Origin of the sequence: Kribbella steppae (assembly GCF_004342025.1) — a bacterium.
GTDB classification, from domain to species: domain Bacteria; phylum Actinomycetota; class Actinomycetes; order Propionibacteriales; family Kribbellaceae; genus Kribbella; species Kribbella steppae.
Window position 1 is genome coordinate 1 of record NZ_SLWN01000029.1, and the last position, 49,507, is coordinate 49,507.

47 protein-coding genes and 1 rRNA gene are annotated in these 49,507 nt (G+C 68.8%); 37 read left to right on the plus strand and 11 right to left on the minus strand.

Going from position 1 to position 49,507, the window contains the following annotated elements:
• The 4 genes from rrf to EV652_RS43265 all read left to right on the plus strand — a co-directional run.
• A 5S ribosomal RNA gene (rrf, locus tag EV652_RS46445) occupies positions 1-69 on the plus strand; the annotation flags it as partial.
• Between the two features lie 1,007 nt (positions 70-1,076).
• Positions 1,077-1,898, plus strand: a complete 822-nt coding sequence (locus EV652_RS44415) for a hypothetical protein (RefSeq protein ID WP_158441576.1) — start codon at positions 1,077-1,079, stop codon at positions 1,896-1,898.
• Positions 1,899-1,984: 86 nt separating this feature from the next.
• Positions 1,985-3,118: a hypothetical protein gene (locus EV652_RS43260; RefSeq protein WP_242002363.1), complete on the plus strand. Its 1,134-nt coding sequence runs from the start codon at positions 1,985-1,987 to the stop codon at positions 3,116-3,118.
• A gap of 174 nt (positions 3,119-3,292) precedes the next feature.
• The gene (locus tag EV652_RS43265) at positions 3,293-4,171 is read left to right on the plus strand and encodes a CHAD domain-containing protein (protein ID WP_132217085.1); all 879 of its coding nucleotides are present in this window, start codon (positions 3,293-3,295) and stop codon (positions 4,169-4,171) included.
• Positions 4,172-4,175: 4 nt separating this feature from the next.
• Here the strand turns inward: EV652_RS43265 and EV652_RS43270 are convergent, their stop codons facing one another.
• Positions 4,176-5,348: a DUF1015 domain-containing protein gene (locus tag EV652_RS43270; protein WP_132217087.1), complete on the minus strand. Its 1,173-nt coding sequence runs from the start codon at positions 5,346-5,348 to the stop codon at positions 4,176-4,178.
• Positions 5,349-5,372: 24 nt separating this feature from the next.
• Here EV652_RS43270 and EV652_RS43275 point away from each other — a divergent pair, with 24 nt between their 5' ends.
• From EV652_RS43275 to EV652_RS43335, 13 genes are all read left to right on the plus strand, one after another.
• On the plus strand, positions 5,373-6,482 hold the full coding sequence (locus EV652_RS43275) for an HAD-IIA family hydrolase (RefSeq protein WP_132217089.1): 1,110 nt from the start codon (positions 5,373-5,375) through the stop codon (positions 6,480-6,482).
• Between the two features lie 193 nt (positions 6,483-6,675).
• Entirely contained in the window at positions 6,676-7,155 is a 480-nt protein-coding gene (locus EV652_RS44965; protein ID WP_199238728.1) for a polyhydroxyalkanoate synthesis protein PhaF, read from the plus strand.
• Positions 7,152-7,958 carry a prolipoprotein diacylglyceryl transferase gene (locus tag EV652_RS43285; RefSeq protein WP_132217093.1) on the plus strand — a complete coding sequence of 269 codons (807 nt, stop codon included), beginning with the start codon at positions 7,152-7,154 and terminating at the stop codon, positions 7,956-7,958. The genes EV652_RS44965 and EV652_RS43285 overlap by 4 nt, the downstream gene beginning before the upstream one ends.
• A 13-nt stretch (positions 7,959-7,971) precedes the next feature.
• The gene (locus EV652_RS43290) at positions 7,972-8,787 is read left to right on the plus strand and encodes a TlyA family RNA methyltransferase (protein WP_132217095.1); all 816 of its coding nucleotides are present in this window, start codon (positions 7,972-7,974) and stop codon (positions 8,785-8,787) included.
• 18 nt (positions 8,788-8,805) lie between these two features.
• Positions 8,806-9,765 carry an NAD kinase gene (locus EV652_RS43295; protein ID WP_132217097.1) on the plus strand — a complete coding sequence of 320 codons (960 nt, stop codon included), beginning with the start codon at positions 8,806-8,808 and terminating at the stop codon, positions 9,763-9,765.
• A gap of 2 nt (positions 9,766-9,767) precedes the next feature.
• A complete protein-coding gene (gene recN, locus EV652_RS43300) occupies positions 9,768-11,498 on the plus strand; it encodes a DNA repair protein RecN (RefSeq protein ID WP_132217099.1) in 1,731 nt (576 codons plus the stop codon).
• A 97-nt stretch (positions 11,499-11,595) separates the two neighbouring features.
• Complete coding sequence (gene steA, locus EV652_RS43305; RefSeq protein ID WP_132217101.1) at positions 11,596-12,777, plus strand: putative cytokinetic ring protein SteA; 1,182 nt, start codon at positions 11,596-11,598, stop codon at positions 12,775-12,777.
• Positions 12,774-13,721 (plus strand): copper transporter, encoded by a 948-nt coding sequence (locus EV652_RS43310; protein WP_132217103.1) that lies wholly within the window; start codon positions 12,774-12,776, stop codon positions 13,719-13,721. The genes steA and EV652_RS43310 overlap by 4 nt, the downstream gene beginning before the upstream one ends.
• Before the next feature lies 1 nt (position 13,722).
• Positions 13,723-14,535, plus strand: coding sequence for a hypothetical protein (locus EV652_RS43315; protein ID WP_132217105.1), 813 nt, complete (start codon positions 13,723-13,725; stop codon positions 14,533-14,535).
• Complete coding sequence (gene murJ, locus EV652_RS43320) at positions 14,532-16,112, plus strand: murein biosynthesis integral membrane protein MurJ (RefSeq protein ID WP_132217107.1); 1,581 nt, start codon at positions 14,532-14,534, stop codon at positions 16,110-16,112. Before EV652_RS43315 ends, murJ begins: the two co-directional genes overlap by 4 nt.
• Positions 16,109-17,134, plus strand: a complete 1,026-nt coding sequence (locus EV652_RS43325) for a glycosyltransferase family 4 protein (RefSeq protein ID WP_132217109.1) — start codon at positions 16,109-16,111, stop codon at positions 17,132-17,134. The genes murJ and EV652_RS43325 overlap by 4 nt, the downstream gene beginning before the upstream one ends.
• Positions 17,135-17,155: 21 nt before the next feature.
• Positions 17,156-18,883 carry a CTP synthase gene (gene pyrG, locus EV652_RS43330; protein ID WP_132217111.1) on the plus strand — a complete coding sequence of 576 codons (1,728 nt, stop codon included), beginning with the start codon at positions 17,156-17,158 and terminating at the stop codon, positions 18,881-18,883.
• Positions 18,880-19,530 (plus strand): NUDIX domain-containing protein, encoded by a 651-nt coding sequence (locus EV652_RS43335; RefSeq protein WP_132217113.1) that lies wholly within the window; start codon positions 18,880-18,882, stop codon positions 19,528-19,530. The genes pyrG and EV652_RS43335 overlap by 4 nt, the downstream gene beginning before the upstream one ends.
• 137 nt (positions 19,531-19,667) lie before the next feature.
• Here the strand turns inward: EV652_RS43335 and EV652_RS43340 are convergent, their stop codons facing one another.
• Positions 19,668-20,276, minus strand: a complete 609-nt coding sequence (locus EV652_RS43340; protein ID WP_132217115.1) for an HIT family protein — start codon at positions 20,274-20,276, stop codon at positions 19,668-19,670.
• A 44-nt stretch (positions 20,277-20,320) separates the two neighbouring features.
• Here EV652_RS43340 and EV652_RS43345 point away from each other — a divergent pair, with 44 nt between their 5' ends.
• On the plus strand, positions 20,321-20,734 hold the full coding sequence (locus EV652_RS43345; protein ID WP_199238729.1) for a cupin domain-containing protein: 414 nt from the start codon (positions 20,321-20,323) through the stop codon (positions 20,732-20,734).
• A gap of 53 nt (positions 20,735-20,787) precedes the next feature.
• Here the strand turns inward: EV652_RS43345 and EV652_RS43350 are convergent, their stop codons facing one another.
• The 3 genes from EV652_RS43350 to EV652_RS43360 all read right to left on the minus strand — a co-directional run bounded on the left by EV652_RS43350 (position 20,788) and on the right by EV652_RS43360 (position 23,354).
• Positions 20,788-21,483, minus strand: a complete 696-nt coding sequence (locus EV652_RS43350; protein WP_132217119.1) for a hypothetical protein — start codon at positions 21,481-21,483, stop codon at positions 20,788-20,790.
• Positions 21,484-21,611: 128 nt separating this feature from the next.
• Complete coding sequence (locus EV652_RS43355) at positions 21,612-22,442, minus strand: LLM class F420-dependent oxidoreductase (RefSeq protein ID WP_132217121.1); 831 nt, start codon at positions 22,440-22,442, stop codon at positions 21,612-21,614.
• A gap of 168 nt (positions 22,443-22,610) precedes the next feature.
• A complete protein-coding gene (locus tag EV652_RS43360; RefSeq protein ID WP_132217123.1) occupies positions 22,611-23,354 on the minus strand; it encodes an aminoglycoside phosphotransferase/kinase family protein in 744 nt (247 codons plus the stop codon).
• Between the two features lie 392 nt (positions 23,355-23,746).
• On the opposite strand from EV652_RS43360, the gene ald reads away from it, so the two are divergent.
• Complete coding sequence (gene ald / locus EV652_RS43365; RefSeq protein ID WP_132217125.1) at positions 23,747-24,862, plus strand: alanine dehydrogenase; 1,116 nt, start codon at positions 23,747-23,749, stop codon at positions 24,860-24,862.
• 16 nt (positions 24,863-24,878) lie between these two features.
• A complete protein-coding gene (xerD, locus tag EV652_RS43370) occupies positions 24,879-25,814 on the plus strand; it encodes a site-specific tyrosine recombinase XerD (RefSeq protein WP_132217127.1) in 936 nt (311 codons plus the stop codon).
• On the opposite strand, the gene EV652_RS43375 is transcribed toward xerD, so the two are convergent.
• Positions 25,788-26,555, minus strand: coding sequence for a nucleotidyltransferase domain-containing protein (locus tag EV652_RS43375; protein ID WP_132217129.1), 768 nt, complete (start codon positions 26,553-26,555; stop codon positions 25,788-25,790). The two genes, xerD and EV652_RS43375, sit on opposite strands and share 27 nt — an antisense overlap.
• A 425-nt stretch (positions 26,556-26,980) precedes the next feature.
• On the opposite strand from EV652_RS43375, the gene EV652_RS43380 reads away from it, so the two are divergent.
• The 5 genes from EV652_RS43380 to EV652_RS43400 are packed head-to-tail and all read left to right on the plus strand — an operon-like array spanning position 26,981 to position 31,313.
• On the plus strand, positions 26,981-27,892 hold the full coding sequence (locus EV652_RS43380; RefSeq protein ID WP_132217167.1) for a ParA family protein: 912 nt from the start codon (positions 26,981-26,983) through the stop codon (positions 27,890-27,892).
• Positions 27,877-28,257: a hypothetical protein gene (locus EV652_RS43385; RefSeq protein ID WP_132217131.1), complete on the plus strand. Its 381-nt coding sequence runs from the start codon at positions 27,877-27,879 to the stop codon at positions 28,255-28,257. Before EV652_RS43380 ends, EV652_RS43385 begins: the two co-directional genes overlap by 16 nt.
• The gene (locus EV652_RS43390; RefSeq protein WP_132217133.1) at positions 28,254-29,267 is read left to right on the plus strand and encodes a segregation and condensation protein A; all 1,014 of its coding nucleotides are present in this window, start codon (positions 28,254-28,256) and stop codon (positions 29,265-29,267) included. Before EV652_RS43385 ends, EV652_RS43390 begins: the two co-directional genes overlap by 4 nt.
• A complete protein-coding gene (gene scpB, locus EV652_RS46335; protein WP_369410070.1) occupies positions 29,264-30,586 on the plus strand; it encodes an SMC-Scp complex subunit ScpB in 1,323 nt (440 codons plus the stop codon). The genes EV652_RS43390 and scpB overlap by 4 nt, the downstream gene beginning before the upstream one ends.
• Positions 30,579-31,313, plus strand: coding sequence for a pseudouridine synthase (locus EV652_RS43400; RefSeq protein ID WP_132217135.1), 735 nt, complete (start codon positions 30,579-30,581; stop codon positions 31,311-31,313). The genes scpB and EV652_RS43400 overlap by 8 nt, the downstream gene beginning before the upstream one ends.
• Before the next feature lie 26 nt (positions 31,314-31,339).
• On the opposite strand, the gene EV652_RS43405 is transcribed toward EV652_RS43400, so the two are convergent.
• Entirely contained in the window at positions 31,340-32,449 is a 1,110-nt protein-coding gene (locus tag EV652_RS43405; protein WP_132217137.1) for an alpha/beta hydrolase family protein, read from the minus strand.
• A 196-nt stretch (positions 32,450-32,645) separates the two neighbouring features.
• Between EV652_RS43405 and pafA the strand changes: the two genes are divergently transcribed.
• Together pafA and EV652_RS43415 are read left to right on the plus strand one after the other, a co-directional pair.
• Positions 32,646-34,007: a Pup--protein ligase gene (pafA, locus tag EV652_RS43410; protein ID WP_132217139.1), complete on the plus strand. Its 1,362-nt coding sequence runs from the start codon at positions 32,646-32,648 to the stop codon at positions 34,005-34,007.
• 165 nt (positions 34,008-34,172) lie between these two features.
• Positions 34,173-35,138: an FKBP-type peptidyl-prolyl cis-trans isomerase gene (locus tag EV652_RS43415; RefSeq protein ID WP_132217141.1), complete on the plus strand. Its 966-nt coding sequence runs from the start codon at positions 34,173-34,175 to the stop codon at positions 35,136-35,138.
• A 57-nt stretch (positions 35,139-35,195) separates the two neighbouring features.
• On the opposite strand, the gene EV652_RS43420 is transcribed toward EV652_RS43415, so the two are convergent.
• Entirely contained in the window at positions 35,196-35,639 is a 444-nt protein-coding gene (locus tag EV652_RS43420; protein WP_132217143.1) for a hypothetical protein, read from the minus strand.
• Positions 35,640-35,670: 31 nt separating this feature from the next.
• Positions 35,671-36,771: a DUF3866 family protein gene (locus EV652_RS43425; protein WP_132217145.1), complete on the minus strand. Its 1,101-nt coding sequence runs from the start codon at positions 36,769-36,771 to the stop codon at positions 35,671-35,673.
• Positions 36,772-36,869: 98 nt separating this feature from the next.
• Between EV652_RS43425 and EV652_RS43430 the strand changes: the two genes are divergently transcribed.
• Entirely contained in the window at positions 36,870-37,832 is a 963-nt protein-coding gene (locus EV652_RS43430; RefSeq protein ID WP_132217147.1) for a helix-turn-helix transcriptional regulator, read from the plus strand.
• Between the two features lie 73 nt (positions 37,833-37,905).
• The gene (locus EV652_RS43435) at positions 37,906-38,883 is read left to right on the plus strand and encodes a helix-turn-helix transcriptional regulator (RefSeq protein WP_132217149.1); all 978 of its coding nucleotides are present in this window, start codon (positions 37,906-37,908) and stop codon (positions 38,881-38,883) included.
• A gap of 149 nt (positions 38,884-39,032) precedes the next feature.
• Here EV652_RS43435 and EV652_RS43440 read toward each other — a convergent pair whose 3' ends face one another.
• The gene (locus EV652_RS43440; protein WP_132217151.1) at positions 39,033-40,223 is read right to left on the minus strand and encodes a winged helix DNA-binding domain-containing protein; all 1,191 of its coding nucleotides are present in this window, start codon (positions 40,221-40,223) and stop codon (positions 39,033-39,035) included.
• Positions 40,224-40,434: 211 nt separating this feature from the next.
• On the opposite strand from EV652_RS43440, the gene EV652_RS43445 reads away from it, so the two are divergent.
• From EV652_RS43445 to EV652_RS43465, 5 genes are all read left to right on the plus strand, one after another.
• Entirely contained in the window at positions 40,435-40,626 is a 192-nt protein-coding gene (locus tag EV652_RS43445; RefSeq protein WP_132217153.1) for a hypothetical protein, read from the plus strand.
• A gap of 61 nt (positions 40,627-40,687) precedes the next feature.
• Positions 40,688-40,996 carry a twin-arginine translocase TatA/TatE family subunit gene (locus EV652_RS43450; protein ID WP_132217155.1) on the plus strand — a complete coding sequence of 103 codons (309 nt, stop codon included), beginning with the start codon at positions 40,688-40,690 and terminating at the stop codon, positions 40,994-40,996.
• Positions 40,997-41,021: 25 nt separating this feature from the next.
• A complete protein-coding gene (gene tatC / locus EV652_RS43455) occupies positions 41,022-41,837 on the plus strand; it encodes a twin-arginine translocase subunit TatC (protein WP_242002365.1) in 816 nt (271 codons plus the stop codon).
• Positions 41,837-42,709, plus strand: a complete 873-nt coding sequence (locus EV652_RS43460) for a diacylglycerol/lipid kinase family protein (RefSeq protein WP_132217157.1) — start codon at positions 41,837-41,839, stop codon at positions 42,707-42,709. Before tatC ends, EV652_RS43460 begins: the two co-directional genes overlap by 1 nt.
• 97 nt (positions 42,710-42,806) lie before the next feature.
• Complete coding sequence (locus EV652_RS43465; RefSeq protein ID WP_132217159.1) at positions 42,807-43,628, plus strand: chitosanase; 822 nt, start codon at positions 42,807-42,809, stop codon at positions 43,626-43,628.
• A 98-nt stretch (positions 43,629-43,726) separates the two neighbouring features.
• Here the strand turns inward: EV652_RS43465 and EV652_RS43470 are convergent, their stop codons facing one another.
• Positions 43,727-44,185: a MarR family winged helix-turn-helix transcriptional regulator gene (locus EV652_RS43470; protein ID WP_132217161.1), complete on the minus strand. Its 459-nt coding sequence runs from the start codon at positions 44,183-44,185 to the stop codon at positions 43,727-43,729.
• 94 nt (positions 44,186-44,279) lie between these two features.
• On the opposite strand from EV652_RS43470, the gene EV652_RS43475 reads away from it, so the two are divergent.
• From EV652_RS43475 to EV652_RS43485, 3 genes are all read left to right on the plus strand, one after another.
• On the plus strand, positions 44,280-45,170 hold the full coding sequence (locus EV652_RS43475; protein ID WP_132217163.1) for an alpha/beta hydrolase: 891 nt from the start codon (positions 44,280-44,282) through the stop codon (positions 45,168-45,170).
• Between the two features lie 9 nt (positions 45,171-45,179).
• On the plus strand, positions 45,180-47,993 hold the full coding sequence (locus EV652_RS43480) for a DEAD/DEAH box helicase (RefSeq protein WP_132217165.1): 2,814 nt from the start codon (positions 45,180-45,182) through the stop codon (positions 47,991-47,993).
• A gap of 67 nt (positions 47,994-48,060) precedes the next feature.
• On the plus strand, positions 48,061-49,326 hold the full coding sequence (locus EV652_RS43485) for a serine hydrolase domain-containing protein (RefSeq protein WP_199238730.1): 1,266 nt from the start codon (positions 48,061-48,063) through the stop codon (positions 49,324-49,326).
• Positions 49,327-49,507 lie beyond the last annotated feature (181 nt).

Consider the following 49,507-nt stretch of genomic DNA (forward strand, 5'->3'; position numbering starts at 1 on the left):
GAAGTTAAGCCCGCCAGCGCCGATGGTACTGCGACCGGGAGGTCGTGGGAGAGTAGGACGCCGCCGGACATTCACACTGTTAAAGCCCACCCCCCCGGGGGTGGGCTTTAACATTTGTACCCACCAAACCTCCCCCACGGGGACCCCGCCCCAGAGCCGGCTCGTGGCCTTACAAGCACGAGCTTGCGTGGGTTTCTGCTGCGCGCGTCCTGGTCCTGCGGTCGGCAGTTGGTCTGCACAGTTGGGTGTGGGCGGCTAGACCCGGTCTGCACCAGCGCTACCCGCAGCAGCGCAGGCCTGTGGCCGGCGTACTGCATGCGGGGACGAGCCTGTGGTGGCGCATGCGGGAACGGCGAGTCGAGTCGACCTTCAACCACCCAAGGACACCGACTATCTGGTCGGCAGGTTGATTCCCGAGCCAACCGCAGTGGCGGGTCTGGTGCGGTCGGTGGCGCGTTGCATGAGCTCTTTGGGACCCAGCTGACCCCGGGAGTGGTCCGCTCGTCTCGGGAGCGGTCGGCTCCCTCGTGACCGGCGTACCACCTGGATGTCTTGAGGTGGGGCTTGCGGCGGTACCTTAGTCCTTTGTCCGTGTGTTGCAGCTGGCTGCAGCGCAGCTGCTCGATCGAGCTACAGCATCTTAGGAGTCAACGTGGCGACGCCACCTCGCAATCCTCCCTCCGGTTCTGGGGACCGTCGCGGTTCCTCCGGAGGTGGCGGCCGTTCCGGTCGTGACGCAGGTGGACGCTCGGGCTCCGGCGGCGGGCGTTCAGGGTTCGGCGGCGGACGGTCCGGCTCGAGTGCTGGCGGCTCCGGCGGCGGACGCTCTGGCGGTGCCGGTGGACGCGCGGGTTCTGGCGGCGGTCGGTCGTCTGGCGGACCTCGTGGAGCCTCCAGCCGAGGCGACAGCCCGCGGACGGGTGCGCCGCGTAGTGGTGGTTCGCGCTCTGGGTCGTACCGCGACGAGAACAAGCGTGGGTTTGCAGGGTCCGGGCGGGACGACAAGTCCGAGCGGGATCCGTTCGGCGGTCAGATGGCCGGCCGCGGTGAGCGGGACGACCGCGGTGGAGCCGGCCGTGACGACCGTTCCGGCGGCTATCGCCGTCCCGACAGCCGCGACGACCGCTCAGGCGGCCGTGGAGACTTCCGGCGGGACGACCGCCCCGGTTCGGCTGGTGGTTACCGGCGGGATGACCGCGGCGAGCGTGGTGGACGCGACGACCGCGCTGGGTCGGGCGGTGGGTACCGACGCGATGACCGTGACGACCGTGGTGGACGCGACGACCGCACTGGTTCCGGCGGTGGCTACAGGCGCGACGACCGCGGAAGCTCGGGCGGCGGTTACCGGCGTGACGACCGTGGTGGTCGTGATGAGCGCGCTGGACGTGACGACAGGGCAGGTTCAGGCGGCGGTTACCGGCGTGACGACCGCGGCGGACGTGATGACCGAGGTGGTCGTGACGATCGTGGTGGCCGCGATGGGTTCCGGCGTGACGACCGTGGTGGTCGCGATGACCGCGCGGGCTCGAGCGGTGGTTACCGGCGTGACGACCGCGGCGGTCGCGACGACCGTGGCGGACGTGATGACCGTGGTGGCCGCGATGGGGTCCGGCGCGATGAGCGGGCGGGGCGTGACGACCGCGGTGGGTACGGGCGTGATGAGCGGTCGCGTGATGATCGCGCAGGCGGACGTGGCGAGCGGCGGGATGGGATTCGGGCAGACCGGGGTTCGGCGCCGGCCCGTGGAGAGCGCGGAGCATCCCGGCGGGATGAGCGCGGTAGTGACTCGCGTGGCGGTGGTCGGTCCGGGTTCCGGCGAGACGACCGGGGCGGACGGGACGAGCGTGGTGGGCGCGGTGGACCCCGTCGGGATGATCGCGGCGGAGCTCGCCGGGTAGAGCGCGACGGCGAGGAGAAGGCCGGTCCGAGGCGGGACGATCCGGCGATTCCGGAAGGGATCACCGGGGCTGAGCTGGACCGGTCGGTGAAGGCCGAGCTGCGGTCGTTGCCGCGGGGCCTGGCGGACCTGGTCGCGCAGCATCTGGTCGCTTCGGGACGTTTCCTTGATGACGACCCGGAGCGGGCATATCTGCATGCTCGGACGGCGCGACGGTTGGCTGCGCGGCTTGGCGGCGTACGGGAGGCTGTGGCGATCACGGCGTACCTGGCTGAGCATTACGACGAGGCGCTCACCGAGTTCCGTGCGGTACGGCGGATGACCGGGAACCACGAGGTGCTCGCGATGATGGCCGACTGCGAGCGCGCGCTCGGGCGGCCGGAGAAGGCCCTGACGCTGACGCGGGACAAGCACGCCCGTGACTTGTCGGAAGCGACGCAGGTCGAGCTGCTGATCGTGGCGGCCGGCGCGCGGCGCGACATGGGTCAGACGGCGGCGGCAATCCAGACGCTCGAGGTGCCGGAGCTGACCAAGCGCACCCGGGCCGACTGGCTGCCGCGGCTGCGGTACGCGTACGCCGACGCCCTCGAGGAAGCCGGTCGCACGGACGACGCGCTGATCTGGTTCCACCGCGCTGCGGGTGCCGACGCCGACGGCTCCACCGGAGCTGCCGAACGCGCCGCCCAACTAGAAGGCCTAGAGTTCACCGACCTCGACGAAGACTACGAAGACTCGGACGACAAGCAGAGCGACGACACGTACGCCGAGCAGCTCGACGACTCGGCCGACGTGGAACTCGAGGACGAGGACCTGGAGCTCGAGGACGAAGCTGCGGAGCTCGAAGACGTGGTCGCGGAGCTCGAGGACGAAGCTGCGGAGCTCGAAGACGAGGACGTCGAGCTCGAGGACGAGGTCGCGGAGCTCAAGGCCGAGGTCGCGGAACTCAAGGACGAGGCCGTGGAGCTCGAAGACGGGATCGCAGAGCTTGAGGACGGGATCGCGGAGCTCGAGGACGAGGTCGCGGAACTCGAGGACGAGGCCGTCGAGCTTGAGAACGAGGCTGCGGAACTCGAGGACGAGGCCGTCGAGCTTGAGGACGAGGCTGCGGAACTCGCGGACGACGAGAAGACCGCGGATATCGAGGGTGACGTCGACGACTTGGTTGTCGACGACGCTCTGGACGGTGAGGTCGAGCCGCCCGCCAAGAAGCCCGAAGACTGACCCCGCCCCCGGGCTGCGCTCGGGCGCGTGGGCTGGGGACAGCGCCCCGGAGAGGTGGCGGGCCGAGGCGGCCCCCGCCCTGCGGGGCGAACCCTTGCCCGATTGTGCGGGTTCGAGGGGAGGGCGGCCCGCTGGGGTGTGGGTGTGTTCGTCTGGAGCGGGGAGAATGGGGCGATGGTGGAGAGTCTGGGTGGTTGGAGTGGGGCTTTGTCGGCGGAGGCTCCTGTCGGGGTGTTGGTGGTCAACGCGCTGACGAAGGGGACCAGCCGGCTGCAGGGGGCCATTCTCATGGTCGAGAAGAATGAGGATGACGCGATCCACCAGGTGCGGGTGTCGTGCCGGCGGTTGCGGAGTGACCTGAAGCTGTTCCGGAAGCTCCTGGCGGGGGATTGGGCGCAGGAGCTTCGAACTGACCTTGCTGCGCTGGCGAATGCGTGCGGAGAGGCTCGCGACCTCGAGGTGATCGCCGCGCTCGTGCGGGAGACCGCCAACAGCGAGGACGACCAGGAGCACGTTGAGACGATCCTGACGACGCTCAACGTCGGACTGGACCGTGCGGCCGCCCGATCGGCAGAGGTAGTGACCGGTGAGAGTACGGCGGCGCTCTTGCAGGCCTTGGATGCAGTGGCCGCGTCCCCGCTCCTCAAGCCGAAGGCCAAGGATCCGTGCAGCGAGGTGCTGCCTCAGCTGCTCGACGCGGCCAACCGCACGTTCACCCAGCAGGCTGACAAGCTCAAGCCGTGGACCGTGGACGACGACTGGCACGAGGTACGTCTGCTGGCCAAGCGAGTCCGGTACGCCGCCGACACCAGTGCCGCCGTACTGGGTGACGAGGCCAAGGAGACAGCCAGCCACGCCGCCAAGTACCAGGAGCTACTCGGCCAGCACCAGGACCAATGCGCCGCTGCGGACGCCCTGACCGCGATGGCTAGGGAAGCAGCCGCGCAGGACGACCCTGAGCTGTCGTTCACCCTCGGACGGCTCACAGAGCGCCATCGCGCGGCTCGCAAGCCTCTGCGCGAGGAGTTCCTCAGCCTGTACCACCGGCCCTAGCCGCTCAGAGAGTCCGGAACAGCAGCCCCACCCGCGGCTTAGGCCCGAACGACGTGGCCTTCTGCGGCAGTACGACGCCTTGCACGGCTGAGCGCAGGACCTGGTCCATCCGTGGCGCGGCGAGCTCCACAACGGCCTGCTGTGGTCCAGCCAGCGCCAGTGCGTCGGATAGTGCGTGGTGGAAGCTGATCTCGACCTCAACAACGCCCCAAGCCGGCAGTAGTACGTCGTGCAGCAGTGCGACCGTTGGAGACTCCTGGCCACGCGTCGAGCGCAGTGTCACCCAGTCGGACCCGTCTGTCACGGCGATCCGGTCCGGCACGCGGTCTACCCGACCTGGCAGCACCTGCCAGCCTTCCGGCGTACGAGAGGTGACGGTGGCCAGGTCCAGACCCGGTATGACGCGGTGGATCGGGTCCAGCGTCAGTGGGTGGCGGTTGTAGTCGACCAGCATCGCCAGACCGACGCTGCTGCCCGCTCGACCGGATTCGCGCCGTCGTCGCTCCAGGTAGGCGGCGTACCGGTGGTGCCCGTCCGCGATCAGGGCTTGGTGGTTGGCCAGCTCGGCCGCGATCATCGCCAGCGTCGAAGGGTCGTCGACCCGCCAGATCCGGTGGTGCGCGCCATTGTCGGTGTCAGCCACGACCCACGGTTCGCCCGCGCGGGCGTCGTCGACGACATCGCTGGCCGCGCCACCGTCGCCGTACGCGAGCAGGATGGGCTCCAGGTCGGCGTCGGTCGCCTGCATCAGTTCGAGCCGGTCGTCGACCCAGTGCGGCATCACGTCCTCGTGCGGCAGCACCACCTGCCGGGCCGGGTCCAGGCCGAGCAGACCGACCAGTCCGCACAGTACGGCGCTGCCCAGTTGCTGCTCGTAGACGTACAGCGCGGGACGCGGGTCCTGGATCACCACACCGGCCCGTTGCCACTCGGCCAGTCGACGGGCGGGTTCGTCGTACCGGCTGGGACCGAGCTCCGGATCGCGTGGAAGGATGAGCCTCACCATGTTGTGCAGATCAGAGTCAGTCAGCCGCCGGACGATGGCGGGTTCCAGTACGTCGTACGGCGGGGACGTGACGGCGCCGAGCGCGCTCACCTTGCCGGCCACGAACCGCCAGGCGCGCAACGGTTCGAGCCGCAACACGCTCCCGTTCGGTTCCGGCCCGCTTGCTGGCATGGGCGGCATCGTACGGGGGGAAGCATGAGCAAGGAACGAACGGCGCCCGCGCCGCTGTCGGCGTGTGACGAACCGCTCGCCGGCCGGTACGACGTCGCGCTGCTCGACCTGGACGGGGTCGTGTACGTCGGGCCGGACCCGGTACCGGACGCGCCGGAGAACCTGCGCAAGGCGGCCAAGGAAGGCATGCGGCTCGGCTACATCACCAACAACGCGAGCCGGCCGGCACAGGTCGTTGCCGAGCACCTCGCGTCGTTCGGGCTCGATGTGATCGCCGACGACGTGGTGACGTCCGCGCAGGCAGCCGCGAAGCTGATCGCGACCGAGTTCCCCAAGGGCTCGCCGGTGCTCGTGGTCGGCGGTGAGGGGCTGACGACGGCGCTGGAGGAGTACGGGCTGAACCCGGTCCGGAGCAGCGACGCGCACCCGGTGGCCGTCGTACAAGGGTTTCACCCGGACGTGAACTGGGTGATGCTCGCGGACGGCGCGCATGCGATCAACGAGGGCGCGAAGTGGTACGCGACCAACCTCGACCTGACGATCCCCACGGCCGCGGGCATGGCGCCGGGGAACGGGACGCTGGTGCAGGCGATTCGCGCCGCCGTCGAGGTGGATCCGATCGTGGCCGGGAAGCCGGAGCGGCCGTTGCTGGAAACGAGCATCGAGCGGCTCAATGCCGAACGTCCGTTGATGATCGGCGATCGGCTGGACTCGGATATCGAGGGCGCGAACGCGGTCGGGATCGCGAGTCTGTGGGTGGCGACCGGCGTCCATGACGCGCACGATCTCGCGCGGGCGCCGAAGAACCAGCGGCCGACGTACATCGCGGCAGGGCTGGGAGCGCTGGCAGAGAAGCAGCCGGGCGTGACGGTCGAGGGCGGGCGGCACATCTGTGAGGGGTGGACCGCGGAGGTCGTGAACAACGCGGTGAGCGTGAAGGGCGAAGGCGAGCCGTACGACGGTCTGCGCGCGATCCTGTCCGCGGTGTGGGCCGCTGTGGACGCCCCGGTCAAGCCGACCGGCAAAACAGCCAAGAGCGCCACCCGAAGCCGCCGCCCCCTCCCCAAACCGGCCCACACCCCCGGCTCGATCGCCATAGACGCCGCCCTCCACCGCATCGGCCTCGACCAGTAGCCCCCTGCTGACGCCCCATTTGGCTGGTTGACCCACCAAATGGTGGGTTTGCCACCCTGAGTTTGGGTGGCGAACCCACAAGCTCGTGGGTCAGCCCACCAAAATCGGGGGCTCGGCGGGGGTGGGTGGTGGGGGTGGGTGGTATTGCCGGGGCGAGGCGATACCGTTGCTGGAACGAAGCGAGGAGGCAGTCATGGTGATGGACGCACTGCGCGGCTACGTACAACTGGCGAGCGGGCTGACCGAGGTCACGAGACAGCGGGCCGAGGCGGCGGCGAAGGCGCTGCTCCAGCAGACCGGTGCCGACAAGTTGACGTCCGGGCTGAGCACCAAGGTGAGTGACCTGGCCGACGAGATCGTTGCCACCAGCAAGAGCAACCGTCACCTGCTGCAGGCGATCGTGACGAACGAGGTCGAGGGCGCGGTCGCGCGGCTCGGGTTCGTGCGCTCCGAGGAGGTCGCGGCGTTGACCCGCCGGGTCCAGACGCTGGAGGGCGAACTGGCGGAGGCACGCGCGTCCCGGCCGGCTGGTGATGTGTTCGCGGAGGCCGTGCCGGCGAAGAAGGCTGCCGCGAAGAAGGCTGCCAAGAAGGCGGCGAAGAAGGCTCCGGCCAAGAAGGCTCCGGCCAAGCAGGCTGCTGCGATGCAAGACGGCGAAGAAGGCTTGACGTGACCGAGCATCCTGGCGAGCAGTTCCCACCGGACGTCGACCCCGACGTCGAGCCGGGCTTGGATCCCTACCCGTCCGAGGAACCCCCTGCAACCCCCGACTACGACACCGAGCCGGGGCCCCAGAACTCCTCGCACGAGCAGGAGCAGGGCGAGCGGTCGTACGACGAGCCCGCGGTCGAGCTGACGCACGGCGAAGCAGGCGCGGAGCAGTCGTACGTCGGACCTGCTGAAGAATCGTTCGGCGCGGAGGCTGCCGGGCAGTCGTTCGGCGGACCTGCTGCGGAGTCGTTTGGCGAGGAGGCTGTGGGCGACTCGTATGGCGGGGGTGCCGCGGAGTCGGTGATGGACGTGGAAGCGGCCTCTGTTGACGAGTCGACTGAGGCTGAGGCTGAGGTGGATTCGGAGGCGGCGTTTGAGGCGTCGCTGGATGAGTCGGTCGAGGCTGACAGCCACGAGGCGCCGGCTGGGCATGTGGATCCGGCTGAGGTGGAGTTCGGGCCGGAGTTTGCCCGGGCGCCTGGGCAGGAGCACGAGCATTCCTTCGCGGCGGAGTCGGCTGTAGCTGAGCACGCGGTGGGCGAGCAGGAGCCGGCCCTGCCCGAGGACTCGGCTGAGGAGGTTGTGGCTGGGGATTCGGTCGTCGAGGAGGAGGGGGCGCATCCGTTGGTGGAGGAGACCATGGGGCGGTTGGACGAGTTGCGGGACCGCCCGGTGGGGGAACATGCGGAGGTGTACGCCGACCTGCACGAGCGGTTGCAGAGTGCTTTGGTGGAGGCGGACGCCGAGACCGGTGACCGGGGCTAGACGGAAGGTCTGAGTGGCCAAGGGAGTCAAGCGGTCGCGGCTCGATGCCGAGCTGGTACGACGGGGCCTGGCCAGGTCCCGTGAGCACGCGAGCGATCTGATCGCCGCCGGCAAGGTCAAGGTCTCGGGCACCGTCGCCACCAAGCCGGCGACCGGCGTCGGCACCGATGCGCCGATCGTCGTCGACACCTCCGAGACCGACGACCCCGGGTACGCGAGTCGCGGTGCGCACAAGCTGATCGGGGCTCTCGAAGCCTTCCCCGGCGTGCAGGTCAAGGGACGCAAGACGTTGGACGCGGGCGCGTCGACCGGCGGCTTCACCGACGTACTGCTGCGCAACGAAGCGGCCCATGTGATCGCGGTCGACGTCGGGTACGGCCAGCTGGTGTGGTCGTTGCAGACCGACGAACGCGTCACGGTGATGGACCGGACCAATGTCCGTTCGCTCACCCTCGAGGACATCGGTGGTGAACCGGTTGATCTCGTCGTCAGCGACCTCAGCTTCATCTCGCTCACGCTCGTCCTGCCCGCGCTGATCGGGGTGGTGACGCCGGACGGCGATCTGGTGCTGATGGTGAAACCGCAGTTCGAGGTCGGCAAGGAGCGCCTCGGCAAGGGCGGTGTCGTCCGCGATCCCGAGCTGCGCGCCGACGCGGTGCGGGGAGTGGCCGCCAAGGCGACCGAACTGGGCTGGGGAGTGGAGGGTGTCGCCGCCAGCCCGTTGCCTGGTCCGTCAGGAAATGTCGAATACTTCCTGTGGATACGCCGATCAGCACCGCCTCTCGATGAGACGATGCTCCAGACCGCCATCGAGAGCGGTCCACAGTGAGCAGAAGGCGGGATCAGAGTGGCTGAGCACGAGCCGCGGCGCGTGCTGCTGGTGACGCACACCGGGCGGGAGCAGGCGGTCGAGGTGGCGCGGGACGCGCACCGGCTGCTGACCGACGCCGGCCTGCAGGTCCGGCTGCTCGCCGACGAGGCCGAGGCGCTGAAGCTCAACCCCGCAGAGCTCGTCGACGACCACGAGAAGGCGGCGCTCGACGTCGAGCTGATCATGGTGCTCGGTGGCGACGGTTCGATCCTGCGCGGTGCCGAGCTGGCCCGCCCGCACGGTACGCCGGTGCTCGGGGTGAATCTCGGCCACGTCGGGTTCCTGGCCGAGGCCGAGGTGGACGACCTGGAGCGGATCGTCCAAGTGGTGGTCGACCGCAGCTACACGGTCGAGGAGCGGATGACGCTGGCGGTCGACGTACGGCTGGACGGGGAGCTGATCTTCGACACCTGGGCGCTGAACGAGGCGAGTGTGGAGAAGGCCGCCCGCGAGCGGATGCTCGAGGTGATGGTCGAGGTGGACGACCGGCCGCTGTCGCGGTGGGGTTGTGACGGGGTCGTGGTGGCCACGCCGACGGGCAGTACGGCGTACGCCTTCTCCGCGGGTGGACCGATCGTCTGGCCGGAGGTCGAGGCGATCCTGATGGTGCCGCTGAGCGCCCATGCGTTGTTCTCCCGGCCGATCGTGGTGGCGCCGACGTCGCAGCTGTCGATCGAGCTGGTGCCGTCGTGGCACGGTCGCGGCGTGCTGTGGTGCGACGGTCGCCGGATGGTCGAGGTGCCGCCGGGCGCCGAGATCCAGCTCCGGCGCGGCAGTCGGCCGGTCCGGCTGGCGCGGGCGCACGAGGCGCCGTTCACCGACCGGCTCGTGGCGAAGTTCGACCTCCCGGTGCTCGGCTGGCGCGGCGCCGCCGAGCGCAAGCGCAACGGGGACGCAAGAAGCACACCCGACGCCAACGGACAACAGGAGACCTAGACATGCTCTCGGAGATCCGCATCACCGGATTGGGCGTGATCGAGGACGCGACGCTGGACCTCGATCCGGGGTTCACCGCGGTCACCGGCGAGACCGGTGCCGGTAAGACGATGGTCGTGACCGGTGTGAACATGCTGCTCGGTGGCCGCGCGGACAGCGGCCTGGTGCGACACGGCACGCGTCGCGCGCGAGTCGAGGGCCGCGCCAGTGCGGTGCCGAAGGCGATCGTGCAGCAGGCCGAGGACCGTGGCGGCGAGCTGGACGACGACGAGTTGCTGATCGCGCGCGAACTGTCCTCCGAAGGCCGCTCCCGCGCTTTCCTCGGCGGCGCGTCCGTCCCGGTGTCCGTGCTGGCCGAGGTGTCCGGCGACCTGGTCGCGATCCACGGCCAGGCCGAGCAGTGGCGTCTCCTCCAGCCGTCGCGCCAGCGCGAAACCCTCGACACGTTCGCCGGCAAGCCCGTGCTCGTGCCGCTGCAGGAGTACGCCGCCGCCTACAAGCGTCACCGTGAGGTCGAGGCCGAGCTGACCGAGCTGACCACGCGCCAGCGCGATCGCCTCGCCGAGGCGGACCTGCTGCGCTTCGGGCTCGACGAGGTCGCGAAGGCGGAGCCGCTGCCGGGCGAGGACGCTGAGCTGGCAGCCGAGGAGGATCGCCTCGCGTACGCCGACGGCCTTCGTACTGCGGCCACCACGGCAGCCGACGCGTTGGCCTCGGAGGATCTCGATTCCACCAGGCCCGGCGACGTACTCGGGCTGCTTGCTCTCACCAAGCAGGTCCTCGACGCGGAGCGCGAGCACGACCCCAAGCTGGCCGAGCTCGCGGACCGAGCCGGCGAGCTCGGGTACCTCGCCGCCGACCTGGCCGGCGAGCTTTCGTCGTACGCCGCCGATGTCGACACCGACCCGGCACGGCTTGCGGTCGTGAGCGAACGGCGATCGCTGCTGACCGGCCTTGTCCGCAAGTACGGCGCTGAGCAGGGCACCGTGGACGAGGTGCTCGACTGGGCGAAGCGGTCCACGAATCGGCTGGCCGAGCTGGACGGGAGTGACGAGCGGGTCGAGCTCCTGACCGCGGAGCTCGCCGAGCTGGACGCGAAGCTCGCGGATCTCGGTCAGCAGGTCCGCGCGGCCCGGATCGAAGCGGCCGAGCGGCTGAGCGTCGCCGTGTCCGAGGAGCTGACCGGCCTGGCGATGCCGCACGCGAAGTTGTCGATCGAGGTGCACGAGAGTGCGCAGGGTCCGTTCGGCATCGACGAGGTCGAGTTCTGCTTCGCGGCGAACCCGGGCAGCCCGTCACGTCCGCTGCAGAAGGCGGCGTCCGGTGGTGAGCTCTCCCGGGTGATGCTCGCGCTCGAGGTGATCCTGTCGGACACGCATCCGGTGCCGACGCTGGTGTTCGACGAGATCGACGCCGGGATCGGCGGCCGGGCGGCGGTCGAGGTGGGCAAACGGCTGGCCCGGCTGGCGGAGAAGGCGCAGGTGATCGTGGTGACGCACCTGCCGCAGGTTGCAGCGTTCGCGGATCGTCACGCGGTCGTGCTGAAGAGTGACGACGGTTCCGTCACCACCAGTGGCCTGGTCGCGCTCGACGACGACGCGCGACTGAAGGAGCTGTCCCGGATGATGGCCGGCCTGGAGAACTCCGATGCCGCCCAGGCCCATGCCGAGGAATTGCTCGCGCTTGCGGCTGAGCGGCACAAACCACGCAGGAAGAGTCGTTCGAAAGGATGATTTGACGCACAGTGATCCTGGTTTCTGTGCGTGAACAAGCGCCCTCCCGGGTAAATGACCCGGGAAGGGGCTCTTGACATGGCAGGATGAGAGCGCGATGAAACTGCCCAGCCTGCGGAGAGCACGACCCACTGAACTGCCCGGTATCGCCGGAGTGGTCCGGCTCGATCGCCGTACCAAGAATCTCACCAAGCGGCTGAAGCCGGGCGAGATCGCGGTCATCGACCATGTCGACCTGGACCGGGTCAGCGCCGAGGCGCTGGTCGACTGCCGGGTCGCCGCGGTGGTGAACGTGGCCGACTCGATCAGCGGCCGCTACCCGAACCTCGGTCCGGAGATCCTCGTCGAGGCGGGGATCCCGCTGGTCGACGGGGTCGGCCGCGAGGTGTTCTCGATCCTGCACGAGGGCGAGCGGGTCCGGCTGAACGAGGGCTGCCTGTACCGCGGCGAGGAGGTTGTCGCCAAGGGTGTGTGGCAGGACAGCAAGACCGTCGCGGAGTCGATGGACGACGCCCGGTCCGGTCTGTCCACCCAACTGGAGGCGTTCACCGCCAACACGCTGGAGTACCTGCGTCGCGAACGCGACCTGCTCCTCGACGGTGTCGGCGTACCGGACGTCCACACGCCGATGGACGGCAAGCACGTGCTGATCGTGGTCCGCGGGTACGACTACCGCGAGGACCTGGTCGCGCTGCGCCCGTACATCCGCGAGTACCGGCCGGTGCTGATCGGGGTCGACGGCGGCGCCGACGCGCTGGTGGAGAACGGCTATGTCCCGGACCTGATCGTCGGCGACATGGACTCGGTCAAGGACGAGACGCTGAAGAGCGGCGCCGAGGTGGTCGTGCACGCGTACCGCGACGGCCGCGCGCCCGGCTCGGAACGGCTGGAGCGGCTCGGTGTGGACTCGATCGAGTTCCCGGCCGCCGGCACCAGCGAGGACGTCGCGATGTTGCTGGCCGACTCCAAGGGTGCCTCGCTGATCGTCGCGGTCGGCACCCACAACTCCCTGGTGGAGTTTCTCGACAAGGGGCGCGCCGGGATGGCGAGCACCTTCATCACCCGCTTGCGCGTCGGTGCCAAGCTGGTGGACGCCAAGGGTGTCGGCCGGCTGTACCGCAGCCGGGTATCTACCCTTCAGGTGGTTGCGCTGGCCGGGGCCGGCCTGTTCGCACTCGGCATGGCGTTGGTCGCGATCGGCGGCGACGACGTGCTCTGGTCGATCCTGCGGGCGCGCTGGAGCGACTTCGTCTACTGGATCCGGGAGCTGTTCACGTGATCGACTTTCGCTACCACATCGTCTCGATCGTGGCGATCTTCTTCGCCCTGGGCGCCGGTGTGGTGCTGGGTGCCGGCCCGCTGAAGGGCACCGGCAGCGAGCTCGTCGCGAGTCAGGCCGAGAAGGATCGGCAGCAGCTCGCCGACGCGCGGCAGGAGCTGACCGACGTGAAGTCGCTGGACAAGTACCGCGACGACTACGTCGCCAAGGTCACCGCCGGGCTGACCAACGGCAAGCTGACCGGCAAGAAGATCGTCGTCGTCACCATGCCGAACGCCGACGGCGACTTGGCCAACACCCTGACCGAGGAGCTGGAGACGGCCGGCGGTCAGGTCACCACGCGGGTCGCGCTGGACAGCAAGCTGTTCGACGCCGGTCAGCGCCAGCTGGTCGAGCAGCTCGTCACCGAGCTCGTCACCGCCGACATCGAGATCCCCGCGGACAGTACGACGTACCAGCGGGCCGGACTGATCATGGCGCGCGGGCTCGCGGCCAACGAAGAGGGCAAGGCCGCCGACTCCGAGTCGACCAAGATCATCAGCGGCCTGACCGGATCCAAGCTGCTGTCGCTGAAGCCGTCGCAGATCAAGGACCGGGCCAGCCTGTTCGTCGTGGTGGCCGCCAAGCCGCCGACGCCGCTGCCGGACAACTCGTCGTACAACGACTCGGTGGACTTCATCGAGGGCCTGGACGAGGGCAGCGCCGGTGTGGTGGTGGCCGGTACGCCGCTGACGGCGAAGACCGGCGGTCTGGTCAAGGCATTGCGGAGTGACTCCGACGCGACCAAGATCGTTTCCTCGGTGGACGTGGCCGACATCCCCGCCGGGCAGGCGACGGTCGTCTTCTCGCTGGCCGAGCAGGCGAGCGGCAAGGCGGGGCAGTACGGCGCGTTCGACGCGAAGAACGGCGTAGCGCCGTCGGACGTACAGACGAAGGACAACTGACGTGGGAATTCTGAGCGCTGCCGTCGCGGCAGCTGCCACCGCCGCGCTCGAACGGGCCGCGGCGAAACTGCCCAAGGAGAACCGCGAGCCGTTCGAGCGGACCAACCACCGCGGTGAGCCGGTGACTCTGCTCGAAGGCCCGGTCGCGGTGCTCGGCGCTCTTGCCGGTGTCGCGGCCTCGCCGTCGACGCCGGGCAAGGTCAAGGCCGCCGCGCTGCTCGCCGGCTCGGTGTCGGGTGCGGTCGGCGCGTACGACGATCTGCGTGGAACCACGCAGGCGAAGGGATTCCGGGGCCACCTCAGCGCGCTGAAGCGGGGTGAGGTGACCAGCGGAGCGGTGAAGATCCTCGGCGTCGGCGCCGCCGGTCTCGCTGCCGCCGCGCTGTTGCCGCGAAAGTCGTCCGGGGTGAAGGCGGTGGCCGGGATCGTTGCCGACGGCGCCTTGATCGCCGGTACGGCGAATCTCACCAACCTGCTCGATCTGCGCCCCGGCCGTGCGCTGAAGGCGGTCACGGCGGTCAATGCTCCGCTGGCGGCCGTGAACGGTCCGGCCGGTGCGGTCGTCGGTGCGGCCGCGGCCGCGGCTCCGTCCGACCTGGGCGAGCGGTCGATGCTGGGCGACTGTGGTGCGAACGGTCTGGGTGCGATCACCGGCACGGCGCTGGCCGCCTCGCTGCCGCGTCCGCTCAAGGCCCTGGCGCTCGGTGCGGTCGTCGCGTTGAACCTGGCCAGCGAGAAGGTCAGCTTCACCAAGGTCATCGCCGAGAACCCGGTCCTGGACAGGATCGATCAGTGGGGCCGTAGGCCCAGGTGAGCACGGGCGGTCGGATCGCCCGAGCCGCAGTTCTGATCGCCGCGATCACTGTTCTGGCCCGGGTGGCCGGATTCGGCCGGTGGCTGGTCTTCTCGAAGACTGTCGGTGCGGGCTGTCTCGCGGAGGCCTACGCAACCGCGAACCAACTGCCGAACATCCTCTTCGAGGTGGTCGCCGGTGGGGCGCTGGCGGGCGCGGTCATTCCGGTGCTCGCCGGCCCGGTGGCTCGTGGCGACCGCGCCGCCCAAGGACGCATCATCGGCGCGCTGCTGAGCTGGTCCTTCGTGCTGTTGGCGCCCTTCGCCTTACTGGCTTGGGTTCTGGCGTCCGCGTATTCCGATGCGATGCTCGATCCGGGTGCTGAGTGCACCGGCTCGGTTGCGACGGCGACCCGGATGCTGGCGATCTTCGTGCCCCAGGTGTTCGGCTACGCGATCGCCGTCATCGCGACCGCCGTACTGCAGTCACACAAGCGGTTCGCGGCCGGTGCACTGGCTCCGCTGATCTCCAGCCTCGTTGTCGTGGCCACCTATCTGGCCTTCGCGGCCGAAGCCCCTGACGCCGACGCAGCGTCGCGTAGCGCGGCCGATCTGCTTGCCTGGGGTACGACGGCCGGCGTCGCAGCGCTGGCGCTCACTGTGCTGGTGCCCATGCTGTTCCTGCGACTCCCGATCAAACCGACGCTGCGACTCGACCCAGCCGTCAGTCCAGTACTCCGAAGGCTCGCCCTGGCCGGTCTCGCCATACTGATCGCGCAACAGTTGACCTTCGTCGTCACCACCTACCTGGCTAACCACCGGGGGCCTGCGGGAAGCATTGCCGTCTACTCGTGGGCCAACGCGGTCTACTTGCTGCCGTACGCCGTACTCGCCGTGCCGATCACCACAGCCGTGTTCCCACGGCTCGCAGCGGCGTACGAGGCACGAGAGCGTTTCGACTTCTACGCGGCCGCGTCGACGAGAGCAGTGATGCTCGCCGGTGGTGCTGGAGCCGCGTTGCTGGCTGGCACAGCCGTCCCGGTCGCGAGGGTCTTCGCGTACGACGACGGCGCGGTGCAGGAGGCCAATGCGACATCACTGGGCAACGCCCTCATCGCGTTTGCTCCGGCTGCGATCGGCTTTGCTGTGTTGATGCACGTCGGCCGAGTCCTCTACGCGCGGCATGCGGGCCGTCAGGTCGCTATGGTGACGTCTGCGGCCTGGGTCGTGGTGGCGGTTGCCGGTGTGGTGCTGACTGCTGAATGGGATGCGGTGCCGGCGTTGGCTGCTGCTATGTCTGTCGGCATGGTCCTGGGCGCTGTCGCCCTCGTGATGGTGCTGCGTCGGGAGGCCGGGCCCGGTGTGCTGGCCGGACTGGCTCGTGCCACGCTTGCTGCCCTGGTCGGCGCGGTGTTGGCCGGTGCTGCGGGCTGGGCGGTGGCCTTGCCTGCTGACGACGCCGGACTGGGGAGTGCACTCGTGTTCTCGGTGCTGTCCGGTCTGGCCGTTGTCGTCGTGTACGCCGCGGTGGCGGTGGCACTGGATCGCGCGGACGTTCGCGCGCTAAGACGTCGGGGACTCGTGGAGGAGACGCAATGAGGATCGGCCTGCTGCTCGCGGAGTCGAGGGGCGGGATCGGGCAGCACGTCGCCTCCCTGGTGCCGCGGTTCTTGAACGCTGGTCACGAGGTCGTCGTGTGCGCACCACCCGGTACCGCCGAGCACTTCGACTTCGGCGGCGCGACCGTCGTGGCACAGGCGCCGGCGTTGCGCGGAGTCGACGTGGTTCACGCTCACGGCTACCGCGCCGGCATGACCGCTCTGCGGGACAGGTCGCGCCTTCGGCCTCTGGTCGTCACCTGGCACAACGCAGTGATCGCTCCCGGGCCGCGTGGGCTCGTCATGCGGCTGGGCCAGCGGCTGGTGGCCAGGGGAGCGGACCTGACACTAGGAGCTTCCAGCGACCTAGTGGACCTGGCGAAAAGCCTTGGCGCCCGGCAGGCCCGTCTGGCCCCGGTAGCGGCTCCAGCCATCCCACAGGTCCGTACACCTACCGCTGATGTGCGCGCGTCGCTCGGCCTGAGCGACCAGCCCTTGATCCTGACAGTGGGCCGGCTGGCGCCGCAGAAGGACTACCCGACGCTACTGTCCGTGGCGGCCTCCGTGCGGGAGTCGAACCCGGACGTGGTCTTCGCGGTCGTCGGAGACGGCCCGTTGCGTGACAACCTCCAGGCGCGGATCGACGCGGAGAACCTCCCTGTGCGGCTCCTCGGTCACCGGAACGACGTCGCTGACCTCCTGGGCGCGGCTGACGTGTTCCTACTGACCTCCCACTGGGAGGCCCGGGCCCTCGTCATCCAGGAGGCGCTGCAGGTCGGCGTACCCGTGGTGGCGACGGCGGTCGGCGGCGTACCGGAGTTGGTGGACGACAGCGCCGTACTGGCGTTCCCAGGGGATGCCGACGGGCTGGCCGACGGAGTCCGGGCGGTGCTCGCCGAGCCGGAGACGGCGAACGCTATGCGGACGCGCGGCCGGGAGTTGGCCTCAAGATGGCCGGACGAGGACGCGGTGGCGAAGAATCTGCTCGACATCTATGCGGGTCTCGTCGCGACCACTGCTTGACAACAGGTAGGCTGAAGGCCCGTGGACAGGGCTTCGAACTTCCAGCAGACCAAGCACGTATTCGTCACCGGTGGCGTGGCATCCAGTCTCGGCAAGGGGCTGACAGCGTCAAGCCTCGGCAGTCTGCTGACGGCACGGGGCATCCGGGTCACCATGCAGAAGCTGGATCCGTATCTGAATGTGGATCCCGGCACCATGAACCCGTTCCAGCACGGCGAGGTGTTCGTCACCAACGACGGCGCCGAGACCGACCTGGACATCGGTCACTACGAGCGCTTCCTCGACCGTGATCTGTCCGCCGTGGCCAACGTGACCACCGGACAGATCTACTCGAGCGTGATCGCCAAGGAGCGCCGCGGCGAGTACCTGGGCGACACCGTCCAGGTGATCCCGCACATCACCAACGAGATCAAGGAACGGATGCTGGCGATGGCCGGCCCCGACGTCGACGTCGTCCTGCACGAGATCGGCGGCACGGTCGGTGACATCGAGTCACTGCCGTTCCTGGAGGCCGCCCGCCAGGTCCGGCACGACGTCGGCCGGGAGAACGTCTTCTTCCTGCACATCTCGCTGGTCCCGTACCTCGCCCCGAGCGGCGAGCTGAAGACCAAGCCGACCCAGCACTCGGTCGCCGCGCTGCGCTCGATCGGTATCGCCCCGGACGCCGTGGTCTGCCGCGCCGACCGGCCGATCCCGGACGGCGTGAAGCGGAAGATCTCGCTGATGTGCGACGTCGACACCGAGGCCGTGGTCGCGGCCGCCGACGCGCCGAGCATCTACGACATCCCGAAGGTGCTGCACGCCGAGGGTCTCGACGCGTACGTCGTCCGGCGGCTGAACCTGCCGTTCCGCGACGTCGACTGGACCCGCTGGGACGAGCTGCTGCGGGTCGTGCACCAGCCGAAGGACCACGTCACGGTCGCGCTGGTCGGCAAGTACATCGACCTGCCGGACGCGTACCTGTCCGTGGCCGAGGCGCTGCGGGCCGGCGGTTTCGACAACGACGCGAAGGTCGACCTGCGCTGGATCGCGTCCGACGAGTGCGCCACCCCTGAGGCGGCCGCGCGGCTGCTCGGTGACGTCGACGCGGTCTGCATCCCGGGTGGGTTCGGTGTCCGCGGGATCGAGGGGAAGATCGGCGCGATCCGGTACGCCCGCGAGCAGGGCATCCCGATCCTCGGCCTGTGCCTCGGCCTGCAGTGCATGGTGATCGAGGTCGCCCGCGACCTGGCCGGTCTGGTCGAGGCGAACTCCAGCGAGTTCGACCCGGATGCCGAGCAGCCGGTGATCGCGACGATGGAGGAGCAGAAGCACATCGTCTCCGGCTCCGGTGACCTCGGCGGCACCATGCGGCTCGGTCTCTACCCGGCCAACCTGGCCGACGGCTCGATCGTGCGCGACCTGTACGGCGCTCCGTCGGTGCAGGAGCGGCACCGGCACCGCTACGAGGTGAACAACGCGTACCGGGACAAGCTGGAGACGGCCGGCCTGGTGTTCAGCGGCCTGTCGCCGGATAACGAGCTGGTCGAGTTCATCGAGCTCGACAAGGCGCAGCACCCGTACTTCGTCGCCACCCAGGCGCACCCGGAGCTGCGGTCCCGGCCGACCAAGCCGCACCCGCTGTTCTCCGGCCTGATCGGCGCCGCCCTGGTCCGCCAGCGCGAGTCCCGGCTGCCCGTTGAGGAGCCGGCGGTTGCCAAGAAGACGGCGTCGGGCAAGCCCAAGGCCGAAGCGGTCAAGGCTCGATGAAGGATCACCCCGAACTGCGGTTCGGTGCCGGCCTGGCCGACGTACCGGAGCAGTGGCCGGTCTCCTCGTCCGAGGTGGTGCACGAGACCGGCCGAGTGATCTCGGTACGGCGGGATCACATCGACCCACCTGGTCGCGATCCGTTCGTCCGCGACGTGGTCGTGCACCCCGGCGCGGTCGGGGTGGTCGCGCTGGACGAGAACAACCGGATGCTGCTGGTCCGGCAGTACCGGCACCCGGTCGGCTACCGGCTGCTCGAGCCGCCGGCCGGGCTGCTCGACGTCCAGGGGGAGCAGTACCGCCTGGGCGGCGAACGTGAGCTCTGGGAGGAGACCGGCACGAAGGCGGCCGACTGGCGCGTCCTCGTCGACGCCTTCACCTCCCCGGGCCTCACCGACGAGGCGGTCCGGATCTTCCTCGCCCGTGACCTCTCATCGGCCGACGAGGCCTACGACCGCCTCCACGAGGAGGCCGACATGGAAACCGTCTGGGCCCCCTTGATCGACGTCGTCGGCGCCGTCCTGGCCGGCCACCTCCACAACCCCATCCTCGTGATGGGCGCCCTGGCCACCTGGACCGCCCTCAACGGCCCCGGCTTCGACACCCTCCGCCCCGCCGACTCCCCCTGGCCGGCCAAAGACCGCTGAAGGTGTGATTTGGTGCAGTTCGACAGGAGATGTCCGGCGATCGAGCCGGATACCCGGTGGGCTCAGGCGGGCAGTGGCCGGTAGTGGGCGTATACGTCCTGTCGATCTGCACCCGGTGTGCACGGCCACCAACGATCTCAGGGCAGTCCGGCCTCCATCGCCTCGCCACCGGCTTCGCTGAGGGCGGTGGCGACGGTACGGGCGTTGGCCTCGAACTCGTCCTGCGGAACCTTGGGGAGCATGTCGTCCCAGGCGGCGATCATCGCACCGCGAAGCTGCATCATCCCGAGCGGCCGCGCGAGGAACCACAGATGGAAGTGCTCGGAGCCGTCACCCCAGCGGTTGAAGTGCGTCCGCCCGACACCGTCGATCAACCGGATCGCGTTCGCCACCCGCTGGATCATCGGGCCGAGGGTGGCGGTCAAGGCCGGCGGCAGGTTGTCGAGGCGGTAGTGCTCCCGCGGCTCGAGGAGGGCGACCATCGGCAACCCACTCGGCTCGAACCCAGCCTTCAACTGCCACTCGGCATCCCGCCAGATGACGTTGCGATCCGGCTCAGCACAGGTGATGCACTGCTCCCCACCGGCCTCTCCGCGCCGCGGCGGCTCCGGCAACACCGGCTCGGCCAACGGCACGACCCGAACATCCCCCTCGAACGGAAAGAACGGCTGCCCGATCAACGGCTCAGCCGAAACCCGTTCCCCATAAGGCAACCTGCGGTGGTACTCAGAAGGCAGCTCAGTCATGCCCCGCACTCTTCCGAACCCCTGCCCGTTCGACAATGCATTTCATGGACAAGCCCGAGTTGGCCGAACTACTTGATCTGAGCCCGCATCCTGAAGGTGGCTGGTATCGCGAGACCTGGCGATCGGAGGTCGACTTCACACCTGAGGGCTACGACGGCGAGCGTGCCAGTGCGACGGCGATCTACTTTCTGCTGGCGCCGGGGGAGGAGTCGCGGTGGCATCGGGTCCGGTCGGCCGAGGTGTGGTTGTGGCACTCGGGTGGGCCGTTGATTCTGGAGTACGGCGAGGAGCCGGTGACGACGGTGACGCTCGGGCCGGATGTGCGAGCGGGGGAGCGGCCGCAGGTCGTCGTACCGGCGGGGGCTTGGCAGGCGGCGCGGCCGGCTGGTGATCAGCCGGTGCTGGTGTCCTGCATCGTCTCGCCGGGGTTCGATTTCGCGGACTTCAGCATGCGCTAGGGAGGGCCCTCCGGGACGGGTCAGGGGCACACCGTCCCGGAGGACGCCCGAACTCAGGTCTGCGGCACGATGCCCTCGCCCGCTGTCACCTCCGGCAGGTGCTCGCGCACCATGTAGGTGCCGGCGCAGGCGATCCAGACCGCCGACAGCAGCAACGGGATCGTGGTCATCAAGGTGCCGCCGGCAACGAACGCGCCGTCGGAGGCGAACACCCCGAAGGCGCCGGCGAACGACACCACGGCGGCCAGCAGGGCCAGGTACCCGAGCCAGTTCGGCATCAGATGGGTGCGCAGTACGCCGATCCCGGCCGCGGCCAGCGGCAGCGCGGCGGCGAAGCCGATCATCGTCGTCATCACCGCGGTCAGTTCGTACAGCATGATGGTGATCGCGGCGCCCCGGCCGTCGATGCTGAAGGCGGTTGCGGCAGTCAGGCCCGCGGTCACGAAGATCGCACTGCCGACCAGCACCGATCCCGCGAGCAGCGCCAGGTGGACGTCACTGCGCTCGTCACGCTCCCTGATCGCCTCGGCGAAGGCGGCGGCGAACCAGATGATCAATCCGGCCGCGGCGCTCCACATCAGCGCACCGACCAGCATCGAGGTCCGCGCGTCGTTGAGGAATCCCGTGATCGTTCCTTCGGACTCGTCGACCGTGGGTAGGTTGCCGGGCAGGAACCTGCCCAGGAGTGCCAGGACGACGAAGGCCAGTCCGGCGAAGCCGCCCCAACGCAACTCGTGTCGCTCAGTCATGGGGAAACACCTCCAGTGCGCGCACCGCGAAATACGGTGCGTCTACTGCTGATATTCCTCCGCTCCGGGCGGCCGTCAAGAGGATCCGTCCGGCGAACAGGCGCCTCGCCGGACGGTCCCGGCACGACCTACGGGAGAACGGTTGCCAACGCCTCGTACCCGGGCAGCAGATCGATCCCCTCCCGCCCGAGCTGCTGGACCGCGACATGGTCGGCGCCGGCCTGCAGATGGGCGTTCAGACCCTCGGCGATCTCGACCGCCGAGCCGTGCAGGACGAGGGCGTCGACCAGCCGGTCGCTGCCGCCGTCGTCGAGGTCCCCGTCGGTGAAGCCGAGCCGCTTCAGGCTCGACCGGTAGTTGCGCAGTTGCAGGTACGACGCCAGGTAGTCGCGGGCCGTCGTACGCGCAATCTCGTCGTCGGTCTCGAGGACGACCTTCTGCTCGGGCGCGAGCAGAACACCGCCGCCGAGGGTACGACGGGCTTCGCGGGTGTGCTCCGGCGTGGTCAGGTACGGCAGGGCTCCGGCGGTCCGCGTCCCGGCGACGTGCAGCACCTTCGGACCGAGTGCGGCCAGTGCCCGCCGGTCGACCGGCACCTTGGCGTCGTCGAGATCGTCCAGGTAGTTCACGATCGTCTCGTACGGCGACTTGTACTCGCCGGTGCGTTCCGGGTGGCCGATGCCGACACCCAGCAGGAACCGGCCCGGGTGCTCGTCCTCCAGTCGGTGATACGAGGCGGCCACGTCGGCCGCGGGCGATTTCCACATGTTCACGATGCTGGTGCCGACGGCAACCGAGTTCGTTGACGCCAGCAACACTTCGGCATCCCGCAGGCCGGCGCCCGGCGAGGCGCCTAGCCAGAGCGCACCGTATCCGGCCTGCTCCAGTCCCGCCGCCAGTTCCGGACCCCAGTGCTGGGGCCCGTGCCAGACCCCGAAGCGTCCAAGTTCTACCGCCACGCGTACTCCTCTCGTCACTTCCCGTGGTGCAGCTCCGGGCGGAGAGCGGCCGTTTCGACACCAGCGCCAGTGTCCCTGACGACTGAGCCGGGGCTCAATGATGATTGCCCACGCAACCATCATGTGGACCACGCCGGCGGCACAGCGGTCCGCACCTACCAGCGGTAGCTACAGCTGTGCGGCGATCTCCGGGATACGGCGCTGGAGGTCTTTCAGCCGGTGCTCGGTGCGCTCCGGTTCGCCGACCTTGGCGAGGTTGAGCATGCCCGCGTCGCCGGCTTCCTGCCCGGCGCGGATGACGCGTACCGACCGCTGAGCGCGGATCGGTGCGCCTTCGAGGATCTGCAGTGGGGTGAAGGTGTCGCCGTACGCGGAAGCCATCAACCGCAGGCGAGCGGCCTGGTACGACGGGTCACCCGGCAGCGCGAGCGGCGCGGTGTTCCAGGCGGTGAAGGCGATGTCGTCGAGCGGGACACCCGGTCCGGCCATGTCCCAGTCGATCACGCCGCTGAACCCGGCCTCGGTGCCGATCCAGTTGTACCAACCGTAGTCGTGCATGCAGATGATCTGATCGGCCGCGAGTTCACCACGACTCGTCCGCCAGACGATCTCGCCCTCGGGCCGGTACGACGAGACGACCCGGTGGTACCGGGCCAGCCAGCGCATCGCGTCCGCCAGCACGTCGTCGGGCACGTCCTCGCCGTACGACGTACCCGGCAGGTAATCCAGGATCTCCCGGCCGCGGTCGTCGTAGCCGAGCACCCTGGGGATGCCGGTCAGTCCGGCGTCGGCGAGGTAGTTGAGCAATCCATGAACCGCCGGCGTCCACGGGCCGGTGGCGCGGCGGACGGTGTCGCCGACGCGGACCGCACCGCCGACGTTGCCGCCCGGCAAGGCGATCTCGTCGTCCATGTCAGAACCTTCCAGTAAGCGTTTCAATGACGGGTACCGAAGGGCACAGGAGTCGGCCCTTTGGGGGCAGTGCAAAACTGGCGTAAAGGGGGAGGTGGAGATTGCGTCAAGATTGCGCAAAGCCTGCCGGGCAAGGGGATCCGGTGTGAACGGCCTGACCGGGGCGGTGGGGCGGGCTAGCAAAATCACAGCGCGCCACGGCGTCTCATAGGAGTGTAACCGAACCGCTGGGCAACGGTTCCGCGAGTCTCCACCCGATAGGACCATGCAATCAGGTGGTATGAACCTTGCGGGCTTACACTCGGCAGCGACCTGGCAGCACACCCCTCACCGCCGGGCCGCGGACACAACGACGTGGGCCGCACACCTGGAATGGGAAAGAAGGGCGAGTTGTGAAGGTCGGAGTTCCGAAGGAAGTCAAGAACCACGAGTACCGGGTGGCCATCACCCCCTCCGGCGTGCACGAGTTCGTGCGCAGCGGGCACGAGGTTCTGATCGAGCAGGGCGCGGGGGCCGGTTCACTGATCCCCGATGACGAATTCGTCGCGGCCGGCGCACGCATCGTGCCGACCGCGGACGACGTCTGGCTGGACGCGGAGCTGGTGCTGAAGGTGAAGGAGCCGGTGGCGGAGGAGTACCACCGGATGCGGCGGGACCAGGTCCTGTTCACCTACCTGCACCTGGCCGCGAGCACCGACTGCACCGAGGCGCTGCTGAAGTCCGGCACCACCGCGATCGCGTACGAGACGGTTCAGCTTCCGGACGGTTCGCTGCCGCTGCTGGCGCCGATGAGCGAGGTGGCCGGCCGGCTCGCACCGCAGGCGGGTGCCTACCACCTGATGCGCAGCGGTGGTGGCCGCGGCGTCCTGATGGGCGGCGTCTCCGGCGTGCACCCGGCGCGGGTCGTGATCATCGGCGCGGGTGTCGCCGGGATGAACGCGGCCGCGATCGCGCTCGGCATGCAGGCGCAGGTGCAGCTGTTCGATCGCAAGATCGCCCGGCTGCGCGAGGCCGACCAGATCTACCAGGGTCACCTGCTGACGATCGCCGCGAACTCGTACGAGATCGAGCGCGCGGTACTCGAGGCCGACCTGGTGATCGGTGCGGTACTGGTGCCTGGGGCAAAGGCCCCGAAGATCGTCACCAACGACATGGTGCGGCGGATGAAGCCGGGCAGCGTGCTCTGCGACATCGCCATCGACCAGGGTGGCTGCTTCGAGGACTCGCGCCCGACGACGCATGCCGACCCGGTCTACCAGGTCCACAACTCACTGTTCTACTGCGTCGCGAACATGCCCGGTGCGGTTCCGAACACGTCGACGTACGCGCTCACCAACGTGACGCTCCCGTACGCGATCGAGCTGGCGAACCTCGGCTGGCGGGAGGCGATGAAGCAGGACCACAGCCTCGCGCTCGGCCTGAACACCTTCGACGGTCACGTCACCTACGGGCCCGTCGCCGAGGCCCACGACCTGTCCCAGCTGAAGCTCGACGAGGTGCTGGTCTGAGCCGCGCCACCCTGCCATGAGGGAGAGCAGTCGTGCGATCGGCTCGTACCTCGACCATCTGACGGTCGAGCGCGGGCTGGCCGCCAACACCTTGGCGTCGTACCGGCGGGATCTTCGCCGGTACGACGCCTATCTCGCGGCATCCGGGATCGACGCGCTCGGGCGGATCTCGGAGGCCGTGGTGAGCGACTTCCTGATGCGGTTGCGCGAAGGCGATGCGGACCATCCGCCGCTGACCGCGTCCTCGGCCGGGCGGACCGTGGTCGCCGTCCGGGGATTCCATCGCTTCTGTCTGCGTGAAGGTCTGACCGCGGTGGATCCTGCCGCGGCGGTGAAGCCGCCGGCGCCTCCGCAACGGTTGCCCAAGGCCCTCTCCGTCGACGAGGTGTCGCGGATCCTTACCGCGGCCGCGGGTGCCGAGGCGGAGCCGGCCGTACTCGCGACGCGGGACGCGGCACTGCTCGAGTTCCTGTACGGCACGGGTGCGCGCATCTCGGAGGCCGTTGGGCTCGATGTGGACGACATCGATCTCGACGCCGGTGCGGTGCTGCTCCGGGGCAAGGGCAGCAAGGAGCGCGTGGTTCCGATGGGGTCGTACGCCCGCGATGCGTTGTCGGCGTACCAGGTCCGCGGCCGTCCAGACCTCGTACGACGTGGACGCGGCACGCCGGCGCTGTTCCTCAACGCCCGCGGCGGCCGTCTGTCCCGGCAAAGCGCCTGGACTGTCCTCCGCCGCGCTGCGCAACGTGCCGGCATCTTGAAGGAGATCTCGCCCCACACCCTTCGCCACTCGTTCGCCACCCACCTCCTGGACGGCGGCGCCGACGTACGTGTCGTGCAAGAGCTACTGGGGCACGCGTCGGTGACCACGACGCAGGTCTACACCCTCGTCACCGTCGACAAGCTCCGCGAGGTCTACGCGACCTCACACCCCCGCGCCCTCTCCTCCTGACGCAACGGCGCTCTGCAGCAACGCCGAAGCCTGCTCCACCATCGCCAGAGGCTCCCGGCCAGACAGGACCCCGTCGATATCGCGCAGCCCGGCCCGGTCGACCAGCCGCTTCTCGTTGGTCACCCACTCACCACGCCCAGCCAGCACCGCATGAGCTGCCATGCAGGTCGCGGTGCCGACCGCTCCGACGGTCTCGGTGAGTAGCCCGCGCTCGGCGTACGCCGAACGCGCATAGCCGAGCGTCAGCTCCGCCTCACTCCACCAGCGTCCGCGAGCAGCCTCCTTCAGCTTCTCGGGATAGTCAGGACGGGGCAGAGTCCCGTGCAGGACCCGGTTGCCCGCCAGCTCCGCCACCACGATGTAGCTGGGGATCCCGGCCAGGTGGAACAGCAGTCGCTCGATGTGGAAGCGCCCTTCCTGTGCCTCGGCCAGGTGGTGCTCGACATCGTCCAGGTCGCGGTAGTGCACGTCGACCCGCCGGTCGTCGACCTCCAGCCAGCCGCCGCCGTTGAAGACACCTCCGCCCCAGCCGCCGAGCTCGGAGACCTCGCCCGGCCAGCCGAGCGCGCGCAGACTGTCCGGCGCGAACGGTCCGCGGTAGTAGATCGCGAAATCCCAATCGCTGTCCGGCCGGTGCGTTCCGCTGGCCCGGGAACCGCCCAAGGCGACGGCGTCCACGGTTGGCAGGCCTGCCAACCGGTCGGTGACCAGATCCAGGAAGTCGTCGTCGTGTGGCTGCATGGAGCGGAGACTAGTGAGGTGACCGATGTTCCGCTCCCGAGTTTCGGCTCTACCTGCCGGCCTGGTTCGCGTCGTCTGACCGGCTCGTGAAACGGTAGGACCCGATGCGGGGAATTCGGGGACGGTATGCGATCATCTGATTACGGTTGGTCACGCTGAGGCAGTGATCGGCCGGGTCCGGAGCTTTGTCGACAAACCACCCCACCCCGGTGCGGAGTGGCTGGTTGAGAGTGCTTGAATGCACGCTTACAGTCGCTGGGATCGCCCGTATCGGTTGAAAGGTTTGACGAGTCATGAACGAGTCGACATTCCCGGGCACCGAGCAGTTCCCATCGCCGGCACAACCGATCGCGCCGACGGTCACCCAGCCTGCTGCCCCGCCCCAGCCGCAGCGCAACCTGACCCCACCCGACAACTATGCGGAGATGCCCCGGCCGACGGCCAAGCTCACCGCGGAGGATCTGTCACCTGTGAATGATGCGCACGGCCCGAGGAACAAGATCGGGCCGACCGGCCGTCCGCTGCCGCACCTGCCGGTGCCGCAGCCGCCGACGAAGACGGGTCCGGCGCAGGTGATCGCGATGTGCAACCAGAAGGGTGGCGTCGGCAAGACCACCACCACGATCAACCTCGGCGCGGCGATCGCCGAGACCGGCCGCAAGGTGCTGCTGATCGACTTCGACCCGCAGGGCTCGGCCTCGATCGGCCTCGGCGTGCAGCCGCACGACCTGGACATCTCGGTCTACAACCTGCTGATGCAGCGCGACATCACTCCGGACGAGGTGATCCGGCCGACCCGGGTGGAGAACCTCGACCTGCTGCCGGCCAACATCGACCTGTCCGCGGCCGAGGTGCAGCTGGTCCAGGAGGTCGCCCGCGAGTACACCCTGCAGCGCGTGCTCGAGCCGATCATCCCGAACTACGACGTCATCCTGATCGACTGCGCGCCGTCCCTCGGTCTGCTCACCGTGAACGCGCTGACCGCGTCCAACGGCATCGTCGTACCGCTGGAGTGTGAGTTCTTCGCGCTCCGTGGGCTGGCGATGCTGACCGACACGATCGGCAAGGTGCAGGACCGGCTGAACCCGAAGCTCGAGATCGTCGGCATCCTCGGCACCATGTTCGACGGCCGCACCACGCATGCCCGCGAGGTGCTCGACCGGGTCGTCCAGGCGTTCGACGAACGCGTCTTCCACACCGTCATCCGGCGTACCGTCAAGTTCCCCGAGACCACGGTCGTCGGCGAACCGATCACGACGTACGCCCCGTCCTCGTCCGCGGCGACCCAGTACCGCGATCTTGCCAAGGAGGTGCTGGCGCGTTGTCCCGCCGGGTGAGCCTGCCAGGTGCCAGTGAACTCTTCGGGGGTGCGGCACCGAAGCAGACCAGACCCGAGAAGCGCACCACTCCAGACGGATCGGCACTGGCCGACCGCCCGTCACCGAACGGGCGGTCCGGCACGGCCGTCGTCGAGGACCGCAAGTCCAGCGGTCGGATCCGGCACGACACGAAGATCACCGTGTACGTGACGGAGGAGGAGCTGATCGGCCTGGAACAAGCGCGCCTCGCGCTGCGCAAGGAACACGGTCTGTCCGCGGACCGCGGCCGGATCGTCCGCGAGGCGATCGACGTCCTGCTGGCCGACTTCGTCGACCACGGGCCGGACTCGGTCCTGGTACGGCGGCTCAAGGCCTCGGAATGAGTTCGTCGGACTCCGCGTCACTGCCGCTGGACCTGCCGGCTGCGGGTACGGCGGACGATGCCGCCGTACCGACTGTTGCTGAGGGCAAGGGGTTCAGTGTTCACCTGGTGAACTTCGAGGGCCCGTTCGACCTGCTGCTGCAGCTGATCAGCAAGCACAAGCTGGACATCACCGAGATCGCGCTGTCGGTGATCACCGACGACTTCATCGCGCACATCAAGGCGCTCGGGTCGGAGTGGGACCTGGACCAGACGTCGGAGTTCCTGCTGATCGCGGCGACGCTGCTCGACCTGAAGGCGGCCCGGTTGCTGCCGAAGGGCGAGGTCGAGGACTCCGAGGATCTGGCGCTGCTGGAGGCGCGGGACCTGCTGTTCGCTCGGCTGCTGCAGTACCGCGCGTTCAAGCAGATCGCCGCGCTGATGCAGGAGCGGATGGCGGCCGAGTCCAAGCGATTCCCCCGGGCCGTGGCGATGGAAGCGGGGTTCGCGGAGCTGCTGCCCGAGGTGTTGCTGGGGATCGACCCGGCCGGACTCGCGGCGCTGGCGGCTCGTGCGCTGGCGCCGAAGACCGACGTACCGGAAGGTGTGTCGCTGGCGCACCTGCACGCGCCGGCGGTGACGGTGCGCGAGCAGGCTCTGGTGATCGTGGATCGACTGCGGCGTCAGCGCAGTACGACGTTCCGCGCGCTGGTGGCGGATTCGCCGGACACGGTGACGACGGTGTGCCGGTTCCTGGCGTTGCTGGAGCTGTTCCGGGAGGCAGCGGTCACGTTCGACCAGGTGACACCGCTGGGGGAGCTCACCATCCGCTGGACCGGCTCGGACGAGGGCGAGATCGACGTCAGCGACGAATTCGACGAGGTCGCCAAACCCGAGTCCGAGGACGGCGAGGCCCCGGAGGTCTCCGACGAGGTGGACTTCCTCGAACCCGGTGACAACCTGACTGAAGACGACAGCCCCGAGGACACCGCCCAGCCCTCCGAAGGACCCGACGAGACGGTGAACCAGTGACCGAACAACACAGCCCGACCGCCCCGGACACCACGCCCGAGCAGGCCGAGCCCGTCACCACCACCGACACCGCCGAATCCGCCGAATCCGCCGAATCCGCCGAGGACGCGGTCGACACGGCGGAGACCGAGGTCGCAAGCTTCGTCGACTCAGGCGTCGACTCAGGAGTCGACGAAGACGACGAACCGGACACCGCAGAGTCCGCCGACTCCACACCTGCTGACGAAGAGCCCACCGACCACGCAGCACCGGCTGACTCCGCAGCGCCTGCAGGTGAAGAGCCGGCCGCCGACGCCATCACGTCTGACGAGGCGCCAGCCGACGACCTTGCAGTCGAGGATGACGGCGTACCGGCGAATGAGGACCACCTGGCGCCGGGGCAGACGGAGGTGCCGGTCGGGGATGAAGTTGTCATCGATGACGACACGATGCGGCGGGCGCTCGAGGCGATTCTGATGGTGACGGACGAGCCGTTGCCGGTGCTGACGCTGGCTCGGGCGGTCGGGCGGCCGACCGGGGATGTGGCGGCGGCCTTGGTGACGTTGGCCGAGGAGTACACCGAGCAGGGGCGTGGGTTCGACCTGCGTGAGGTGGGTGGCGGCTGGCGCTACTACACGCGCGTGGAGGCGGCGCCGTACGTGGAGAGGTTCGTGCTCGACGGGCAGCAGGCGCGCCTCACCCAGGCCGCGCTGGAGACGCTCGCCGTGGTCGCGTACAAGCAGCCGGTCAGCCGCGCCCGGGTGTCCGCGATCCGTGGAGTGAACGTCGACGGCGTGATGCGTACGCTCATCTCCCGCGGCCTGGTCGAGGAGGCCGGCGCCGACACCGAATCGCAGGCGACGCTCTACCGCACCACGTCGTACTTCCTCGAACGCATGGGCATGCAGTCCCTCGACGACCTCCCCGAACTGGCGCCGTACCTCCCGGACATGGACGACATCGAGGACGAACTCGCCGCCCAGACCATCCCATCGGCAGCGCCTGAGGAAAGTACGCCCACCGAGGAGCCCGCAGACGAAGTGAGCGCCTCCGAGCCGACCGCCGAGACCGAGGACGAGAGCACCGAGGACGAGCCCGGCATCGATGGCGACCTGAGCACCGACGAGCCGGTCGAGCCGGACGTCGAACGCGCCGAGGCGGAGGACGAGAGCGCCGAGGACGAGGCCGGCATCGACGGCGACCTGAGCACTGACGAGCCGGTTGAGCTCGACGTCGAGCACGAGCCGGGCGACCTCGAACCGTCCGAAGAAGTCGAGCCCTCCGACGAGGCTGAGGGTGCGGAACTCACGGCGTTCGGGGATAGTCGGCGCGATGGGTGACCAGGAGGGTATCCGGCTGCAGAAGGCGCTGGCTCAGGCGGGCGTGGCCAGCCGGCGGACTGCCGAGATCCTGATCGAGGAAGGCCGGGTCGAGGTCGACGGCGCGGTGGTGACCGAGTTCGGGATGCGGGTGGATCCCGCCGTCTCGGTGATCCGGGTCGACGGCGAACGCATCCCGCCGACCAGCGCCCACGTGTACCTGGTCCTCAACAAGCCCCGCGGCGTCGTCACCACGATGTCGGATCCGCAAGGCCGCCCGTGCGTCGCCGACTACGTCCAGGACCGCCCCGAGCGGCTGTTCCACATCGGCCGCCTCGACACCGACACCGAGGGCCTGCTGCTGCTCACCAACCACGGCGAGTTCGCGCACCGCCTGACGCACCCGTCGTACGAGGTGTCCAAGACGTACGTCGCCGAAGTCGAGGGCAACGTGAAACCGTCGGTCCTGCGCGCCCTGCTCGACGGTATCGAACTCGACGACGGCCCGGCCCAGGCCGACACCGTCAAGGTGGTCTCCAGCATCCGCGGCCGCACGCTGATCCAGATCAGCCTGCACGAGGGCCGCAACCGCATCGTTCGCCGCATGTTCGACGCCGTCGGCCACCCGGTCAAACGCCTGACCCGCACCGCCATCGGTCCGGTCCGCCGCGGCAACCTCCACACCGGCGACCTCCGCGAACTCGACCACAAAGAGCTAGGCCAACTCCTCGACTTGGTCGACCTCTAGTTCGGTCAGGTCGGGCTCGATGCGGGCTACCGCCGGAAGGTTAGGGACCGCTCGAAGAACGTTCGCACGAGTGTGCGTACGTCGGGGATGCCACATGCGGTCCTGCCGATCAGACCGGCCCGAGCCTCCGGCGTGACCAGGCCGGCGGACTGCAGTTGCGGGGCGAGGGCGGCGTAGTCGGTGAAGACCCAGTGGTTCGCGTCGGGGAGTTCGACCCGCCGGACCGGGTCGCCGTGGGACATCACCGCCGCCCAGGTGTGGTCGAAGCGGGCGTCGCGGAAGCCGTCCGTCCCGGCGAGCAGCAGCGGTCGGGAGGTGCCGTGCTGGGCGATCGGATAGAGCTCGCCGTCCAGCGTGTCCAGGTATCCCTCGAGGTTCGCGGCGGCCCGGATCCGGTGGTCTTCGAGTGACACCGCCGCGGTCGCTCCGCCGGCCGAGTGCCCGTAGATCCCGATCCGCCGAAGGTCGAGGCGTGGGCCGCCCAGCGATCCCAGCCGGTCGAGGACGAACGTCACGTCCGCGAACCGCGTCGTCATCATCTTCCGGGACAGCACCGGATCGATCTGCACCTCGGGCGGCAGCTCGATCGTCCGCAGTCGTCCATCGGGGAACTCGACCTCGCTCGCCTCACCCGGATGGTCGATAAGTATCACCACATAACCATGGCTGGCCAGGTCCTCGGCCAGCGACGTACCGATCGTTCGCGGGTCCGCGCCACCGGGGCTGTACAGCAGGACGGGACGTCGTACCGGGATCGCGGGCGCATCGACGGACGAATGCGTCATCGTGGCCGCCCAGTCGACGCCACTGGTCGGCAGTTCCGGATGCAGGACGCCGGCGTCGAGGCCCTTGAACACCTCGGCCGCGGCCGGCGTGAGCTGGTGAGCAAGCGGATACCCGCGTACGGCGGCCGCCGGGTAGAACATCGTGGTCATCAGCTCACGCGTCGTCGCGCCGTTCCACGGATCGGACCGATCGCGGTCCACCAGATGGCGGGTCGTCGTACCAACCCTCCATCGTCCGGTCGGTGCGGGCAGCCTCAGTGTCAGGTCAGCGCGTCGGGCGTGCGCCGGTACCGACAGAGCGCCGGTCAAGACGGACGATGCGACAGCGGCGGTGAAGGTTCGTCTCCTCATGACGTCGACGCTGGCAGTCGCAACCAGCGCCGTCACTACTGTCGATCCGACCTCCACCCGAAGATCCACCCACCGGTCTGGACCGGCCCCAACACTGTGCTAGATCCAGGGACGGTTGACATCAAAGGGATAACGCCGAGAAACGGCGCGCCTGGGACATGGCCCGGTTGTCGGAGCTGCCACGTACTGTGGGTGTGTGAACCGGCGAATCTTCGGTCTGGAGAACGAGTACGGCGTCACGTGTACCTTTCGCGGTCAGCGCCGACTGACCCCCGACGAGGTGGCGCGGTACCTGTTTCGGCGAGTCGTGTCCTGGGGGCGGAGCAGCAATGTCTTCCTCCGCAATGGGGCACGCCTCTACCTCGACGTGGGCTCCCACCCGGAGTACGCGACCGGTGAGTGCGACTCGGTCACCGACCTGATCGCGCACGACAAGGCCGGTGAGCGGATCCTCGAGGGTCTGCTGGTCGACGCGCAGAAGCGGCTGCACGACGAAGGCATCTTCGGTGACGTCTACCTGTTCAAGAACAACACCGACTCGGCCGGCAACAGCTACGGCTGCCACGAGAACTACCTGGTCAGCCGGCACGGCGACTTCGCCAAGCTGGCCGACGTACTGATCCCGTTCCTGGTCACCCGGCAGCTGATCTGCGGCGCCGGCAAGGTGCTGCAGACGCCGCGCGGTGCGGTGTACTCGGTGTCGCAGCGTGCCGAGCACATCTGGGAAGGCGTGTCGAGCGCGACCACGCGGTCCCGGCCGATCATCAACACCCGGGACGAGCCGCACGCGGACGCCGAGCGGTTCCGCCGGCTGCACGTGATCGTCGGCGACTCGAACATGTCCGAGACCACGATGCTGCTCAAGGTGGCCAGCACCGACCTGGTGCTGCGGATGATCGAGGCCGGCATCGTGATGCGCGACCTGACCCTGGACAACCCGATCCGGGCGATCCGCGAGATCAGCCACGACATGACCGGTCGCCGCGAGGTCCGGCTGGCGAACGGCCGCGAGGCCAGTGCCCTCGACATCCAGGGTGAGTACCTGAGCAAGGCCCGCGACTTCGTCGACCGCCGCGAGCTCGGTACGCCGGCCGTCGAGCGGGCGCTGTCGTTGTGGGAGCGGACGCTGAAGGCGATCGAGTCCGGCGACCTGAGCGGGATCGAGCGCGAGATCGACTGGGTGATCAAGTACCGCCTGATCGAGCGCTACCGGTCGCAGAACAACCTCGGTCTGGCCAGCCCGCGGGTCGCGCAACTCGACCTGGCGTACCACGACATCCACCGGCCGCGCGGCCTGTACTACCTGCTCGAGCGCAAGGGCGCGGTCACCCGCGTGGTCGACGACCTGCGCATCTTCGAGGCCAAGTCGGTGCCGCCACAGACGACCCGGGCGCGGCTGCGTGGCGAGTTCATCAAGCGTGCGCAGGAGCGCCGCCGCGACTTCACCGTCGACTGGGTCCACCTGAAGCTGAACGACCAGGCCCAGCGCACGGTCCTGTGCAAAGACCCGTTCAAATCCCACGACGAACGAGTAGAAAAGCTCATCGCCAGCATGTAGGCGCTGCGCGTCCTGCCCTCCGTCCGCTGTGACCGTACGTGGTGTGACCCAACGGTGACGCAGGTGGACGGTGGTGTAGTTGTGCGCGCAGGCTAGGGTGGGCGGCGTTGTTGCCCCTGAGTCAATCGGCGCGGACCGCGCCGGGATGTTTTGAGGTGCTCGTTCGTGCGCAAGTTGTTGAGTCTGGTCGCGGTCGCGGCGCTCGGTTCCGGGCTGGTCGCCTGCGGCTCCGAGAAGCCGGAGTTCGGTGCCGGCGGGATCAAGGTGACCTCGGAGTTCGGCCAGAAGCCGACCGTCACCCATCGCGAGGGCGAACCGGAGAAGACGCTGGTGACCGAGGTCCTCAAGGAGGGCGACGGGCCGGAGGTCAAGAAGGGTGAGCTGCTCACCGCGAACTACCTCGGCCAGATCTGGCGCGACGGCAAGGTCTTCGACAACTCCTACGACCGGGGCGCGCCGTCGTCGTTCCCGATCGGGATCGGCGGGGTCATCGCCGGTTGGGACGAGGCACTGGTGGGCAAGAAGATCGGCAGCCGGGTGATGCTGTCCATCCCGTCCGACAAGGGCTACAAGGAGAGCGGCAACGAGCAGGCCGGGATCAAGGGTGACGACACGCTGATCTTCGTCGTGGACCTGGTCGGCGCGGCCGCCAACGACACCCCGCTGGACGCGACGCCGGCCACCTCGGCGGCGAGCAAGATCAAGGTCACCGGCGAGCTGAACGCCGAGCCGAAGGTGGCGGTACCAGCCGGGACCAAGGCGCCGGCGAAGCCGGGCAAGCCGATCGTGTTCGCCCTCGGCAAGGGCAAGCCGATCGAGGCAGGCAGTCAGTTGGTCGGCCGGTACGTCGTGTACGACTACACCGGTAAGAAGCAGGCCAGCACCTGGGACGGCCAGCCGGCCGCCAACGGTCAGCCCGCGCAGCCGGGTGCTCCGACCGACCAGCTCCAGGTAGGCCCCGGCCCGAACGGCCAGGCCGGCGCACTGGACGGGCTGGCAGGCATCCCGATCGGCAGCCGCGTTCTGGTCGAGCTCCCGCCGTCGAAGGACGCCAAGGGCAAGGCCATCAGCGCCTTCGCGGTCATCGACATCCTCAACGCTTTCCCGGCCCCCAAGCAGCAGGGCCAGTAAGCCCAAACGCATAACCCGAGGGCCGGTCTCCCAAGCGGAGGCCGGCCCTCGGGCTGTTCACCGGCGGAACCAGCGGTTGGTGTCTGGGTGGAAGCTCAGGATCAGCGCCGCGAGCAGGGCACTCAGGTGGATGGTGCGGAGGGCGGCTGACATGAGGAACGAGGCGGACCAGTCGAGGTGCGTCAGGTCGTTCTGCGCCAGCCACGTGACGGGCTCGTAGACAAGCGACACGAGCCCCACTGTGCCCAACAAACCGGCCAGCAGATAGCGGGACCACGGCACGCCCCGGCGGAAGTACCGGTCGATGGTGACGAACAAGCCGCCGTACACCAGCGTGCGGACGGCAAGCTGCGCCGCCAGAGCAGACATGGAGATCCCGTCGCCGACCGCGACGATCGCGCCGGCAACGGACTCCGCGACACCCGCACCAACGGCGAGCAACCACATCCAGGTGGCCCAGGGAGCTGTCAGCGGTGTCTGAGGAGGAGCAACGATTGCCATGCTTCCAGCGTCGCCGCGAAAGCCGGGTGAATCAGGAGTACTGAGACCCCACCCTCGGTGGTGGTACGTCCACCAGGCCGGCGGCGTGGCGACCGGCGGCTGCGGCGGCTTCGAAGTAGGCGCGGTCGCCGTCGAGGTCACGCCCCATCGTCGACAGCTTCACGGGTGCTGCCCGCATAGCGTCGTACAGGCCGTCGACACCGACCCGTACGACGCGATGCCGCCCCTTCAGCGGTTCAGCGGCGTCTCGGACCGCATCGCCGAACTCACCCGGCAAGTCCGGTACGACGACATCGGCAGGCTGGAGTGCCACGCGGCCGTACGCAGTGAGGCTGTGGTGCGAGATACCCCGGTGCCGCGGTCGTGGGTCGGCCTCTGAGATCCGCAGCGACGCCACAGCCCGTCCACCCAGCGTGCCAACCGCGTTGACCGCCTCACCCGACTGCACCCCGGAGAACCCCCAGCGAGTCCCAGTGCCGAGGTTGCCCGGCCCCTGCGTCAGTACGACGAGCTCCGCCGTCAGCACGTGCACAGCAGTCAGCAGCCCGGTGTGAACCGTGACAGCCTCCCGATCGCCGCCGTACGCCTGTCCAACGGTCACAGACCCGCTCAGCCACCCACTGTCCCGCAGGGCAGCCACAGTCCGCGAGAACGCCAGCGGGAGCGCCCCACCATCAGTCATCACGTACACGACCCGAGTGGTCGGCCGAGCCTCGTACACACCAGCCAGCACGGCGGGCAGCGCCGAGTGCAGGTCCGCCACGACGACCGGCGTACCGAAGAGGTCGTCCGCATCACGCAGTACGTCGTGGTCCGGTGAGTCCTGCTCGTCCGCACCCAGCACCATCGTCTGCAACGGCGTGTAGCGAGCCTTGACCAGGTGACCGTGCTCTGGTGGGTCTGCAGGCAGCCGATCCGGTACGGCGACCACCAGCGCGTACCCACCCGTCCCCAGGCCTTTGTCGAGCGCCCCGACGTTCAGCAGCACCCTGTCGCCGGCGACCGGCGTACCGACCAGGTCTGGGTAGGCCAGAGCGCGCACAGTCTGCGCACCAACCATCACAGTCAGTTCAATTGCGCCGGTCCAGCTCCGCCCGACCTCACGCACCACACCGTCGCGCCACCGAATCACACGGTGACTCTAGTGCCACCGGCGCGCGTCGAACCCGTGTTCGAAGATTTCGGTGCGTGTGGGCGGGTTTTGACGCTCTGAGGCCGTAAGGTGGTCGGGTGTCGGCGCGGAAGAGTGAGCGACTGCTCAACGTGGTCATCTGCCTCCTGGTCGCGCGCACCTATGTGACCAAGGAACGCATCCGCGAGGTGGTCGACGGGTACGCGGGCCAGACCGACGATGCCTTCGAGAAGATGTTCGAGCGGGACAAGGACGAGCTGCGCGATCTCGGCATCCCGATCGAGATGGGCACCATCGACAAGTTCTTCTCCGACGAGGTCGGCTACCGGATCCGCCGGGACGTGTTCGAGCTCCCCGAGGTCCACCTGGAGCCGGACGAGGCCGCCGTACTGGGTGTCGCCGCCCGGGTCTGGCAGCACGCCAGCCTGGCCGAGGCGACCACGTCGGCCGTGCTCAAGCTGAAGGCGGCCGGGATCCAGACCGACCAGTCCGCACTGAGCGCGATCGAGCCGCACGTCGGCGCGTCCGAGCCGGCGTTCGACCCACTGTGGTCGGCCGTGGTCAGCCGGACCGCCGTCCGGTTCCAGCACCTCCGCAGCGGCGCATCGGAGCCGACCACGCGGACCCTCGAGCCCTGGGGAATCGTCTCCTGGCACGGTCGCTGGTACGTCGTCGGCCGTGACCGGGACCGTCAGGCCACCCGGATGTTCCGGATGTCCCGCATCGGCGGGGACGTGAAGACGGTCGGCGAGCCGGGCGCGTTCACCGTCCCGGAGGGCACCGACCTGCGCTCACTCGTCTCCGAGCTGGGCCCGCCGCGGCCGACGTCCGAGGCGAAGGTCCGGGCCCGCACCGGCTCGTGTGTCAGCCTCCGCCGCCGGGCCAACGCGATCGAGCCGTACGAGGAGGGCTGGGACCTCCTGCACGTCCCGTACGCCGACTCAGGTGTCCTGGCGGAGGAGATCGCGTCCTACGGCCCGGACGCGGTGGTCGAAGGCCCAGGCGACGTCCTGGACGGCGTTCTCTGGCGGCTGCGGACGGTGGCGGGGCTGCCAGCGTGAACGAGCGGAGCGAGTTCACCATCAAGCACAGCGAGTCTTGCTCATGCGCGCCCGCAGCGAAGCGAGGACGTGCATGAGTAATGCTCGTGATCAGGTGCAGCGACTGCTTGCCCTGGTGCCTTATCTGCGGGAGAACGACGGTGCCCGCGTGGACGACGTCGCGGCGGAGTTCGGCGTCCGGCCGAAGCAGATCATCGCCGACCTGAAGGTGCTGTGGTTCTGCGGGCTGCCCGGTGCGCAGATGGGCGATCTGATCGAGATCGACATCGAGGCTGCCGAGGGCGAAGGCGTCATCCACATCAACAACGCCGACTACCTGGCTCGCCCGCTGCGGCTGGCCGCGGACGAGGCGCTGGCCCTGCTGACCGCACTCCGGACCCTGCGCGAGGTGACCGCCGGGCCCGACCGGGACGCGGTCGACCGGGCGATCGGGAAGCTCGAGCGCGCCGCGGGGGAGGCCGCAGCCGCAAGCGAGGGCGCGGCGGCCCACGTCCACGTCGAGCCGGCCGCACCGGAGATCGCCGAGACAGTCAACCGGGCCCTGGCCGGGAAGCGACGCCTGCACCTCACGTACGACGTCCCGTCACGCGACGAGACCACCGAGCGCGACGTGGACCCGATGCGTCTGGTCGTCTCGGAAGGCCGCACCTACCTGGAAGCCTGGTGCCGGCTGGCCGAGGACGTCCGCCTGTTCCGCCTGGACCGCATCGCCGCCGTCAAGCTCCTCGACCTGCCCAGTGAGCCTCCGCCGGAGGCGACTCCGCGCGACCTGTCGAACGGCATGTTTCAGCCGTCCGAGCGTGACCTGCTCGCCACCATCCGGCTGGCTCCGCCGGCCCGCTGGGTCGCCGAGTACTACCCGAACGAGTCGGTCGAAGAAGGCCCGGAGAACTCCCTCATCGTCAAGCTCCGGGTCGCCGACACCGGCTGGCTCCAGCGCCTCGTCCTCCGCCTCGGCGGCGCGGCCACAGTCCTCGACCCACCCGACCTCACCACCCAAATCGCAGCCACAGCCCGCGAAGCCCTATCGGCATACGACGACCAGGCCTAACCCCCTCCCCACCCCGCCCCCTGCGCCATTTGCGGGGATAACCCCTCAAATGGCCCCTTCTCCGTTCGGATTACGACCGGAGAAGGGGCAACTTCAGGGGTTATCCGCTGAAATTGCGGTGGCCGCGGCGGCACCGCGGGTGGGGCGGGTCAGGCCTGGCTGAGGTGTTTTTCCAAGGGGACGCGGAAGCGGGGGGTTACGCGGACGCCGGCCATCCAGGCGGTCCAGCGGGCGGCTTCGGCTTCGACCAGGTCGACGGTCTCGCGGCCGACGTCCTCCAGGAGCTGGAAGCGGACCTCACCGGACTCGGGCTGGCCCCAGCCGCCGATGATCCGGCCGTCGGCCCAGACGGTCGGTCCCACGTTCCCGGTGTTGTCGAAGAGCTTCGCCTTGTGCTCGCCGAGGTACCAGTCCCGCTCCTTCCAGCCCATCGGCGTCGGGTCCAGCGCGGGCAGGAACGCCACCCATGGCTCCACCGGAACCTCAGGCGCCTCGTCGGCCGGCAGCACGTAGCCCACCTGACCGTCCAGGTCCACCGCGACCGCCTCGACCGCCGTCAGAGCCTTCTTGGTCTGTCCGGCCGTCCACCCGGCCCACCACTGCAGGTCGGCCGCCGTACCCGGCCCGAAGGACGACAGCCAGGCGCGAGCCAGTGTCACCCGTGCCTCCTCGGCCGCGAGCTTGTCGCCCAGGCCTCCCGGCAGCCAGTCCTCCGCCGGTGACCACTGGTGCTGGCTGCTCAGCCACGTCCCCAACGGGCGTCCGCGCACGATCCGGCCCTCGGCCGACAGCTGGAACAGCACCCGGCTCGTGATGTACGGCTGTGCGGTGTAGGCCTTCCCCTCCGCCATGCTGAGCCGGCTCCGCAGCCGCGGCTCATCCGCGGCCAGCTCCTGAGCCGTCGCGGACCCGCGCAGGGTCAGTGCCGTAGCGGTCGACTCCTCGACCGCCCGCAACCAGGTCCCGGAGGCGTCCGCGTCCGGAGCGATCCCAGCCTCGGTCAGATGCTTGACCAGCAGTTTCCGCTGCTTGATGGCGATGTCGTCGGTGCACGCCGCCTGGATGACCGGCGCGAACTGAGTCGGTACGACGAACACGGTCCGCCGCATGCCGAGCATCCGGATCAGCGTGCGGTCGTCGTACAGAGCACGCTCCGTGCCGGCCACCTCACTGCCAGGCACCCGGGCAGCGACGGACAGGTGGACGGTGGCCGGGTCGGTGCCGTGCAGGGCGACCACGGACGCGGCCGCCTCGACCGGGTCCGCCGCCTGGACGGCCGGCCCGAGCCGATGTCGTCGGCCGATCCGTGTCCGCCGCTCCTCGACCCCGATCCGCAACATCCGCCGCCCCCTCGCCGTACCGAAAGTTTCCGTTCTCCCGCGCTCGCGGAAGCAGTCTGCCGGTTGAGCGGCCGACCGGCAGCTCTTAAGCCGTGACTGACCCGCGTCGCGCTGGCGACACCCGGTTTTACCATCACGTTCCGACACCGTTGTCGACCGAGACGCCACGCGGGGCGTGGGCGATCACCGGGAACCGGCTAGGCTCCTGGGTATGTACTGGTTCCTGCTCTTCCTCGGAGTGATGGCGGTGTGGCTACTCGTCCTCGCCCTGCTCGCGAGGAGGGTGTGGGGCCAGGGCAAGGCGCTGACGCGTGAGTTGGCCGCCGCCCAGTCCAAGCTGGATGCCGCGATGTCCACGGCCGGGTCTGGACAGACCCGCGAGGATGAGCGCGCTCCGGCGTAGTATTCGGCCCAGTTCTCACGCTTGAGCCACGAGTAAGAAGTTTTGTGAAAGGGAGATCGACATGGCACCGCTCATCGGCATGCCCCAGGGCGCGGAGTGGCTCATCATTCTCGCCATCGTCGTGTTGCTGTTCGGATCGGCCAAGCTGCCGGCTCTGGTGAAGCAGCTCGGCAAGTCGAAGAAGATCTGGGAGGAAGAGGTCGGCCCGAAGAAGAAGGACGCGGAGCTGACCGAGGGCACCAACGAGCCCGCCCAGGCACCGACGCAGCAGGCGGCGCCCCAGGCGCAGCCGCAGGCCGCGCAGCAGCCGAACCAGGTGAACGGCCAGGCGCCGGGCGACGGCCTGCCGCCGACCCACACGGCCAACTGACCCGAACACCACTCCGGTGTCATTGGTGAAGATCGGACGGCGTAAGGAACCGAAGGAACGCCGCCCGCAGGACGACGAGGGTCGGATGACCCTGCGCGAGCACATCATCGAGCTGCGCAACCGGCTGCTGAAGAGTGTGCTCGCGATCGTTCTCGGCGCGATCCTCGGCTGGATCTTCTACAACCAGGCCCTGGAGTTCCTCAAGGACCCGTTCCAGACCAGCGTCGCGGAGCTGGCCAAGGAGAAGGACCTCAACGCGAGCCTCACCTTCACCGGTGTCGGTGACCCGCTGACCTTCCGGATCAAGATCTCCGCCCTGTGCGGACTGGTCCTGTCCGCGCCGGTCTGGCTGTACCAGCTCTGGGCCTTCATCGCGCCCGGCCTGCACCGCAACGAGCGCAAGTGGGCGATGGTGTTCTCGGGGATCGCGACCCCGCTGTTCCTCGGTGGTATGGCGGTCGCCTACTGGACCCTGCCGAAGGGCATCGAGATCCTGATCGGGTTCACCCCGCTCGAGGTCGACAACCTGATCACGCTCCCGTTGTACCTGGACTTCGTGATCCGGACGATGCTCGTCTTCGGCGTCGCGTTCCTGATACCGCTGGTGGTCGTGCTGCTGAACATCGTCGGCATCGTCCCCGGCGCCGCGCTGGGCAAGTTCCGGCCGTACATCATCCTGGTCATCTTCGTCTTCGCCGCAGTCGCGACGCCGTCCGGTGACCCGTTCACGATGTGCCTGCTCGCGATCCCGATGTGCCTGCTGTTCTTCATCGCCGAGGCCGTTGCCCGGCTGAACGACCGGCGGCGCGCACGCCGCACCGAAGAACTACTGGCCGACTAATGAGCAGACGCATCGCGCTGGTGGTGAATCCGACCTCCGGCAAGGGCCTTGGTGCCCGCGTGGCTCCGGTCGTCCGCGGCCGGCTGGAGGCCGCCGGACTCACGGTCGACGAGTACACGACCACCTGCGCCGAGGATGTCGGCCGGATCTCCGCGGACGTGATCGCCTCCGGCGCCGACGCGGTCGCACTGATCGGCGGCGACGGCACCGTCCATCTCGGCGCCCAGGTGCTGGCCAAGTCGGGGATGCCGTTCGGCGTGATCCCGGCCGGCACCGGCAACGACTTCGCCCGCGGTGTCGGCCTGCCGCTGAAGGACCCGGCCAAGGCGGCCGACCTGATCGTGGCCGGCCACACCCGGACCGTCGACCTCGCGGTGGCGAAGGACGAATACATCACCACCGTCGTGGCCGGCGGCTTCGATTCCCTGGTGAACAAGCGCGCCAACGCGATGAGCTGGCCCAGGGGCAACTCCCGCTACACGGTCGCCACCCTGGCCGAGCTGCGCACCTTCAAGCCGCTCGAGTACGTCGTGACCGTCGACGGTGAGGTGATCGAGACCAAGGCCATGCTGGTCGCGGTCGGCACCGGGCCGACGTACGGCGGGGGACTGCAGATCTGCGCCGGCGCCCTGATCGACGACGGACTGCTCGACGTCACCATCATCCAGCCGGTGTCACGGTTCACCCTGCTGCAGATGTTCCCCAAGCTGTCCAAGGGCACCCACGTCGGCCACCCGATGCTGCGCACCCTGCGCGGCCGCTCGGTCCGGATCGAGTCGCCCGGCATCACGGCGTACGCCGACGGCGAGGTCCTCGGCGAGCTCCCGGTCGACATCACCATCGCGCCAGGCGCCCTGACCGTCTACTGCTGAGACAGAACCTTCATGCAACGAGGTCTGTCGAGCATGAGTCCGATCTGATAGGAAAGCTTCCTAACAGTTCATCCTCGGACGCCCCTCGGAGGAGCTCATGCCGAACCGCCCCACCCGCCGGACCACCCTCCTGCTCGGACTGACCCTGGCTGCCGCCCCGGCGACTGCCCTCGCCGCGCCGTACGAGCCGCGCGCCGCCGGCCCGCAGGCGGTCGGCCTCGACGATCCGGTGAAGAAAGAGATCGCGATGAAGTTGGTCTCCAGCGCGGAGAACTCGTCGCTGGACTGGAAGGCGCAGTACAAGTACATCGAGGACATCGACGACGGCCGCGGCTACACCGCCGGCATCATCGGGTTCTGCTCGGGCACCGGCGACATGCTCGAACTGGTCGAGCTGTACGCCGACCGCAAGCCGGGCAACGTGCTGGCGAAGTACCTGCCCGCCCTGCGTCGCGTGAACGGCAGCGACTCGCACGACGGCCTGGACCCGAACTACACCAGGGGCTGGAAGTCCGCCGCGAACGACAGCGCCTTCAAGACGTGCCAGAACGACGAGCGCGACCGTGTCTACTTCAACCCGTCCGTCACCCAAGGGAAGTCGGACGGCCTCCGCACCCTCGGTCAGTTCTGCTACTACGACGCCATCGTCATGCACGGCGACGGCACCGACTCCACCAGCTTCCGCAACATTCGCAAGCGCGCCCTGCAGAAGGCCAAGCCGCCGGCGCAGGGTGGCAACGAGACGACCTACCTCAACGCCTTCCTCGACGCGCGGGTGTGGGCGATGAAGCAGGAGGAGGCGCACAGCGACACCAGCCGGGTCGACACCGCCCAGCGCGTCTTCCTCCGCAACGGCAACCTCGACCTGAACACGCCGCTGGACTGGAAGGTCTACGGCGACAGCTTCCACATCGGCTAGGAGCGGTTCGCCAGGCCATCACAATCGCCCGACGCGCCCCCGTCTCAGCGCGAGCCAGGGGTGTGGAGCGCGAATGTGATGGCCTGGGTGTCCGCGGCTCAGCGCGACTCCACCCGGTCCGTCCGGGGATCGACCTCTGCCCGCTGGCGGAGCATCGAGAGCATCGTGGCGAGCTCTTCCAGGGAGCGTTCCGGGAGCACCGAGCCGACCCAGGTCTGGAGTTCGGCCTCGACCGTCGGCGCGGCTTCGGCCAGGATGCGTTCGCCTTCCAGCGTGAGCGTGACCAGCGACGAGCGGCGGTCGTGCGGATTCGCCGTACGGCGGCAGCGGCCGGCCGCCTCGAGTCGGTCGACGGCCTTGCTGGTCGCGCCGACGGTGATGGCCATCTGGTGAGCCAGGTCGTAGACCCTCGCTGAATCGCGGGTCGCGATGTAGCGCATGAACTCGAACTGGCCCAGTGGAAGATCGTGCTCGGCCTTGAGCCTGGCGTCGAGCACGTTGTAGAGCCGCGTCTCCAGCCGGACCAGATCGGTGAACAATGATGTGAGATCAGTCACAGGCCGACTCCAGGATTCCCCGGAATTAGATTCCCCGGAATGTAGTTATCAGGAACTGTATTCCTCGGAATCTATCATCCACAGGAGAGCGACGATGACCCAGGAACAACGCGCCGCGGCGCGATCCATGATCTCCAAAGGCGACCTCGGCCGGACACCGGACCAGCAGCGTGACGACTTCAACGTGCTGTTCGCAGATCTCCCGCTCGGTGACGACGTCACCCTCAGCCCTCGCACGCTGGGAGGTGTTCCGGCGCTGGACGTCCAGGTCGAGGGTGCGGACGGCGACGCGGTGATCCTCTATCTGCACGGCGGCGGCTACGTCATCGGCTCGGCGCGGACCGGGGCCAACCTCGCGGCCCCGCTGTCGCGTCGTACCGGCCTGCCGGCGGTGTCGCTGGACTACCGCCTGGCGCCCGAGAACCCGTTCCCGGCCGCGGTCGATGACGCGTTGGCGGCGTACAAGGATCTGCTCGGCAGCGGCCGTCAGATCGTGATTGCGGGCGACTCCGCGGGTGGTGGGCTGGCGCTCGCGACCATGCTGGCCGCGCGGCGGGACGGCCTGCCGTTGCCGGCTGCCGCCGCGATCTTCTCGCCCTGGACCGACCTGACCCTGTCCGGCGCCAGCCTCAACGATCGAGGCGATTTCGACCCGCTGTTCAGCCGCGAGCACATCGCCGCGTACGCCGAGCACTATCTCGCCGGCCACGATCCGCGTGACGAGCTCACCAGCCCGCTCCTGGCCGACCTGACCGGCCTGCCGCCGCTGCTCATCCAGGTCGGCTCAGCCGAGGTTCTGCTCGACGATTCGCTCCAGTTGGCAGTCCGCGCCGCGGAGCAGGAGGTCGACGTCAGCCTGGACGTCGTAGCGGGCGCTCCGCATGTCTACCAGCTCATGGTCGGCGTGATGGATGAGGCTGACGAGGCGCTCGACCGCGCCGCCCGGTTCCTGGCCCTGCAGGTGGCTGGGGGTGGCGTCGCATAGATTGGGGCCATGAGTACCCCGTCCGAGAAATATGCCGTATTCCGCTCGGACCAAGAGCATCCCGCGGTGAAGGAGTTCAGAGGGCTCTACGACTTCGAGCTGGACGAGTTCCAGCTGCGCGCCTGTGCCGCCCTCGAGGACGGGCATCAGGTGCTGGTGGCGGCGCCGACCGGCTCCGGGAAGACGCTGGTCGGCGAGTTCGCCGTCCACCTCGCCCTGCAGCGCGGGCAGAAGTGCTTCTACACCACCCCGATCAAGGCGCTGAGCAACCAGAAGTACGCCGACCTGGTCAGCCGCTACGGCAGCGACAAGGTCGGCCTGCTCACCGGCGACAACTCGATCAACTCCGAGGCCCCGATCATCGTCATGACGACCGAGGTGCTGCGGAACATGCTGTACGCCGCGTCGAACACACTGCTCGGCCTGTCGTACGTCGTGATGGACGAAGTGCACTACCTGGCCGACCGGGCTCGTGGCGCGGTGTGGGAAGAGGTGCTCATCCACCTACCCGACTCCGTCTCGGTGGTGTCGTTGTCGGCGACCGTCAGCAACGCCGAGGAGTTCGGCGATTGGCTGGAGACGGTCCGTGGCAACACCGTCGTCGTCCTGGAGGAGAAGCGGCCGGTGCCGCTGTTCCAGCACGTGATGGTGGGCAAGCGGCTGCACGACCTGTTCGCCGGTGAAGCGCCGACCGCCCGGGTCGGCGCTCCCGCGAAGAACAAGTCCGGCAACCCGGCCAAGGCAGGGCAGCCCGATCTGAAGGATCTGGTCAATCCTCAGCTGGTCAAGATCGCCCGCGACGACAGCCGGATCTTCCGCGACGACTCGCGCAAACCACGCCGGCGTCGCGACCTGCCGAAGAGCCGCCCGTCCCGAAGCCACTTCACGCCGTACCGGTCCGACGTGGTCGAGGAGCTGGATGCCGGCGCGCTGTTGCCGGCGATCTACTTCATCTTCTCGCGCAAGGGCTGCGAAGACGCGATGATGCAGTGCCTGCGCTCCGGCCTGAAGCTCACCAAGCCGCACGAGCGGGACGAGATCAAGCGAGTGCTGGCGGAGCGGACCGCCGACCTGCCGGACGAGGACCTCGGCGTGCTCGGGTACCACGACTTCGCCGAGGCGCTCAGCCGCGGGATCGCGGCCCACCACGCCGGCCTGCTGTCGGCCTTCAAGGAGGTCGTCGAGGAGCTGTTCGCCCGCGGCCTGATCAAGGTCGTGTTCGCCACCGAGACGCTTGCCCTGGGCATCAACATGCCGGCGCGCACCGTCGTACTGGAGAAGTTGAGCAAGTGGAACGGCGAGGCGCACGTCGACATCACGCCGGGGGAGTACACCCAGCTCACCGGCCGGGCCGGGCGGCGTGGCATCGACGTCGAGGGTCACGCGGTCGTGCTGTGGCAGCCGGGATTCGACCCACGTGCGGTGGCCGGGCTCGCGTCGACCCGTACGTATCCGCTGCGTTCGTCGTTCTCCCCGTCGTACAACATGGCCGTCAACCTGGTCCGTCAGGTCGGAAGGAGCCGGGCGCGCGACATGCTGGAGTTGTCGTTCGCGCAGTTCCAGTCCGACCAGGCTGTCGTCGGGCTGGCGCGACAGGTGCACCGCAACACCGAGGCGCTCGAGGGGTACAAGGAGTCGATCGACTGCCACCTCGGCGACTTCCTCGAGTACGCCGACCTGCGCCGGAAGATCGGTGAGCGCGAGGCGTCCGGCTCCAAGCGTCGCAAGCTGGACCGCCGGGTCGAGGCGCAGGAGTCGATCGAGAAGCTGCGGATCGGCGACATCATCCGGATCCCGGCCGGCCGGAGCGCGGGCTGGGCGCTGGTACTCGATCCGGGCATGCGTTCGGAACGCGAGGGTCCGCGGCCGACCGTGCTGACGCTGGACCGCCAGGTCCGCAAGCTGTCGATGATCGACTTCCCGACCCCGGTCGAGGCGATCGGGACGCTGCGGGTGCCGAAGAAGTTCAACCCGCGCAACCCGCAGCAGCGGCGTGAGCTGGCCCAGGTACTGCGGAATCGCAGCGACATGCTCGGCGAGGACGGCCCGCCGTCACGGTCCCGCGGCCGCGATATCGTCACGCACGCGGACGACCCGGAGCTGCAGGAGATGCGGGCGCAGTTGCGCGCTCACCCGTGCCACGGTTGCTCGGATCGCGAGGACCACGCGCGCTGGGCGGAGCGGTACTTCCGGCTCGACCGGGAGAACCGCGAGGTACAGCGGAAGATCGAGCAGCGGACGAACACCATCGCCCGCCAGTTCGACCGGGTCTGCCAGGTGCTGGACGCGCTGCACTACCTGGACGGCGACAAGACGACCGAGGCCGGAGACCGGCTGTCGCGGATCTACACCGAGCTCGATCTGGTGGCCGCGGAGTGCCTGCGGCAGGGCGTGTTCGACGACCTGACCGTTCCGGAGCTGGCCGCGTGCCTGGCCGCATTGGTCTATGAGTCGCGGTCGAAGGACGAGCCGACGTCACCGCGGTTGCCGCGGGGCGACGTACGGCAGGCACTGGAGCGGATGGGGGCGATCTGGCGGGATCTGTCCGCGCTGGAACGCGACATGCGGGTGGACTTCCTGCGCTCGATGGATCTCGGGTTCTGCTGGCCCGCGTTCCGCTGGTCTTCGGGCGCTTCGCTGGCTGAGGTGTTGTACGAGTCCGACCTGGCCGCCGGTGACTTCGTCCGCTGGGTCAAGCAGCTCATCGACCTCACCGAGCAGGTCGCCGACGCCGCCGGTGACACGCCGCTGCGCCGTACCGCCCGCTCTGTCGTCGACGAGATCCGTCGCGGTGTCATCTCGTACGCGTCGATGATCGACTAGACCTCTGCGGTGAGAGACTGCCTCCCGCGGTACCCCCTGCCCTGAACACCTGAAGGAGAACACGTCCGTGGAGCTGACGCGCCGGAACCTCGGCAAGCTTGCAGTCGCAACCGGGGCGGTCGCCGCCGTCGGCACCGGAGTAGGAACGAGCCTGAGCCGTTCCGCCGATGCCGCTGCGACCTGGAAGACCACCGGCACCACAGTCTCGGCCTTGGCTGGTTTCGACAACCAGATGAAGACCTTCATGCAGGCTCGCGGCATCACCGGCGGGCAGCTCGCGGTCACCTACAAGGGCCGGCTGGTGCTTGCCCGGGGCTACAGTACGTCGACCACGCTGGACGTCCAGCCGACCTCGCTGTTCCGCGTTGCGAGTGTGTCGAAGACGGTCACGGCGGCCGCGATCATGAAGCTCGTGCAGGACGGCAAGCTGAGCCTGTCCACGCCGGTCGGCAACATCATCGCCATCACGCCGCCGGCCGGTCAGACCAGGGACACCCGCTGGTCCGCCGTCACCATCAAGCGGCTGCTGCAGCACCTCGGTGGCTTCGACCGCGACGTCTCGGGCGACCCGAACTTCAAGGACGCCGTCATCTCGAAGGCGCTCGGCGTCCCGATGGAGCTCCAGCACGCCGACGAGATCAAGTACATGGCCGGGCAGAAGCTCGACTTCGCTCCGGGCAGCAAGTACGCCTACTCCAACTTCGGGTACGTGCTGGCCGGCCGGGTGATCGAGAAGGTCAGCGGCCTGAGCTACCAGACCTATGTGCAGCAGAAGTTGCTGACCCCGTTGAAGATCACGCGGATGGCGCTCGGCTGGAGTATCGCCAAGCACACCGGTGAGATGCCCTACGAGTCGCAGTACACCGGGCGCACCGTGCTGGACAACTCCGGCACCACCGTCAAGGCGCCGTACGGATCGTTCAGCATGCGCATCCAGGACGCCAACGGCGGCTGGATCGCCAGCGCGCCGGATCTGGTCAAGTGGGCGAAGATGTTCGACGCGGGATCCAGCGTGCTGAACACCACCTCGCTGAGCGCCGTCTGGGCGAAGCCCGAGACCGGCATCAGCAACGGCTCGTACTACGGTCTCGGCTGGAGCGTGCGACCGACCACGGGCGGCACCGGCCGCAACACCTGGCACACCGGCAGCTTGCCGGGGACGTACTCGATCCTGGTCCGGACGTACTCCGGGATGAGCTGGGCCGCGCTGTTCAACCGGCGCGACGACGCCAGCGGCAAGTCGTACGGCGACATCGACGCGGCGCTGTGGACCGCGGCCAACGGCGTGACGTCGTGGCCGACCCACGACTACTTCTCGAAGTACTTCAGCTGATATGGACTGAGTTTCTGTCAAGGGGCAGGGTGAGGCGCCCGTCGCGGTTGTTCCGGGGCGGGCGCCTCGTGGCGTCGTCGGCTGGTTGGTGGTGAGCGTGTCGTTGGCGACGCGCGGTCAGACTGATATGCGCTGTGAGTCTTGGGGTAGCTGGTCTGGGACTGGCTGGCAGGGTTAGCGG

Excerpts from the sequence above, each read along its gene's own strand:
- EV652_RS43380 (WP_132217167.1), top strand. The coding sequence starts at position 26,981 with ATGCCCCGGCCGACGGCCAAGCTCACCGCGGAGGATCTGTCACCTGTG.
- EV652_RS43350 (WP_132217119.1), bottom strand. The coding sequence starts at position 21,483 with ATGACTGAGCGACACGAGTTGCGTTGGGGCGGCTTCGCCGGACTGGCC.
- EV652_RS43335 (WP_132217113.1), top strand. The coding sequence starts at position 18,880 with ATGAAGGATCACCCCGAACTGCGGTTCGGTGCCGGCCTGGCCGACGTA.
- recN (WP_132217099.1), top strand. The coding sequence starts at position 9,768 with ATGCTCTCGGAGATCCGCATCACCGGATTGGGCGTGATCGAGGACGCG.
- EV652_RS43265 (WP_132217085.1), top strand. The coding sequence starts at position 3,293 with ATGGTGGAGAGTCTGGGTGGTTGGAGTGGGGCTTTGTCGGCGGAGGCT.
- EV652_RS43465 (WP_132217159.1), top strand. The coding sequence starts at position 42,807 with ATGCCGAACCGCCCCACCCGCCGGACCACCCTCCTGCTCGGACTGACC.
- EV652_RS43375 (WP_132217129.1), bottom strand. The coding sequence starts at position 26,555 with ATGCAGCCACACGACGACGACTTCCTGGATCTGGTCACCGACCGGTTG.
- steA (WP_132217101.1), top strand. The coding sequence starts at position 11,596 with ATGAAACTGCCCAGCCTGCGGAGAGCACGACCCACTGAACTGCCCGGT.
- EV652_RS43460 (WP_132217157.1), top strand. The coding sequence starts at position 41,837 with ATGAGCAGACGCATCGCGCTGGTGGTGAATCCGACCTCCGGCAAGGGC.
- EV652_RS43420 (WP_132217143.1), bottom strand. The coding sequence starts at position 35,639 with ATGGCAATCGTTGCTCCTCCTCAGACACCGCTGACAGCTCCCTGGGCC.
- EV652_RS44965 (WP_199238728.1), top strand. The coding sequence starts at position 6,676 with ATGGTGATGGACGCACTGCGCGGCTACGTACAACTGGCGAGCGGGCTG.
- EV652_RS43440 (WP_132217151.1), bottom strand. The coding sequence starts at position 40,223 with ATGTTGCGGATCGGGGTCGAGGAGCGGCGGACACGGATCGGCCGACGA.
- EV652_RS43345 (WP_199238729.1), top strand. The coding sequence starts at position 20,321 with ATGGACAAGCCCGAGTTGGCCGAACTACTTGATCTGAGCCCGCATCCT.
- EV652_RS43475 (WP_132217163.1), top strand. The coding sequence starts at position 44,280 with ATGACCCAGGAACAACGCGCCGCGGCGCGATCCATGATCTCCAAAGGC.
- EV652_RS43435 (WP_132217149.1), top strand. The coding sequence starts at position 37,906 with ATGAGTAATGCTCGTGATCAGGTGCAGCGACTGCTTGCCCTGGTGCCT.
- EV652_RS43390 (WP_132217133.1), top strand. The coding sequence starts at position 28,254 with ATGAGTTCGTCGGACTCCGCGTCACTGCCGCTGGACCTGCCGGCTGCG.
- EV652_RS43360 (WP_132217123.1), bottom strand. The coding sequence starts at position 23,354 with ATGGACGACGAGATCGCCTTGCCGGGCGGCAACGTCGGCGGTGCGGTC.
- EV652_RS43325 (WP_132217109.1), top strand. The coding sequence starts at position 16,109 with ATGAGGATCGGCCTGCTGCTCGCGGAGTCGAGGGGCGGGATCGGGCAG.
- EV652_RS43405 (WP_132217137.1), bottom strand. The coding sequence starts at position 32,449 with ATGAGGAGACGAACCTTCACCGCCGCTGTCGCATCGTCCGTCTTGACC.
- EV652_RS43275 (WP_132217089.1), top strand. The coding sequence starts at position 5,373 with ATGAGCAAGGAACGAACGGCGCCCGCGCCGCTGTCGGCGTGTGACGAA.
- EV652_RS43270 (WP_132217087.1), bottom strand. The coding sequence starts at position 5,348 with ATGCCAGCAAGCGGGCCGGAACCGAACGGGAGCGTGTTGCGGCTCGAA.
- EV652_RS43400 (WP_132217135.1), top strand. The coding sequence starts at position 30,579 with ATGGGTGACCAGGAGGGTATCCGGCTGCAGAAGGCGCTGGCTCAGGCG.
- EV652_RS43480 (WP_132217165.1), top strand. The coding sequence starts at position 45,180 with ATGAGTACCCCGTCCGAGAAATATGCCGTATTCCGCTCGGACCAAGAG.
- EV652_RS43450 (WP_132217155.1), top strand. The coding sequence starts at position 40,688 with ATGGCACCGCTCATCGGCATGCCCCAGGGCGCGGAGTGGCTCATCATT.
- xerD (WP_132217127.1), top strand. The coding sequence starts at position 24,879 with ATGAGGGAGAGCAGTCGTGCGATCGGCTCGTACCTCGACCATCTGACG.
- EV652_RS43445 (WP_132217153.1), top strand. The coding sequence starts at position 40,435 with ATGTACTGGTTCCTGCTCTTCCTCGGAGTGATGGCGGTGTGGCTACTC.
- EV652_RS43340 (WP_132217115.1), bottom strand. The coding sequence starts at position 20,276 with ATGACTGAGCTGCCTTCTGAGTACCACCGCAGGTTGCCTTATGGGGAA.